The following is a 46802-nucleotide window of genomic DNA, read 5'->3' on the forward strand; positions in this document are numbered from 1 at the left end:
ACCGCTGGTGGAATCCGGCAGTTGAGGAGCAGGCGACAGACAGGGCTTACAGGATCGGGCAAAACAGAAACGTTCACGTTTACAAACTGATCTGCGAAGGCACTCTTGAAGAAAGGATCGACCAGCTGATTGAACGTAAAAAAGAATTGCAGAAACAAATTCTCGGTCAAAGCGACGCCTGGCTGACCGAAATGACGGATGAAGAGATTTTTGACCTGATCAAATTAAGGGAAGGAGTCGTTTAATTATGGCAAAGTCAATAACGTTGCACCTCGCGCCGCTCTCCGCCTGGTTCAGCCGGTTTGCAGCAAACGGTCAATCCAATGAGATCGAACGCGGAATCGATCTTTACAGAAACAGCCATGTCTGGGATTACCACGCTTCGCGCACAGGTATTCATGCGAGTGTTGAGGACCGGCAGCTCGCTTTTTATCAGGTGAACGTGACCTGGCTCAATGAATGGAATCAGGCCGTCGATCCGGAGCGCTTTCTTCCCGACCCTTTGGTTAATCTGACCATGCGCTGCACCTGCACGTCCGTCAATATGCCCTGTGAACACGTCGCGGCGGCGGTCATTTACTGGATCAGCGAACTTGACCGAAAGAACCGGGAACAGCCGTCGATGATCCTTCCTGATGCAGATAAACGGGATTATGACAGAAAACTGGCCTTTTTTCGCAAACTCTCTAAGGAAAAGACTGCGTCTTTTGCCGATTTTGACGCTGACAGCCTTCATTTGCGACCGGACCTTCAGAAAGAAATCAGCCGGATATCCACCCGAGTTATGCGGCAAATCCGCGATTGGGTGAAATAGCCGGAGCGCGTGCCAGCCAGTCAAAATGTGCTGCCTGAAGCGCCGTCTCCGTCGCCGGCAAGGGCAAAGCGCTCCCCGGACCGCTTATTATTTTCTTCTCCGCCAACCCTTGTCCGCGACATGCCTTGAATCCGATAACGTAAAAGCTGCTCAATAAGAGCGTCGATACGGTCCGACCGGTCTTCCGCGGTAATGAGCGTCCCGCCGGCGCCGTCATCCCTCAGCGAGAGGTGATAAGTATCGGCCAGCGCTTTTCTTTCATGAGGCTGAAGTTGCCCTGCCGCAATCCTGATCACGGCCCATTCTTTTTCCCCGGTTTTCTCTACTCTCTCCTCTTCAACCGCAGCTCCGCCAAAATATCCGGAACGGAGCCGGGCAAGTTCCGTCTCACATCCGGAAGCACCCGTCTCAATCGTCGCAACAGCACCGCTATGATTTTCTGCAGCTGTCACCGTCACATTCCCAATTTTAATTTTCCGATCGGAAAGCAGCGGTGCCAGCCGATCGTATAAAGCCGCCAAATTGGAAAAATGCGCACGGATTCTGTTTCTCATCAATTTCCACCTCACTGCTCGTTATTTTTCACCGACAAAATTAAAAAACCTTTTCGCCCTGCACGGCTAAACAGAATAACTGTTATGCAGGGGCGAAAAGGTTCTCTTTTCACGTTCCACCCGGCTTCCCGATGCTCTCGCAAACATCGGCTCGGCGGCTGTATCACGGATGATTCAGTCTTTTTTGTAACAAGTGACAGGCACTTGGCCGGTCTTACTGCGTTCAGACAGGCACTCAGGGGTGGTTCGTCAATGTGCGGACTGCCGGTTTCCACCATTCCCGGCTCTCTTCAAGTCAACGCGGTCATCACAATTCCCCGTCATCACTTTTTCAGTGTGTCATTGTTCAACCTTTTTGAGAGGTTGGAAGTTATGGTAACGCATTTCCAAGCGGCGGTCAAGACTTTTCACATAATTTTTTTGACTTTTTTAATTTTTGGCGGACGGGCGGGCAATTAGCTCGGCAGGTTTAGCCTGTCCTTCCTTACCTCGATCCGCTGTGACTTTTTTTAAAACAAAAATCTCCTTGTTGTCGCCTATTCTTCGGGTTATAATGTCAGTTACATAAAGATATTCGAATTTTTTGCATGAAATGAAAAATAGGATGCCGCGGATTTTTTTTGTTTGTGTACCATTTTATCCGTTTTCATCGGAACCGCGGAGTCTGCAGAATTAACAAAACATCGAGAGAGTGACGGGGAGTGATGGCGTTGGATAAGGTGTCCATCGGCTTGCTTGGCTTCGGGACGGTCGGCACGGGTGTGGTTCGCCTGCTGACTAAAGAAAGAGAAAGGCTTGAAGAACGGACCGGCTGCGCAATTCAACTGGAAAAAGTACTCGTCCGAAACAAGAACAGGCCAAGGAAAGTTCTGATCGACAGCCGAAAATTGACCACTGACGTTTACGAGATCCTCGACAATCCCGGGATCGATATCGTCATTGAACTGATCGGAGGTGTCGACAGGGCATACCGCTACATCCTTCGCGCATTGAAAAATAAAAAGAACGTGATCACGGCAAACAAGGATCTGATGGCGGAGTACGGCGAGGAGCTTCTGCTTGAAGCAAAGAAGAACCGCTGCGATCTCTATTACGAGGCGAGCGTTGCCGGCGGCATCCCGATTCTGCGCGCGCTGACAGACAGTCTTGCGGCGGACCGCATTCAGAAAATGATCGGGATTGTCAACGGGACAACGAATTATATTTTAAGTAAAATGAGTCATGAGGGCCTGTCGTATGAAAAATCCCTAGTTTCCGCCCAAAGGCTCGGTTTCGCCGAGGCGGATCCCACTTCGGATGTTGAAGGGCTGGACGCCGCAAGAAAAATGGTCATTCTCAGCCATCTTGCCTACTCTATTCCCGTCAAAATGGAAGACGTAAAAATCAAAGGCATCACCGATGTTACTCGCGAGGACATCGTCTATGCCCAAAAGCTCGGCTATACGATCAAACTTGTCGGGATAGCCGAAGTCAGCAACGGCGACATCGATGTTCGGGTGGAGCCGACCCTGCTTCCGAACGGGCATCCTCTTGCTTCCGTTGAAAATGAGAATAACGCGATTTATGTGTATGGATCGCTGCTCGGTGAAACGATGTTTTACGGTCCGGGCGCAGGCGAAGGGCCGACGGCGATCTCCGTTGTTTCCGACCTTCTTTCCGTCATCCGGAATATGGCGCTTGGAGTAACCGGGCATCACATTTTTATGCCGAAAAAAGAAATGCATCCCAAAAAAGACAGCCTGATTGAGAGTCAGTTTTTCGTCCGGCTGCATATGAAAGACAAGCCCGGCTCGTTTTCCAAACTGACCGATCTGTTCAAGGAACAGGGAATCAGCCTTGAGAAACTGTATCAGGAACCGATAATCGGACAGGATGTAGCTGAGGTCTCAATCGTCACCCACAGGGCTCATAAAGTCCTCTTTGAAAAGTCGTTTGATATGCTGAAAAAGTTTGAAGTTGTTTTGAATGCCAAATATTTTCGTGTTGAGAGGGGATAAGATTATGGTTTGGAAAGGACTTATGGAAAAATATCAGGACGTTCTGCCCGTTACGGACAAAACGCCGCGTCTCACTTTGCTTGAGGGCAACACACCGCTGATCCCACTGGACCGGCTTTCTGCAGAGCTGGACTGCGATATCCGCGTTAAATTTGAAGGGCTGAATCCGACCGGAAGCTTCAAAGACCGCGGGATGTTCCTCGCCGTCGCCAAAGCAAAAGAAGACGGCAGCAAGGGGGTCATCTGCGCATCGACCGGCAATACGTCGGCATCGGCTGCAGCATACAGCGCGCGGGCCGGAATGGACTGCATCATCGTCATTCCAAAGGGGAAGATCGCGCTTGGCAAACTGGCGCAATCCGTGATGTACGGCGCAAAGATCTTTGAAGTGAACGGCAACTTCGACCAGGCACTGGACATCGTCCGCTATACAGGCGCTCATTCCGACTTCACAATTGTCAATTCGATCAACCCATACCGGCTTGAAGGCCAGAAAACAGGCGCTTACGAAATTGTCGAACAGCTCGGATCCGCTCCGGACATACTTTGCATCCCTGTCGGAAACGCCGGCAATATTTCCGCTTACTGGAAGGGCTTCAAGGAACTGAGGGACAGCAGGCAGATCGCGCCGCCTGAAATTCACGGGTTTGAAGCTGAGGGAGCGGCCGCGATCGTCAAAAACAAAGTCATTGAACACCCGGAAACGATCGCCACTGCCATCCGAATCGGCAATCCCGCCAGTTGGAAGCTGGCGGTCGCTGCGGAGAAAGAGTCCCACGGCGAAATCGATTTTGTTACCGATGAACAGATTATCGATGCTTATAAATTGATCGCTCGGACGGAAGGGGTTTTCGCCGAGCCCGCATCTTGCGCCTCGATCGCCGGCCTGATCAAACATATCAAGGCCGGGAAAATACGAAAGGGATCAAAGATTGTCTGTATCCTGACCGGAAACGGTCTGAAAGATCCGGCAACGGCAATGGACACGCTGTCCATTGAACCAACCGTGATCGGCGCAGAAGAACATGCCGTTGTTGCGCACCTGCAGCAGGTGGCCAAATGAAGCCTCCTGCCTTTCAGATCAGGGTACCGGGTAGTACGGCCAATCTTGGTCCCGGTTTCGATTCAATCGGTCTCGCACTGAACAGATTTCTCGTTCTAAACGCAAAGCGTGCGGACAAATGGCAGTTTCATTATCTTGACCAGCCGGAATTTCATCCACAGCTTGATAACAATCTTATTTATCAAACCGCGAAAAAGCTGGCTGAGAGCCGCCAGGGCAAATTGCCGCCCTACTCGGTCGATGTACTGAGCGACATTCCGCTCGCGCGAGGTCTGGGCAGCAGCGGCGCGGCAATTATAGCGGGTATTGAGCTTGTCGATCTTCTTCTTGATCTCCGCCTTTCCATCGATGAAAAGGCCTGGATTGCCTGCAGTATCGAGGGTCATCCTGACAATGTCACAGCTTCCTTATTTGGCGGACTGGTCGTATCGACACAATCGGAAACCGGAGTACACAGTGCCAGACTTCCCGTTCCGGAATTCGACTTCGTAGCACTCATACCGAATTGTGAACTGAAAACGAGCGATGCCCGCCACGTCCTTCCGCCTTCACTCACCTTCAGAGATGCCATAGAAGGCAGCAGCGTCGCCAACGTGCTGATTTGTGCCCTGCTCACCAATGACGGAGAGCTTGCCGGAAAAATGATGGAAAGCGACCGCTTTCATCAGCCCTACAGGGCCCCGCTGATCCCAAATTTGGACAAGATCTCGCAGATGGCACGTGAAGCGGGTGCATACGGAACCTTTCTGAGCGGGGCGGGGCCTACGCTCATGTCTCTTGCGCCAAAAATAAAAAGCGCAGCCGTTCAGGCCAGCCTGCAGTCCGCTTTTCCGGAAGACGAGTGCGCTATTCTCAGTCCGGTCGGCGAAGGCGTGCAAGTCAGCATCTCTTCCCTGAGCTGATGGAACCCGCAGCTTAAGATACGTCCTACATAAAAGCCTCCCTTTTTGCTTAAACTAATGCAAAAAGGAGGCTTTTTTTGTGAGAGTAAAAATCGGATGGGGCTTCATCTTTTTTTTCGCTGTTCTTCTTGGCGTCTTGTACGTGATCTTTTTTTTCATTCGTTCTCAATAATCCGTTCTATCCCTGCTCCATCCATAAAGCAGCAAAAAGTCGGATGATTTTTTTGCAAACGATTGCATAATAGTGGTTGATTCAATCAGCCCTGCACCAATGCATCTTCCATTTGACTGACCGGCTTCAACTTTTTCTGCTGCTTCCTCTTCATGACATTGACAAACAAGGCGTCAATTAATGTCAACTGAGCTGCGCGCGCGACAAATGATTCCGATCTGAAGTCCGTCGCGACGGAAACCGTGTGAAGTGTCACATCCACAAAATCAGCGAGAGCGGATTTCATAAAACCGGTCAGTCCGATGGTCGGGCACCCCTTTGCTTTTGCCGCCCTGGCAACCTGAAGAAGATGCTTGTCGGCAGCCGAATAAGAAATGAATAACGCCGCATCCCGTTCCGTCAGCTGAGAAGCCGAAAGCAGTTGAAATTCTCCGTCGCTTGGCGCATACGTCAGAACCCCCGCCCGGACAAATTTATGATGGGCATCCTGTGCAATCATCGACGAACCGCTGCTTCCAAAAAAGGCGATTTTTTCCGACCGGCTCATCAGCTCGACAGCCTTCTTGAAGGAAGCACTGTTCAATATCTGGAACGTGTTCTGCAATGTGCGCACATTAGCCTGAAAGACGCTTTCCGCAAGGCTCATCGTCTCGTCTTCAGGATACTTTTTTGCCGTCTGCTCAAGGCGCTGATTTTGTGCGATATCCGCAGCAAGCACAATTTTCATTTCCTGAAATCCCTTGAACTCCAAACGTCTGCAAAAACGAAAAACGGTCGCATCAGCTACCTTGAGCCTGGCCGAAACCTGATTGATACTGCTATGGATTGTTTCTTCAGGATGATTTAAAATATAATCTGCAATAATTCTCTCCTTCTCGCTTAAGTGCGGGTAGGCAGACTGAATCCGTATCGTGCATTGGTGTTCCGTCACTTTACTTCCCCTCCCTCTCTTATGTATTTATTGTACATCAAACGCTTTCATTTGAAAATAATTTTCTGTAAACGCTTGCTTGGTTTAAAGAAAAATTGGTTCTGTTAGTTGATCAATCCCCAGACTCATAAATAAGGCAGCATGACGGCTGATAAGTTCCGCCCGATGATCGATTAACTCCGGCGACTGATAAAATCTGCAGAACGACCGATAAATCCCTTGCGACGACCGATAAATCTGCAGAACGACCGATTAATCCTTTGCGACGACCGATATAATCTGCAGAACGATCGATTAATCCCTCCGGAGGCCGTGCCTCACAAGAAATGATCGCGGACGATCTATAGAAGCTGACGTTTCACTCCGATACAACATTCTCGCTCCAGTGCAAGCATCCGTTTTTAGCAATAAACAATGCCGCGCGATGGATCAGCCGCACGGCATTGTCTTAAGCAGCGGACGGTCTTCAAGGCAGGTCCGCTGCTTTCTATTGTTTTTACGTAATCAGGAAAAGACAACTGGTTTCAGCGCGTCCATGAAGGTGTCGAACTGCGGGAAGTCCATCTGCTGCTGTGAATCGGAAAGCGCGACCGCCGGATCCGGATGTACCTCTGCCATAACCATATCCGCGCCGATCGCGATCGCTGCTTTTGCAGCGGGAATCATGATGTCGCGGCGGCCGGTTGAATGCGTCACGTCCACGGCAACGGGCAAGTGGGTTTCCTGTTTCAGAATCGGCACGGCGGTTATATCAAGCGTGTTGCGTGTCGCCCGTTCGTACGTCCGTATACCGCGCTCGCACAAAATGACCTGATCATTCCCCTGCGACAGAATATACTCTGCAGCATACTTGAATTCTTCAATGGTCGCGGCGAGTCCGCGCTTTAAGAGCACCGGTTTCTTCACCCGTCCGACAGCCTTGAGAAGATTAAAATTCTGCATGTTTCGTGCTCCAACCTGAATGACGTCGACGTACTTCAGACTCATCTCGACGTCCTCAGGCGCCATAATCTCGCTGATGACGGACAAACCGAACTCGTCGGCTACCTTTCTCAGAATTTTCAATCCTTCTTCACCCAGGCCCTGGAAATCATAGGGTGAAGTTCGGGGCTTAAACGCGCCGCCGCGCAAAAGTGTCAGGCCATGTCTTTTGATCTCTCTTGCTGTTGCACGGACCTGTTCCTCACTTTCAACCGAACATGGACCGGCGACAAAATACTTGTTTCCATCGCCGATTTTCTGCCCGCGGATATCGACAATTGTGTCTTGCGGGTGGCGTTTCCGCGAAACAAGCAGCATTTCGCTGTTGTCGCTTTCCTGAAGCTGCAGGCTGATCTTGAAGATCTGTTTAAACAGATGCTGCAATGTTTCTGTCGAAAACGGCCCCTGATTGTTTGCCGCTACCCGGTCAAGCAGTTCCCTTTCCCGAACGGGATCATACTTTATCGTCCCCTGTTTTTCCTTTTCTTTTCCGATTTCTTCAACAATGACCGCGCGGCGATTGAGCAGATCCAGCAGCTGCATGTCGAGCCCGTCAATCTGCGTTCGCAGCTCCTCGAGGCGATGATTTGTCATTTTCTTATCCTCCCAGTTTATTGTTATCCTTTTCTCTCTTATCAAATTTTAGGACAGTGATTAATATCAAAAGATAGTCGATTTTACGGAAAAAGTCAACGTTTATATTTTCACAATTTAACAGGTTTATGCTTAAAATCGCTAAAGCGAGTATGTTTCTGAATTTAAATCAGCTTTTTGTCTTGTTTTCTATACTATATGTCACAGCTATTTCTTCGGTTGCGCCCGACGGCTTGCCAGTCGGCAAGTTTTCTTTACACAATTTCTAATTAAAAAATCAGAGGAATTTAGTGTTAGGGGCCGAACATAACGCCACTTCCTGTAGCATGTTCGGCACTTGGCCCTCCTAGCCGTCGCAACTAAGCCTCTGGCTGCGCCTGACGGCAAGTTTTCTTTACACAATTTCTAATTAAAAAATTAGAGGGATTTAGTGTAAGGGCAACTAAGCCTCTGGCTGCGCCCGACGGCTTGCCAGTCGGCAGTTTTCTTTACACAATTTCTAATTAAAAATCAGAGGAATTTAGTGTTAGGGCAACTAAGCCTCTGGCTGCGCCTGACGGCTTGCCAGTCGGCAAGTTTTCTTTACATTTTTCATAGTATTCTGCGGGCCGAAATTGGGCTTTACTTTTTTAAAATTACATGATAAAACTTAGATAACAAAATGATGAAGCTGTTTGGCGATAAAAGGTTGTCAGTAGAACTTTGCCCGCTTAACAAAGAGAGCCGGTGTATGGTGGGAGCCGGCAGCAGGCACTGTTTGAATTTCATTCCTTTTCGAGACGGTTTAATAATCGGAATCTTTTAAGCGGCGAACCCGCCGACGGACAATCTGCGTCACAAATTGTCAACCGGCAGGCTTAGTAGAGTGATTCTCATTTATTTTTGTTCTCACGCTTCTTTTTCCAACGCGGCCCCCCGCCGCAAGTAAAAAAAGACGGTTCCGGCCGTTACCCCGGCAAAGCGGCGAATGACTGATTTCGCAAAATGGGTGGTACCGCGCAATAGACGTCCCTGCTTCGGCAGGGCTATTTTTATATCCGGAAACGCGCCTCCCCTCCCCGCTTTTCAGCAATTTACTATGAATCTTACTTATTTTTTATCCTCAGAGAAGGAGTGTTTCAGATGTTCAAAGAAAATCTGGCCAACTTGAGAGCCTACAGTCCTGGTCCGTCTGTCGAGGAGATAAAACGTACGTATGGACTGAAGCGTCTTGTCAAGCTTGATTCCAATGAAAATGTGTACGGGGCTTCTCCCAAAGTTGGCGAAGCAATCGCCCAGGCCGCGCTTCTTCCCGCTCTCTATCCGGACTGCAGGGATCAGGATGTCCGGAGCGAACTGTCGTGGATGCTGAACGTTCGGGAAGAACAATTTCTTTTTGGCAGCGGGCTTGATGAGATCATTGTCCTGATCAGCCGGACTTTTCTTGCATCCGGCGACAATATTGTCATGGCATGGCCGACTTTTTATGAATATTACTGTCACGCGCAAATCGAAGGGGCAGAGCCAAAGAAAGTCCCATGTGACGCTGACGGGAGGCATGACCTCAGTGGCATGCTGGCCGCTGTTGACGAAGCGACAAAAGTAGTCTGGATCTGCAATCCGAATAATCCTACAGGAACTTATATCAATGATCGCGAGCTGGCCGACTTCGTCGAAAAGGTGCCGGAGGACGTGGTCATCGTTCTTGACGAGGCTTACATCGATTTCGTTACCGCCGGAGACTTCCCCCGTTCACTCGACTTGCTTAAGGATCATCCGAACATTGTTGTGCTCAGGACTTTCTCAAAATCGTTTGGTCTGGCTTCTTTCCGGATCGGCTATGCGATCGGTCAATCGCGGCTGATCGACGAAATCGACAAAGTCCGGCCGCCCTTCAATAATCCGCGGCTCAGCCAGGTAGCCGCTTTTGCTGCTTTGCAGGATATCGATTTTATGAAGGACTGCACGCGGAAGAATCAGGAAGTTCTCGCAATGACGACCGCTTTTCTTGATGATCGGAAAATTCCCTACTATCCGACACAGACAAACTTTATCTATATCAAAGCAGGCGACCCTAAAGGCGTTGCCGAACAGTGCAAGAAAAAGGGATTTCTGATTAATCCGTTTCAGGATGGTGTTCGGATTACAATCGGAAAAATGGATGATATGAAGGAACTGCTTGCCGTTCTGGAGACGGCGCTATCCGAAACATCTTCCAAACCAAGCATCTGATTTTCAGCGTTTCAAGCGCCCTATGAACGGTATTTCTTTCGCCTTTCAGAAAATAGAAAAATATTTTTCTTTACAAAATAGTATTTAGCTGTTACAATTTGTTCACAATCACTTCTTGAATTATCGCATAAAATGTCATGATGAAGACAAGAGACGGTGGAAACAAGCAGACAGAGAGCCGGCGTTCGCTGTGAACCGGTGCTGTTTCCATCGTTTTAGCCCTTCGGAACAGACTGGCTGAACACCTGAGTAGGCCTTTCCGGTTTAAAAACCGTTATCAAATCATTGAGACTGCCGAAAGCAGAATGTCTGCCGCGCAGTGAATGAGGGTGGCACCACGGATATCAACGTCCCTCGCAGTATGAATCTCATGCTGCGGGGGACGTTTTTATTTATTAAAATACAGAGAAACAGAAAGGATGAGCAATTTGTTTTTAGATCAGACTTACTTGTTTACTCCAGGTCCGACCCCGATTCCGAATCGTGTCAACGCTGCAATGGCGCAGCCGATGATCGGGCACCGCAGCCCCGATTTTTCCGTACTGATTGAAGATGTTGCTACCCGGCTCAAACCCGTATTCGGAACGAAACATCCTGTTTACGCTCTGACAAGCAGCGGCACCTCCGCTCTTGAAGCCGCAGTCGTCAATTCGGTCACAGAAGGCGATCACGCTGTTGTCATTGTTGCCGGATCCTTCGGCGACCGTCTGGCTTCCATTGCCGAAAACTACGGTGTGAATGTCGAACGTCTGAATATCGAGTGGGGAAAGTCCTGTTCGCCGGAACAGTTGGAAGAATTCTTGAACGGACTTTCCGGCGCGCCGATCAAAGCGGTTTTCGCAACCTTCAATGAAACGTCCACAGGCGTTCTGAATCCGATCGGTGCGCTTGGCGAAGTGGTCAGACGCCTGACAGATGCGCTCTTTATTGTCGACGGGGTCAGCTGCATCGGTGGGGTTCCGGTTGACATGGAAGCCGACCACATCGATATTCTGGTCACCAGTTCTCAGAAAGCCCTGATGCTCCCCCCCGGTCTCGCTTTCGTTGCTTTCAGCGATAAAGGCCTTGATGCCATAAAAAATTGCCCTACGAAACGCTTTTATCTCGATCTCAACCGCTATGTGAAAGCTTATAACGAGCAAAAATCGACGCCGTTTACCCCGGCTGTCTCGCTAATCGCCGGCGCCAGGGAAGTGTGCGCCATGATCGAAGAAGAAGGATGGGAAAATGTCATCAGGCGCCACAATTTGCTGAGGGACATGATGCGCGCAGGAATCAGAGAACTTGGCCTTCCTCTCTTAACCAGTGACGCGGATGCCTCTCCGACCGTTACGGCGGTTAAGCCCGACGCCTTATCCGCCCCTGATATTCAGAAGGCGTTGAAGAAAGATTTTTCGATCACCATTGCGGGCGGCCAGAAAGATCTGAAAGGAAAGATTTTCCGAATCGGTCATATGGGCTACTGCACACCGTTTGATGTCATCAAGGTGCTGACTGCCCTCGAACTGACGCTTGTAAAATTCGGACAAGAACCGCGGTTTGGTGCTGCGGTGAGAAAGGCTGAGGAGGTCTGGAGCCAAAATGTTTAAGGTTATTGTTACTGATCCAATCAGCGAAACGGGGCTTCAGGCGCTCCACGCCCACCAGGAATTTGATGTGGAGCAGCGGACGAACCTGACTCCCGATGAACTGATTGATAAGATAAAAGACTATGATGCACTGATTGTCCGCAGCCAGACACAGGTTACAAGAGAAGTGATTCAGGCGGCGGATCGACTGAAAGTCATCGCTCGCGCCGGGGTCGGGGTTGACAACATCAACATTGATGCTGCAACAGAAAAAGGGATCATCGTGATCAATGCTCCGGCCGGAAACACAATTGCCGCAACGGAACACACACTCGCCATGATGCTCTCGCTTGCCCGCAACATCCCGCAGGCCTACGGTTCTCTGACCTCCGGACGCTGGGACCGCAAACATTTTAAAGGCGTCGAGCTCTACCAGAAAACACTGGGCGTCGTTGGCATGGGCCGCATCGGAACAGAAGTGGCCAAGCGTGCGAAAGGTTTCCAAATGAATATCCTCGGTTACGATCCCTTTCTCACCGAGGATCGCGCGAAAAAGCTCGGCATTATTAAGGCCAGCCTTGACGAGATTGCAGAAAAGGCCGACTTCATTACTGTGCACACTCCTTTAACCGCCGAAACACGCGGATTGATTGACGCCGCTTACCTTGCGAAAACGAAGAAGGGCGTGCGCCTGGTCAACTGCGCGCGCGGCGGTATCATCGACGAGCAGGCGCTTGTCGACGCAGTAAACAGCGGACATGTGGCCGGAGCGGCGATCGATGTCTTTGAACACGAACCGCCGGAAAACACAGGGCTGACAAACAATCCGAATATTATTGTGACGCCTCATCTCGGTGCCTCAACGGAAGAAGCGCAGGAGAAAGTGGCTCAGTCCGTCAGCGAAGAAATCGTCGAAATCTTTACAACGGGCGCTGTACAGCACGCCATCAATCTTCCGCACATTTCTGCTACTGTTCAGCAGAAAATCAAGCCGTATCTTGTCTTGAGCGAACAGATGGCCGAGCTTCTGATGCAGATTTTCCAGAAAGCTCCTGAAAAAATCAAAATCAACTATTTCGGCGAACTCTTTCTCGAAGACACCGGGCTTCTGACGCGGCAGATGATCAAGGCGCTTCTCTCCTATTACCTCGATACGGCCATCAACATCGTTAATGTGATGCAGGTCCTGAAGGCGCACAGTCTTTCATACAGTGTTCAAAAAAATGCGGCTCATAAAGGATTCACCAACTTTATCGAACTGGAGATCAGCCACGGAGATGAAAAAGCAACGATCGGCTGCACCTATCTGCCGGGATTCGGCGGACGCATCGTCTCAATCAACGGCTACAGGCTCGATATGGAACCTGAAGAGTATCTGCTGTATATCCGGCATGTCGACGTGCCGGGCATGATCGGCAATGTCGGCTCTCTGCTTGGAAAAAGCCATATCAACATCGGCAGCATGTACGTCGGCCGGCAGGCAATCGGCGGAGAAGCCATCATGATTCTCACCGTTGATAAGCCTATGCCGGAAACAGCACGGAAAGAAATTCTGGAGCTTCCTGATCTCCATGACGTACAGTTTGTCAAATTGAACGTCCCTGAAGACGAGAACTGAACGATTTTCAGGCTCGGGCAGAAAACAGTTTGTTTGAGCCTGCCTGAGTTGAATAGCCCGGATTCCTCTGAAACACAATCAGCAAGGTGAAAAAACATCCTCTTCGATTTCAGAAAAACGAAGAGGATGTTTTTTCTTTCCAATTGATTCTTTATGATCATTGACAATAAAGTTTATCGAACAAAAACGGCTGCCTGAAAGTTTATTCTGCGACCGCAGACGGCTGACGCGCAGCAGCTTGGTGTAAAATATCGCCCGTCACAGAATTATATCGCCGCCCACAGAATTATATCGCCGCCCGCAGAATTATATCGCCGCCCGCAGAATTATATCGCCGCTCACAGAATTATATCGCTCCTCGCAGAATTATATCGCCGCTCACAGAATTATATCGCCGCTCACAGAAATATATCGCTCCTCGCAGAATTATATCGCCCGTCACAGAATTATATCCCCGCTCACAGAATTATATCGCCGCTCACAGAAATATATCGCCGCCCGCAGAATTATATCGCCGCCCGCAGAATTATATCGCCGCCCGCAGAATTATATCGCTGCTCACAGAAATATATCGCTCCTCGCAGAATTATATCGCCGGCGCGGGCTGGATTTCTTTTGAAACTAATCCCCGGAATTTTGAACGTCAAAAAAGGATCAGTTTTATCGCAACTGACCCTTTTTCTTATGTCTTATTTTTCTCTCAGGCCCAGTACTAAGTCTTTAACTTCTGCAACTGAATCAAGAATATAGTCTGCGCCGTGCGCTTCCAGTTCGCCGCGGGCTTTTCCCCCCGAGAGCCCTGTCAGGACGCCGGCGAACCGGCAGCCGAGCTGCTTAGCCGCGAGCAGGTCGGCGAGCGAGTCGCCGACGATCAGCGTTTCGCTGCCATTCGGCAATTTTTCGGGTTCGCGCGCCGTCCATCGTCTGACTTCGCTGTCTTTTCCATGGAACGACAGCAGATAGGTGAACGGATGAGGTTTGGCAAGGGGAGCGGCATCATATTTTTTTTCAGCCGCGAGTACATCATCCGCCGTCACGATATGGTTATCGTCGAGCGTTTCCAGCCAGTGCAGATAACCGAACGGTTTGTACGTCTCAAGACGCGGACGGCCAGTAGCGATTCCGACACTGAGACCATTGTCATTAAACTTCAGAAACATTTCCCGGATAAAGTTTGGTTCCGCCAAGGTCACTTCTTCATTCAGAAAGCCCTTCTTCCCGGGCTGTACAGACGGTTCTCCGGTCGATGTCAGGATGTTCTCGTCACCGACGTACCATTCCTGTGACGCATGCTCGCCGATGTGCCAGAAAGTGCTCTTCGGTTTGAACACATCCGTTTTAATGCCCAGTCTTTTTTCAGCGATCTCATTAAGATAGAGGATCAGCCCTTGTTTTGTTGCCTTCGTTCCGGAGAAATCAGTTAAGAAACGCTCGAAATCCGGTTCAACGGGGTGAATTTTGAACCACTCCTTGAATGTGCCAAGCGTCTCCCGGTCGATCGGTTTCTGAAGCAGCGCCCCCGCTTCATGGCGGATCTCATCCGGCAGTTGCGCCGTCATATGAATCAGCTGTTCGGACAGCGTCATATAAATCATATCCCAGTTTGCGTTCATGCCGCGGGATTTCATAAAATTCAGCACATCATCGTTTTCAAAAACTTTAGTCCGGATTTCAGCGATTTCCTCGTCGCTGTAAGCCGTCCTGAATGTCTTTTCCCCGCTCAGGCCGAGATAATTCGCACTCATCAAAATTTCCCATACAGTGAGCGCCGATGCATCAAAATAGCGTTCCTCGCTCAGGAAAACACCATCCACATCGAACAAAACCGTCTTAATCATTCCTTCACCGATCCCCTCGTCATTTTTTTCAGTGTATCATAAAAGGCGCACTTTGTGCGTCTGTCTTTTCCAAACATTCAGCCGCCTGCACTTATTTTCCCGGCAGCCCGCGTCCCTTTTGAGCCAGAACGACCCAGTTTTGTCCGCCGTTTGCCGTTAAGTAAGCATCCCCGCTGTTCGTCAGGACAACTGATTCCTGATCATGGACAGGATTCTGGACAATCCGGACGAGCCGGTCGCTTTCAACGGTTCCCATATCCAAATTAATTGCCTTGCCCGCATCCGGAATAATGCTGTACAATCCTGTCTGCTGCCCGAATGTTCCGGCAAGAAGCGAAACTTTTGAGCCAAATCCGTAGGAGACACAGCTCACGTTTTGCCCGTCCAGATAGGTTTGAAAATTCCGCCCTCTGTTATCGGTGAGGAACAGCCCCTGAGTTGTCGCAACGGCAAATGCGGCCGTATTCCTTGGGTGAGCCGCCACGGCATTGATCCTTCCCCGGATCCCATTCAGCTCTTTCTCAATCCATGTTCTCCCTCCATCATCTGAAAAAGAAAAGAGCACCCGATTTTCGTTCTCCTTCAGCCGGTAGAGTGCGGATGAAGCATAGCCAGCCGCCCAGACCCCTCCGCTCCCCTCTCCGCGAAGGCGAAACGCGGCCTTTTCTTGACCGGCAAGCGTCTTTTGCTGCCCTTCAATACCGTCCGGAGAAATCCGGACGTATCCGTTTTTGATAGGTAAAAATTGGCTGCCATCAGGATTTAGGGACGACGATTCTTTTTTCCAGATTCCGTTTTCGTACGAAACGATTCCGGAGGATGCACTGATCCATAACTTCTTCCCGTCTCCGGTATACCCGCTTCCTAATGCTCCGTTGAAATGGACGGCCGACCGATCACTGCTTCCTGCAAAGCGGACAGAATAGATAAGCCATACAGCAAGTCCGACCAGCATCAGAATAAAAACAATTTTCGCAACCAGAAGCCAGAAAACGAGCTGGTAACTCTTCTTTCCCGATCCTCCGGCCTGGCTATTTTCTTTGTTTTTTCCCATTCTCGAAACAACTCCGCTTCGACCCAAGTCCGACAATCACCGCAAGGTTTGCGGACGAGTATCTCTGATTATTTATTTTGTACGTTTTTGATGCCGATGCACAGTATCCGGCTTATTTTTGGATTTCCAATATAAAAGGGGGCCGCACTAATTTTAATGCCGCTCGCAGCACTCGGCAAGGACGACGACCTTTTTTCGAAAAAAAAGGTTATATTTCTTTAAGGACGACTATGGAGTAACCTGCAACCAGTTTCTCAAAGACATTGGGACAGACCGACGGCATTCAGAGTATCATGCCCCTCTTTTTCAAACGAAACGGCCGCGGCTTGAGAAACCACTATTATATTTTAACATACAACACCTTCCGGACGGGTCAATTTAAAAAACGGCCGCAGGCGATTTCCTGATTATTTCAGAGAAGGGGCAAATAAAGTGGATTTTTGATGTTTAGCCCATCAAAAAAGGCGCCCGTTTTCCGGACGTCTAATGGGGGTTGCTATATGATTCATTTTAGAGCGTTGTTCCCAATCCGCTGACAATGTGTAAGCTTTTGGACATCTGTGTCTTTTTTAGTGAAAAGGGCCTTCTCTCCTGAAACGGAATAAGCGGAAAACGGTCCGCGCTGCTGCATAGAGACCGACAGCTGCCAGTCCGTATAATCCGCCCATGAAAAAAATGCCGCTCATCTCGTGCCTTCCTTCAATAAATACTGAAAAGCAAAGACCAAAAGTCAGCGCGGTGATCAGTGTCAGCACCCCTTTAATCTGAAACAGAAGCTTGGCTGCCTGGGTCATCAGCAGTACCGTCAGTACCGCAAATATTCCGTGGAAAACGGTGGTCTCAATCATCCGTGTACTCACCCGCCCCTGAAATTCCCTGCCCGGCATAAACAGCCGGTACACTGCTTTTACAAGGATATGCCGATTGATATGAACAAAGAACGGCCGGTCGGGAAGCGTCTATGTACGCTCAAAAGCAGGAGCGGCATTGATGATCTTTTACCGGATGTGCGCCCTTCCGTCATTATCTTTTCTTTGCGGTAACGATTGATGAGTTAATTGACCAGCCCTTTAAACTTTCAGCTCGCTGACTTCAGCATTCAGTGTTTCCGCATCATCAAACAATTCCTGAATATAGCTCAGGATACGGGTCAACTGCTCCTCCTGAAGGTGAGCACCGTTGGTCACTTCCCTGACTGTACTGAAAGTCTCCCTTGAGATATCCGCAGTCTTTTCCGCCTGTTCTGAAATGGCGTGCATGCCGGATTGCTGCTTTTCGGCAAGAAGCAAAATGGACGAGACACTCTCGGCAGCACGGTCGATCGCTGCTTTCATTCCTGTCAGCTGCTGCTCCGTGTGTTCTGCCCTTTCGACCTGCTCCCTGCCAAGCGCTGATTGCATCCTGCTTTTGCTTAATGTTTCTCCGACTTTCTGCTGCATCGATAAGACGTCATTTTGAATGACGGCAGCCGACCGGGCGCTTTCTGAAGCAAGTTTTTGAACCTCAGCCGCTACGACGGCAAAACCGCGTCCTGCTTCTCCGGCACGGGCCGCTTCGATATTGGCGTTTAATGCAAGCATCTGGGTCTGTTCAGCGATATCGGAAACCTTCCCGACAATTTTTCCGATATTCTGCGCATGTTTTTCAAGCTCGTCAGTCTGCTCGGACATCGTTTCATTTGAATGATTCACGTGATGAATGCCCTCAATCAGATCGCGGACAGACTTTGAACTGACATTCAGCTGTGTGATCATTTGGGTTGCAAGACTTTGGGAGTGCCGGGCGCTTTCTCTGATCGACCCCGATAGTCGGAGGCTTTCCTGTACCAGATTCAGCACACTGTCCGACGCGGCAGCCTCATTCGCGGCCCCTTCTTTAATCTTGTTCATGCGCACGGTTACATTCTTTGCTGCGTCGGAAATTTCCTCAGAAGACTGGTTCAGTTTGTCGATCCGCTGAAATGTGCTGAATGTGTGCGACTGAATACTTTTCACAATTTTTTTCAGATAGCCGATCATTCTGCCCAGTCCCTCGCTGAGCGTTTCGATTTCATCGTGCGAGCGCTTTGTCGGTATTTCGATATCCAACCGTCCCCTGGCGGCTTCCTTAATTTTCCCCCCGATTTCCTCTAGTGTTCCGGTCAGACGGCGTGCCGCAAAGTAACCCAGGATGCCCGACCAGATCACGCCGAGAAGCAGCGTCAGCAAATCAAACAGCCAGGCAGGCATGAATCCGAAAAAAAACGGGCCCAACAAGAAAATAAAGCAAGCGCTCGTTCCGTAAGTGATAACCGCAACGGCCACCATTCCCAACACTATTTTTTTAGCCAGACCGAACTTCCAGCTCTTCATTGTTCAATCACCTTTATTCCTTTATTTTTAAATAGTCCGCGTAATGTAACCGCTTTATTATTTTCATAAGAAAAAAGATGACACGCACCTTTATTTTATAGTTTTATTTTAGATTAAATTGTCCAGGAATAAAAGACGGGAAATAACTATTTCTCTCTGTCCAGGAAATAGTTTCATGATCGTTCGTCGTTCCGGCTGTCCGAAGCCTTTTTTTCAGAAAAAAAAAAGCATTGCAGCCATTGTCCTGCGGTGCCTCGAAATCAAATTTTATTCGGATAACCCGGAATGGCCTATCCTTATCTTCCCTCAGCCCTCGGTCACTTTTATCTCGCTTTCAAGGTCGCTTCTTGAAAGATTGGCCTTCAGGAACGATTCGGTTTCCGGAGTATACAGATTCTGATGCGTTTTTTTGTCAATGTGCACTGTCCCGTGGTCAAGGACGTAATCGAGCACATGGCCGCCGCCCTTTCTTTCCTCATCAATGAAGTGAAAGTGGAATCCCGCTACAGCGATGCCCTGGGCATACGCCGGTGTCCAGAAACCGACAATTGTCCCACTCGTATGCTCAAAATGGAAGACCGGCTGCGTTTTTACAGCCTCGGTCATCGGGACCGGCTTTTCCTGATAGGCCACTGTACGCGTACTTACCTCAATAAACACACCGTCTATCCGGAATGCATAGAACAGATTGTCGCTCGGGACCAGCCGATGCATTTCTTTCTCAAAAGCTGCTTTATCAAGCGGCGAAGTGATTTCTTTTGTGATCTGCGGACGAAAATAAGTAAGTGAGCAAAAAGGTGTCATATCCTCGCTCTTTAGCGGGGTCGCCGTACCGTCGCCGCGCAAGCGGTAAAATTGATCGTCAAAACCGATCATCTCGCCGTCCAGATGGGCAAAGGTGCCGATACCGAAGTCACCGTGCTCCCTGATCTGATCATAGTTCATCGCCCCTTCAAAAACGCCGTCCAACAATGAAGTCATCGTCGAAAGCTGAAAAACGCCGTCAAAATCCTTCCCGCTTTTTTCTATAACCATTGCCATTGATATTGCCCCTTTCTTCTATTTAAAAGGATCCTTTATATCCGGAAGATCAGTTCAGCTGATTCGGAATCAGGCTCTTGCCAAGCGCGATGTTGTCGCTGTAATCGACCGGTACATCAATGATCACAGGGCCGTCCTGAAAGGTAAGCCCTTCTCGAAGCACGGCTTCCAGTTCTTCAGGTGCGTTCACGCGCAGGCCTTTCGCTCCGAAAGATTCGGCATATTTGACAATATCGATCTTGCCGAAGTCGACACCGGATGTGCGGTTGTACTTCATCTGCTGTTGAAAAGCGACCATATCATACGTGCCGTCACGCCAAACGATATGAACAATCGGAAGCTTCAGGCGGACAGCCGTCTCAAGTTCCATTGCCGAGAATAGAAAACCGCCGTCTCCGGAGAGCGACACGGTTTTGGCGTGGCCATGAACGAGGGACGCCGCCATCGCCCACGGAAGCGCGACACCGAGTGTCTGCATGCCGTTGCTGAACAGGAGTGTCTTCGGTTCATACGAGCGGAAATGGCGCGCCATCCAGATGTAGTGAGAACCCACATCGCAAGTCACAGTTGTGTCGTCGCTGATTAGATGGCGAAGCGTATGGATCAGGCTGAGTGGATGAACAAGATTGCCGTTCGGCCGCTTCGGAGGCATATCGCGCGCGTTCAGCTTCACGCGCATTTCATCAAGATAATTCCTATTTTCTTCTGTAATGTTCAGATGAGTCAGTTTTTCTTTGATCCGGTTGACCGTGCCCGGAATATCGCCGACCAGTTCAATGGAAGGCTGATAAAAGTGATCGATATCGGCCCGGACTTCATCCAGATGAATAATTTTGCGTTTCCCTGAGTTGTTCCAGAACTTCGGATCGTATTCCACCGCATCATAACCGATCGTCAGCACAACATCCGCTTTTTCAAGCACGAGATCGCCCGGCTGATTGCGAAAAAGACCGATACGTCCGAAAAAGTGTTCCTCCATGTCGCGGGGAATGAGGCCTGCCGCCTGGAATGTCTCCACTACCGGAAAAGAGATTTTTCTGAGCAGAGAGCGGACAGCAGAGACCACCGAGAAGCGATTGGCACGCATTCCGGCCAGAATCACAGGCATTTTCGCATTTTTCAGCGCTTCAACAGCCGCGTCAACCGCCTCTTCTGCTGCCGTGCCCAGTTTGGGACTTTCCAGCGGCCCAAGCGCATTGACCGTTGTTTTCGCGGTCAGAACATCCTGGGGAAAGCTGACAACACTCGCTCCGGCTTGGGTCGATTCAGCAGCCCGAAACGCATTGGTTACCACTTCAGGAACATTTTTAGGATCAACAACTTCCGCACTGAACTTCGTGATCGGCTGGAACAAAGCAGCATTATCCATCGACTGATGGGTTCTTTTAAGCCGGTCGGCACGCGGTACAGCACCGACCAGTGCAACAACCGGATCATTTTCCACGTTGGCGGTAACAATCCCCGTCGCGAGATTCGATGCTCCCGGACCCGAGGTAACGAGGCAGACACCCGGCTTGCAGGTGATCCGGCCGATGGCTGCCGCCATAAAAGCCGCATTTTGTTCGTGGCGGCAGACGATCAATTCGGGACCCCGATCCTTCAACACATCATAGACGGCGTCAATTTTTGCGCCCGGAATACCGAAAATATACTGTACCCCTTGTTTAATCAGGCAATCCACAACCAGTTCCGCTCCGGTAGAAAGCAGCGTTTCATTCTGTTCTTTCTCAATCCGACTCACTTTTTTCACTCCTTCACGTATTTACATCCTTATACCCGACCGGATTTTCTTTTCTCCGAACCGTTCTCATCAATTAAATTTTTCATCAAAATTCCATATTTATCGTAACAAAAGTATTGACATTGCTGTGTTTCCCTTTATTATGTATTTTACATCGCACCTTGAGATGTGTGAAATATATTATTCTCTAGTATATAATATGCAAAAAGAATCAATTGATTTTGAAAGCGCAGACATTTATAATTAAACTAATCTCAATCGAAGAGGAGATAGACGCAGGATGGAATTCCGTCATTTATTGTATTTTATTACGGTCGCAGAAGAACTTCATTTCGGCCGGGCGGCGGCGCGCCTGCAAATGACCCAGCCCCCGCTGAGCAAACAGATTCAGCAGCTCGAAGAAGAGACAGGCGTTACCCTGTTCAAACGGACAAAAAGGCATGTCGAACTCACAACAGCAGGCGAAATCTTTCTTCCCGAGGCCAGGCAGATTCTCGCCCAAATGAGACAAGCTGTCGACACGGCCCAGAGAGCGCAGCGCGGCGAATTCGGAAGGCTTGTGATCGGCTTTGTCGGGTCGGCGACTTATGATATTCTTCCCGAGATCATCAGAGAGTATCGCAGAAAATTTCCTCATGTCGCTGTTGTTCTACACGAATTGTCGACGCCTGATCAATTGAACGCGCTGACTGGCGGCCGTATCGACATCGGACTGCTGCACCCTCCTGTAAACAGTTCGCTCATTGAGGCGGAACCGGTCAAGAGCGGCTATTGCGCTCTTTCTCTGCCGAAAAACCATCCGCTCGCCAAAAAAGCGAAAATCCGAATCGAGGATCTTCGCGATAGGCCGTTTATCGTCGTCTCACGTGATATCTGGCCGGGCCTTTATGATGAATTTCTTTCACTATTCCAGAATGTCGACTTTACCCCGAAAATTGTTCAAGAAGCGACCGAATATCAGATGGTTGTCGGGCTTGTCTCCGCCGGCATCGGCATCGGTGTCGTTCCAGCCACCGCGGAAAAGCTTTTTAATCTGGAAGTTGTTTATCGGGAAATCGAGGGATTTCCTCTAAGGGCAGTACTCTCTATGGCGCACCTGAAAAAGAACACGAATCCGGCCTTGAAACAGTTTATCACCCTGACCAGGCGGCTGCGCAGCGCAGAAAACTGAGCGGCTACTCGATCAGGTCGTCGTCATCCTTACTCTTTCTTCTTAGACGGATCAGACGGACTACATGAAGAATACAGGTTTTTGCCATCGCGTAGGTCGGAACAGCAAGGATCATACCGATCGGTCCGATCCATTTACCAGAAACGAGAAGAAGCACGATGATGGTCAGCGGATGCGTGTTCAGGCGTCTGCCCATGATCAGCGGTGAAATCAGGTGTCCGTCGAGCTGCTGAACGATGATAATCACAATAAGGACAAACAGCGCCTTTGTTGGCGAGTCCATCAGCGCAACGGCGATGGCAGGCGTGGCGCCGAGAATCGGTCCAAGGTAAGGGATAATGTTTGTGACCCCGACAATCAGGCCGAGGAGCAGGCTGTAAGGCAGTCCGATGAGCGCGAACCCGATGCTGGAGTTGATGCCGACGAATGAAGCGACAATGATCAGACCGCGTATATAGGTGGACAGCGTCGTGCTCAGGTCATTCAGGATCCGGTGCACTTCATGATGGTAAGGCTGAGGAAAAAACCGGGAAACGGCTTCCGGCAATTTGTTTCCGTCTTTCAGCATATAAAACAGAATAAAAGGGACAGTGACAACAATCAGCGCCACATTGGCGATCACGCCGAAAAACAGCGACAACCCTGAACTGGCCTGATTCGTGAAGTGATTCGCCATGTTGAGCAGACCTTGTTGGATCTTATCGATCGAATAATAGTTCTGATTGATCAGCCACTGGAATCCCCGCGTGCTGGCAAGCTGTTCAAAGCTCTTCCTCCAGCTGCCGATATAATCCGGCAGCTGGCTGAAAAGGGCTCTGACCTGATTGCCGAGAGGCGGTCCAACATTAACAACGAGCAGGACAATCAGGCCGGTAAGCACCACATAGATGATCAGAATACCGAGCGTTTTTGGAATCATGATGCGCTCAAGCAGCTTAACAAACGGACTAAGCAGGAAAAATAAGAATCCGGCAACAATGATCGGGAAGAAAAGCGTCGAAGTCAGCGTTGCAAGTGGGATAAAGATAAACGAAATTTTTGTGAGAATAAAAATAAGCAGCGCTAAAGCCAGAAGTTCCAGCGTCCAGAAAACCAGCTTTAAATGTTTTTTTAGCACGTCAGATCATCACACCTTCAGGACCGGATCGGGAAAAGAATTTTCTCCCCTGATTGGTGCCCTTTTTTCATTATAGCCGCCGACCGGCCGTATAATCAATGAATAGTCGTTTCGTGAAGCAATCGCACTGAAAAAAACCGAATAAATGAACCCGGCTGTTTTGATCACACAGCGGTTAAAGCTGGCAGAAAGCCGTATTTTGGGGTTATAATAATGAGAATGTGGGCTTGAGGAAAAGGACGTGGGCGGATGAGCATTATCTCGATTCTACTGACGATTATTCTCATTTTAAATTTTTTTCTCGGGGTTACGGTTATTTTCCTCGAACGAAAGAGTGTCAGTTCAACCTGGGCGTGGCTGATGATCCTCAACTTTATTCCGGTCCTCGGATTCATTTTATACCTTATTTTCGGTCAGAATCTCAGCCGCCGCAAAATTTTTAAATGGGACCACACCGTTCACGAACGTACGAAAGAAATGGTCCGGAAACAAATGAAAGCCATTATCGACCGGGAATACCCTTTTACCCAGCCGCTTCTTAAAGATTATCATGAGCTGATTTATATGAACCTCAACAACGATGAAGCACCGCTCACATTGAATAACAGACTGACCATTTATACGGACGGAGAGAATAAATTCCGCCAGCTGCTTCAGGATATCCGCTCAGCGAAGCATCACATCCATATTGAATATTATATTTTCCGAAGCGATTTTCTCGGCAACGAAGTGATTGATGCATTGATTCTGAAAGTCAAGCAGGGAGTGGTTGTCCGCCTGCTCGTTGATGATGAGGGCTCAAGGCAGCTTTCGAAGAAACTGGTGCGCCGGCTGATACAAGCCGGGGGAAAATTCCAGACTTTTTTTCCGGGTCATCTGTCAATTTTTAATATGCGGATCAATTACCGGAACCACCGCAAACTTGTCATTATCGACGGCAAAACCGGCTATATCGGCGGGTTCAACGTCGGAGATGAATACCTCGGGCTCAGCAGCAAATTCGGCTTCTGGCGCGATACACACCTGCGGATTGAAGGCGACGCGGTCAACAGCATCCAGTCCCGGTTCCTGCTCGACTGGAATCAGGCATCAAAAGAGAGGGTCCCTTTTCAATCCTATTACAATACCGATCAGACAACGAAGTATGGAGAGGTCGGTATTCAGATCATTTCCAGCGGACCGGATAAAAAGTGGGAACAAATTAAGAACGCGTTTATTCGGATGATTCTGGCCGCCAGAAAGTGCGTATACATCCAGACGCCTTATCTGATCCCTGACGAAAGCCTGATGAACGCGATATCGATTGCTTCCCTCTCCCATGTCGATGTGCGGATCATGATCCCAAACAAACCGGATCATCCGTTTGTCTATTGGGCAACCTATTCCAATGTCGGCATCCTGCTCGAAGCGGGCGTACGCGTCTATCTCTATCAGAACGGTTTCCTCCATGCAAAGACGGTTATCGTGGACGACCGGCTGGCGACTGTCGGCACGTCAAATCTGGACTTTCGTAGTTTCATGCTCAACTTTGAGGTTAACGCCTTTATTTATCATCAGAAGACAGCCCGGCAGCTCGCCGAAATATTTAAAAAGGATATGAAACGATCCAAAGAGCTGACGCTTGAAGAATACAAGAGGCGCCCCTATAATGTCCGCTTTAAAGAATCCATCTCACGTCTTCTCTCTCCAGTGCTTTGAGTAAGGAACTCGTCTGCGTCCCTAAAATAAGCCTGTCCCGTGGAAAGGGACAGGCTTATTCGGCTCTGCCGGTTAATGTCTGAATTCACCGATTTTTCGGATCTGGCGAAGCTCCGGCACCCCCGCGGGCTCATCCTGGTGCTGTCTCAGAATCGTTTTGATCTCCTCCGAAAGAGGAACGACCTTTTTATTGTTATAATCATAGCCGATCAGCGTCACCCTGCCCCTCGCGTGCCAGTTACCGGCCTCATCGCAGATTGCGTGTTCCACATCGAAACTGGAACGGGAAATGGTGCTGATCCAAGTATAAATTGTAATTTCTTCCCCATAATTTATCTCATGAATGTAATCGCAGTGTGTTGAAGCGACGATCACATGCCAGTTGTTTAAGTCCATACTCGGCGTAAACCAGCGGAAAATTTCGCGTTTGCCTTCTTCAAAATAAGTCAGATAAACTGCGTTGTTGACGTGGCCCATCGCATCGCAGTCATTAAAGCGTACGGGAATCTTTGTCGTTATCATCCAAACCTGCCCCCATGTGAGATAAAGATTTCTTATGTTGCTCTACTGCTCACTAGTTTAGCACACCCTACCCAGGCTGTGTATTCGGAAGGACAGGCGGAACGGACAATGCGGCGCGAATTCAAGCGGGACGCCGCCGGATTCGCGGGCAGAAACATTCAGGAATTCGATGCCGCCCTGTATTCGGACGGAGACAGCCGTTCATATTTTTTAAACATCTTGGTAAAGGACGCGTTGTATTCGTATCCAAGCTGGTATGAGATCGTCAGTACGCTTAATTTTGAATCACGCAGAAGTTCCTTCGCACGGTGGATGCGCAGGTAATGAATATATTCCAATGGAGTCATGCTCATTTTTCGCTTGAACCAGTCGCAATAATAGGAAGGCGTATAGTGTTCCATTGCGGCCAATGATTTAATATCGATTTTTTCCGTGTAATGTTTATTGATGAAACGGATGGATGTGCTGACAGGCTGATCGGCGATTTTCTGCAGTACGTAATTTAATAAAAGACTGACTCCTTCTTTATTATTGTTCGCAGTCTCGGTGAGCATCAGGTCTTTAATCGACTGCCACGTTGCATCAATCTGCCAGCTCAGGCCTTCCCGTCTGTCGAGCGCGTCTTTGAAATAAAATGCCGCGTAGTCTTCCGGTATCGCGATCACCAGGCTTTCATTGGATACCGATGAAGAGACTGAGTATATCTCCTGAAAAGGCAATAAACACATCTCTGAGTCAGAAATCATTTTACGGCCGCCCAAAGTTATGAGATTGACCATTCCATGGATCGGTATCATCAGTTTGAAATGCGTCGTACAACAACAGCGGCACTCCGGCCCTACCGATGTAAAGTAATAGTATATGTTTTCCACTGTAGACCGGCCTCCTTATATGTGCTTTCCATTGTCTTGCGGATCATCAAGCGGCTGTTTTTGATGCAGCCGGTGATCCGGACTGGCATTAGACGCTACCTGGGTGCAGCGAAGTCAAAAGTCCTCTGTTCTTTCCCACATGAGAGTATATCAAAAAAAATACTGCAGCACTGTGACGATGTTGTTAACAAGCAGCGTTCCAGTATGCCCATGATCACAAAAACCAGAATTTGAAATGACAGGAGTCAATAAATATGCATTTTGAAAACGTATTCTCATAAATATGAACAAAATCAAACGAAAAAATGGAAAAGAAATCGAAAAATATTGCCTTTATACTCTTTCTGTCATAGTGCTATTTATTAAATCTTCAGGGGGAAACTTGAAAAATGATGCATCAACTCGTCGCGGAATTTTTGGGCACGGCTTTAATGATTATTTTTGGTGTCGGCGTGCACTGTTGTGAGGTGCTGAATACTTCCAAATATCAGGGATCAGGACACATTTTTGCCATCACCACGTGGGGGTTCGGTATCACCATTTCTTTGTTTATTTTCGGGGATGTCAGCATTAATCCGGCTATGGTCGTTGCTCAGGCTGTCCTGGGAAATATCCCCTGGGCAAATGTCATTCCTTACAGCATCGCGGAAGTACTTGGCGGAGTCGCCGGCTCTGTAGCCGTCTATATTGCCTATGCCGATCAGTTCAAAGCATCTGTCGACATCGACAGAGTAAAAATACGCAACATCTTCTCGACCAATCCAAACGTACGCAACCTGCCTCGGAACTTTTTTGTCGAATTTATTGATACGTTTATTTTTATTACGGCCATCCTGGCAATTGCAAGAATTCATACACCTGGCATCGTTCCGATCAGTGTCGGACTGCTCGTTTGGGCAATCGGCATGGGCATGGGCGGCCCGACAGGGTTTGCAATGAACCTCGCCCGTGACATGGGGCCGCGTATCGCTCATGCCATTCTTCCGATACCTGGCGGCAAGGCAGACAATGATTGGCAGTACGGTATTCTTGTTCCGGGTATTGCACCGTTTCTTGGCGCGATCTGCGCGGCCTTCTTCGCAAAAGGCTTTCTGGGCCTCTAAATCACGCTGTGCATTATCGAACAGCATCTCCATCTAAATACAAAACAGCAAAGCAGGAATTTCACCTTGCTTTGCTGTTTTTTTAGCTTTGTTAATAAAAACAATTTATTGAATTTATACTTGAAATACACTTGATGAATCTTCTTAAACTTCACTTTTTCTGCTGAAAACAGTTTTAAGCCAAACCAAGATAATGGGTATTAAAGAGATAAAAACAATCAGCAGCATGATGATGGAAAAATGAGCCTTGATAAACGGAATCTGCCCGAAAAAGAAGCCCGCCAGAAGTCCCGCAAGCGTCCAGGCGGCGCCGCCCAGCACATTATAGAGAAAGAAGAATGGGTAGTTCATTCTGCTCCCGCCGGCGATAAAAGGAATGAATGTGCGGATGAAAGGAACAAATCTGCCAAGGAACACGGCGAAGCCGCCATATTTATTGAAAAACCGCTCGGCTTTCTCCATTTTGTCCTGATTAATCAATTTATTGAAAAGATGGTGTTTCTCAAGCGTCAGACCAAGCTCCCGTCCGATCCAGTAGTTTACGGTATCCCCAAGAACGGCGGCAAGAACAATCAGGAGAATCAGCAACCAGAGATTAAGTCCTGAACTGCTGTGTGCGGCAATCGCGCCCGCAGCGAATAACAGTGAATCGCCCGGAAGAAAAGGACAAATCACAAGACCGGTTTCGATGAAAATAATGACAAAAATGATCCCGTAAGTCCATATGCCATATTGATTGACAATGGTCAGAAGCAACCGGTCAATATGTAGAAAAACATTAATGATCCATGATAAAGCGCTCATGCAAACGTCTCCCCCGACTGTCTAATTTAAGAACATCTTCAGTATTATCCTACCGGAATTCGGATAAATAATAAACCCTTTTTCATGATCCCGGTCTCAATGCAACAGTTTATTCCCCTTTTCTGAAAGAAAACTGAAAGATTTACGATCCGCCCGTTTATTCACCATTTGTTCACAAAAAAACGCCGGACGGCATGAATTTCAGCCGTCCGCGCGTTATTCTTTCAAATTAAATTCAGGTTACTTCCCGGCCGGGCCGCTTTTCTTAATAACCCACAGCCTCTTTCATAAAATCAGTAATGGTTTCTTCCTTGGAGTCGCTCAATACGGCGCCGGTTTTTTTATCAATGAATGTCGGAACAGTCAGGAACTGATATTTCTCCTTGAGTTCTCCAAAACGATCCATATCGTTTTCCCTGACGAAAAATTCAATCTGGTCATTGTACTTTCCGCCCAGCGCTTCATTCAAAACGACTTTAGCCCGTTCGCAGTAAGGGCATCCGATTTTTGTAATCATAAGCACTTTTTTGTCATCCATGATCTTGTCATGCCTCCTCCTATTTCTCTTTCATCGACCTCATTGTAACAAGCGTAGAAGGTGCTGTCATTTCTTCTGCTCAGGCATCGGCAATCATGTCTTCTTTTCATAACGCCCGATTGAAAACCCGAATATCCTGCAGGATCTTAATTCGCCTTCTTTATATAAGAAGATGTGTAAAAGCAGATCAGTGCAGGGTTATAAACCGATGATTTCGCTCCCGCCAGGAGATATTTTCCTTAATTTTGTTTCTATGAACATTATGGATTGGGGCAACTTAAGAAGCGAAGGGGGGATTAATTATGGTTCAAACACTGAGGCAAGTCATGACAAGTGACATTGTGTCCTGTTCGCCGAATCAGACGCTGAAAGAAGCGGCCGAACTGATGAGCAGGCACAATATCGGCTCGATTCCGGTCATCAATAACGGAAAACTTGAGGGGATCATTACAGACCGGGACATTACACTCCGCTCGGCAGCGCGCGGAAAAGACGACGACAAAGTGACCGTCAAGGAATGTATGACCAGCAGCAACCTGATTTCCGGAACGCCGGATATGGACGTTCATGAGGCTGCCCGGCTGATGTCTGAAAAGCAGATCCGACGATTGCCGATCGTCGAAAATAATCGTGTGGTCGGTATCGTTTCACTCGGCGATCTGGCAACAGAAAACCGGTTTCAGGATGAAGCCGGAAAAGCACTGTCCGGTATCTCAACGCCAAGCGGCCGCTGAGATAAGCTGCAGAATACCGTGAACCCCATAATCATCTGAAAAAATGATTGCACTGTGTCTGTAAAAAGAGAAGGAGATCCCTCCTTCTTTTTTTTTACAGACGGGGCAGGCCGGAGACGCCATTGAAAAAGTCCGAATTAGATTCTGGTTATTCGTATTCTTTGGTTGGGATTTTATCCGTACCGACTGAGAGCTTACCTGTAATCAAGGTCTAACTTCTTCAAATGGGACTCATCGCAAAATTTAGTGGCTGCCCGTTTTATTTTTTCATAGATATAGACAAAATGACCATCCAAGTCAGCGAATCATTGTATCTGTAGAACTCTTTGTATTTTTCATGTTTACAGAAGAAGTCATTCGATCAATTACGGTAACAGATTCTGCTTTCAGATTGCAGATTCCTTTATGGAGGCTTACAGTGGAGTATTATATTAAGCAATGGTTAAAGCATTTGGATTGGGCTATTATCATTTCAATGTTTTTGTTGGCCGTTTACAGTACGGTGGCCGTGTTCTCCTCTACGTACGGCAAGTCGGGGTCGAGTGTCCCGACCCAGATCGTTCCAAAACAAATCTTTTTCGAAATTCTGGGTTTTATTTGTATGATCGTAATGGCTAAATTTGATTACAGCTCGCTTCGCAGGTACAGCAAATGGCTTTATGGTATTTCAATTTTCTTGCTTCTCGTCGTTTTTGTTATGCCGAGAGAGTTTGGCGCGCACAGCTGGATTCCCCTCGGGATATTTGCATTTCAGCCTTCGGAATTTGCCAAACTTACGCTTATTGTTGCCGTTGGCGCATACATGGCTCATACGGATGAATCGGAAGTCCAAAGCCGTAAATTCAAACAGATGACCGCCATTTTCGGTATGCTCGTCGTGCCCTTTCTGCTTACACTGAAAGAACCCGCTTTAGGCCAGGCACTCGTCATGTTTGCGATTGTGTATGCGATGTACATCGTTTTTGCCAAGCGTTCACACTTCACATTGCTCATTCTTGGGTTCATTCTTGTTGTCTTTGGATTTACTGTTCTTGCTCTGGATTTCCCGCAGCAGTCAACCAATTTCATTGAGAACGTGCTCGTTAGGCACAACTTACTGCAATCGTTTCAGGCGGATCGAATTGTTACCTGGCTGAATCCCAGTTACGATCCTTCAGGTGCCGGCTATAACGTGCAGCAGGCTCAGGCGGCCGTGGGCTCAAGTGAAGTCTTCGGAGATGGATTCCTCAAGGGCGTCGCGACTCGCGGAGGCATGATTCCGAACCAGTCGACAGACTTTATTTTTACAGCGATCGCAGAACAGTTCGGGTTTATCGGATCGGCGATACTGGTTCTTGTGTTTCTTGTCCTTATTCAACGGCTTATACAAATAGCCTCTACGGCTCTCGACTCATTCGGTACCTATCTTGTTACCGGGATTATCGGTATGTTCGCTTTCCAGGTCTTTCAGAATGTTGGCATGGACATTTATCTGAGTCCTGCAACAGGAATCACGCTTCCGTTTATCAGTTACGGCGGCAGCTCGCTGATCGCCAACTATATTGCGGTCGGCCTCGCATTAAGTGTCTACAACAGAAGCAGATCCATTTTTTTCACGGTTTCAAGTCCCACATCGATTGGATAGACGCTGCAGAACGGAGCGTTCGGCCGAGTAACATGAAACAGATCAATATGTATAAACAGCAGGCATATCTGGCTTGTAAGCTCAGATATGCCTGCTGTTTTCAAAGTCACTCTCTCGTTTGACACAAACGAATGCTGTTTAAAATAACAAACAACGCTGCACACGTCTCATTCTGAACAGCTATCCAAAGCGCAGTCATCCGGGAAAAATCAGAGCTAGCGCGGCCGCTTTGATAATTAATGCAAAACCAATGTTCTATTTTATCACCGTTAATACTTTTCAGCTCATAGAAATGGTGAAAGGCAGTTTTGTCCGCCATGAGGACAAGACCAGTCTCTCCCATTCCGGAGAATTGCCCCGAAAGGAGAGTTAGTCGCCCTAAGAGTGTGAACGATCGTCCCAAAATGTTCTGGAATCGCCCTGTTCAGACGGAGAATCGCCCCGAAAGAAGGGCTATTCGCCCTAAGATAGCGAACTATCGCCCTAAAATGTTCTGGAATCGCCCTATTCACGCGGAGAAACACCCCGTCAGGAGTTTTTTTACCCTAAGAAAGGGCAGCAAGCAAAAATTGTATTGCCCGCTGCGCCTTAAGTCCGATTAATCAGGTTTTGCCCATGATCCGGATGATGAATGCAACATATGGGAGAAAAACAAGTTCATTTCTCTCCGATTCTTTTTTGTTAACCGCTTGTAATTTCGGACAACGGATTAACATGAAATTAAAAATCATTTTCATTCAAGGGGTTGCAATCTTGCTAGGATTGACGTAAATTGAGTGTGAGAATAAAAGTTTCTTTAGAGAAACTTATGTTCATTAAATCAACAGGGAGGTCAGGTTCAATGTCTTACAAGGAAGACGGGCAGTCAATTCTGTCGGCGGCAGAAAACGGTGCTGCTGTGGGGGCGCTTCCGAAACTCAAAAGCAGAAAGCACTCCGAATCGTTTCAATCAGCCATCGGGAAGAAAAAGGGCTGGAGGCAGGCACTGCCATTCCTCGGTCCAGCCTTTATTGCTTGCGTTGCTTATATTGATCCTGGAAACTATGCGACTAACATTCAGGGCGGGTCACAGTTTGGCTATTTGCTGCTGTGGGTGGTGGTCTTATCTAACCTGATGGCGATTCTGATTCAGACCTTATCGTCGAAACTGGGCATTGCCACCTCGCGTAATCTGCCGGAAATTTTGCGTGATGAATGGAAGCCGGGCGTCGCATTTTTTTACTGGATTCAGGGAGAAATCATGGTCATGGCCACCGACCTGGCCGAATTTATCGGCGCCGCGCTCGGCTTTCATCTTGTCTTTGGCTTACAGATGATTCCATCCGCCATTTTAACGGCGCTCAGCGTGCTGCTCATCCTCTTTTTTCAGATCAGGGGGTTTCGTCCACTTGAGATGGCGATCGCGACCATGGTCTTCATCATCGTTACCGCGTTCAGCTGCGAAATTGCTTTTTCATTGCCTCAGTTTGCACCGCTCATGGCCGGATTCATCCCGCACTTCCAGGGAACGGACAGTATTTTGCTTGCTGCCGGCATTTTGGGGGCAACCGTTATGCCCCACGCCATTTACATGCACTCGGGTCTGACGTGCAGAAGAGTTATTGGCCAAACGCCGGAAGAAAGGAAAAAGATTTTCCACTTTGAGCTGGTTGACATACTGATTGCGATGGTTATTGCTGGCATTGTCAATGCCGTGATGCTCGCTGTCGCCGCCTCGACTTTCCACGGACACATCGTGATTTCAGATTTAGATGTCGCTTTTAAACAGTTCGGTAATTTCATCGCACCAAGTGCTTCGCTTCTGTTCGGAATCGGCCTGCTGGCTGCCGGGCTGTCCAGCTCATGTGTCGGAACGCTGGCTGGCGATATTATGATGCAAGGCTTCATTCATAATCGGATTCCTATTTTTATCAGACGTGTTTGTTCCATGATTCCGCCGCTGGCCATTATAGTCACAGGCTCCAATGCAACCAACGCACTGGTGATGAGTCAGGTTGTCCTGTCCTTCGGCATTGCGCTGGCGATCATTCCGCTCGTTATTTTCACAAGCAAAAAAAGACTGATGGGCCAGCTGGTCAATCACAAACTGACGACATTCCTGGCATGGGCTGTAGCCGGAGTGGTCATCTGTCTAAACGTGTTCCTCCTCTATCAAACTTTCACAGGATAAGTGTTCATCAAAAAATGATTTATCCTGACCCAAGGTGTATCTGCCTCCCAGCGATGTTTCATCACTGAGAGGTTTTTTATTTCATGAATACTTTGCCATGGATTAAGAAGACAGCAGCCCATAAACATTTCAACGGGACTGATATACTCAGGAATACATGACTCAGTAAAACCGTGATAAAATCTTGAGCGTCATTTAATGGGTGCAAAAAACGAAAAAAGAGATGATTCGTACGAAATCAAAAATAGAACCATTCCCGCTTAAACGTCAACTTCCTTTCTTGTCCGCTTCGAGACATCAAGGTGAAGTAATGGACAAATAAGTTACCCGGCAATTATAAGGAACAGTAAGAATGAAACGAAAACATCTTGGCGTACAAAACCCGTCGCTGACACGACTGTCCATCGACGCTCAGTGGGGGTCTAAGCCTTTTATAAAATTAGTTATCGCCCATTTGTTTATAGGATAGGCTCTTCACTGGTCCGGCCAACATATGATTAAATCGTCCAATCATAATTATTATTAGGAGATGAAGCATCATGCGAGATGAAAGATTGTTTCCGGTCGGACCCAGTCCATTCTTTTATCCACCTTTCAGTCCGCCATTTTATGGTTACGGAGGTTTCCCTGGATACTATGGCTACCCGCCATTCAGGCCGCCTTTTGCATTTGGGTATCCCTTTTTCTGGTGATAGACACTCGAATTTGGTTCCCCGCAGTCAATCTTCTCGTTGTGACGATTCAGAAGGAGGCGTTACTTTCGATTAATCAATCTTATGACGGTGACGCTTGCTGGTTCCCGAGGAGATTGGGATACGGTCACAGATTTACTTGATCATCGTCCTGTTCATATTGCTTATCATGATCGGGACTTTTGTTGATTAAATCTGCTGGAATCCGTTTTCACCTGCACTAATCCATTCCTCAATCACTTCTTTAGAGAGCACCTCGCACCGTGTGCTCTTTTAGACATTTTCTTTGTGCTCTGGCGGCCACTTTATCGTCGTCCTCTATCGCTGAATTGACGAAGCGCTGTAAACAAATTTCCGTGCTTGAACTTAATTCCGTGTTCGTTACGTGAAGGATAAATGATTTCTTCCAGGCCTGGCTAAACAGGGCGATTCCGGACCTTTTTGGGGCGATTGTTCGATGCTTTAGAGCGATTCGCTCTGCTTCCGGGGCGATTAACTTATAGCGGGGTGACAGATTCCTGCAAAAAAATCAGATATCCGAGACCAATGCGGGCGCAAGCATTAAAGAAACCGATTGATAGCATCACTATATACTTCTTTAAATTATTAGTAAATTCATTATATGATAAGAGTAAACAAAAAAAGGAGCGCCTGTTCATGAAGATTATTGCTTTTTACGGCTCCATAAGAGATAAAGGAAACTCGGAACAACTTGCCGATATTGCACTTCAAGATTTGGATGTTACAAAAATTTTTTTGAAGGATTATCATATTGATCCGATATCCGATCTGAATCGTTTAACGAAAAAAGATCCGTCAAATTCAGAAAACGACGATTACCGGGCGCTGATTCAAAAACAAATTCTTGCGGATCTCCTGTTATTTGTTACCCCAGTCTATTGGTACGGCATGTCAAGCCTGCTAAAACTGTACATCGATCGTTGGTCTGAAGCGTTGAGGGATCCGTCAATACCGGGTTTCAGGGAAAAAATGAAGGAGAAGGAAGTTCATTTAATAACCGTTGGGGGCGATGAACCCTACGTCAAAGCTTTGCCGATGATCCAGCAGACACAATTCATTTGCGACTTTTTACAAATGAAATTCGGCAGTTATATTATTGGCAAGGGTGATAAGAAAGGTGAAGTTTTAACCGATAAGAACGCCCTTCATTCCGCCGTCAATTTAAATCACTATTTAAAGGCACGTTCCAGTCTTTGAGAGTACCGCTGCATGAACTCGAACTTTAAATAAATCCCTTTCAAGGCTTGATGTAGGCAAAACCGCTATTTTGTTTTTTTACTAATTCTATAATTCCCGCCGGAACGATAGCTACAAATTTCGGCAGATCTTCTTTTAGAATATGTTGTGCGTTCAATGCATTTTGACAAGCAACGAACTGACCCCCCCACTAAGCTCAGTCATTTGAGTGATATATTTTTTCGACTGATAAGCATGAACTGCCGAAGCGTTAGCAAGTACTTCAGTCTCCAGAGCTTCATTATCAACGAAGAGATTTTTTACATTTCCGAGTAGCAGCGGCCATTTTTCTTCTTCATCTATCCTGAATGGGAAACAAGGTATCATAAGCCGGCAACTTCTTTCTTTGCGAGCCACCCCCCTTAAGATGCCGCCAAGCATGCCGCCTTGTTTCACAATCCCCGATCAAATCATAAAATCTACGCTGGATGAGCCGTATCATTAAGTACTGAAATGGGACAAACCATTGTCTTGCTCTAATCACTCCGCCCGGTACAGGCAATTCCGTAAAAAGCGATTTTCGCTAATTTGTAATAATAACTTTAAAAATAAGCATTGACCTTGGATCATCAATAAAATAAGATAATCATGTAATGATAATGATTATCAATCCCATAAAGGCAATTTCATGAAAGAGGCATTTTGTATGGATAAACCGACTTTAACCGTTTCGCATTCATTTAATTGGAGACGGCGCATAACTTTGATTGCAGCAACATTCGGACCCGGATTAATGGTCATGCTCGCAGATACGGATGCCGGAAGTATTATTACGGCCGCACAGTCGGGCACTCAATGGGGCTACAAGATGATTCTTCCGCAAATCCTATTAATTCCCATCCTCTATTTGGTCCAGGAAGTAACCGTTCGTTTAGGCATTGTAACGGGTAAAGGGCACGGAGAATTGATTCGCGAAAGATTCGGGATGAAGTGGGCGCTGCTGTCTGTTGTCACCTTGTTTTTAGCGTCTGTAGGGGCGCTGGTTACTGAATTTGCCGGTATTGCAGGTGCCGGCGAATTATTTGGCATCCCCTCCTGGCTCAGTGTCAGCGCGGTAACGCTCATCTTAATTGCGATTGGTTTAACGGGCAGTTATAAACGGTTTGAACGAATTGGGATCGCCATTGGATTATTTGAAGTTTTCTTTTTAGTCGCCGCTTATCTGTCACATCCTAATCCGGCAGAAATGGCGCGAGGCCTAACGTCTATGCCGCTTGGCAGCAAAGACTACGTGTACTTACTCGCAGCGAATGTCGGGGCTGTTATTATGCCTTGGATGGTCTTTTATCAGCAGGGCGCTGTTCTTGATAAAAAGCTGACGATACGCGATCTGAAAGCCACGCGATGGGACACATTATGCGGCTCAATCGTCACACAATTGATTATGATTGCAGTTCTCATAACCTGTGCCGCAACCATTGGCAAAGTGAATCCCGGCCTGACATTAAATGATGTAAGGCAAATATCTGACGCATTGGAACCGTTTCTTGGATTTTTCGGGGCAAAACTAGCATTCAGTTTAGGTATCGTAGGAGCCGGTATTATTGCTTCATTAGTTGTTTCCGTTGCCGGAGCCTGGGGCATTGGCGAGGTATTCGGTTTTAATAAAAGTCTCAACCATAAAGTGAAAGATGCAAAGATCTTTTACTTAATCTATACCCTTGCGCATGTGGGTGGAGCCATTTTAGTCATCTGCAGTGTGAATCTGGTTAAAATTACGCTTGACGTTGAAGTCATGAATGCCATGCTGCTCCCCATCGTTCTTGGCTTTTTACTTGTACTGGAGGCCAAAGCATTACCGAAAGAACAGCGTATGAAGGGATTTCATAAATATTTGGTTTGGAGCCTTTCAGGGATTGTTATGGTTTTTGGACTCTATATGAGCATCTCCAGTATTTTTTCGTCATGAGTATCTAGGCTGTCTAAAGACGAGAGGATTCAGACACCGCTCTTTCAATTGAAATCCTCGGCACGGTTTCGGGTTTCTCCAGTAATCCCTATCACGAGAACGACTTTCATGATGAAATGACTCCACTTTCTCACGCCATGTCTTAATTCTTTCTCTATTTTAGATTTTCTTTTATCAAGGACAAAAAGCGGAACAGTTCAAGGGAGAAAATCATCCCGCTCAACCAGACCGCACCGAAGACGTATCCGGCCATTAAATCACTAGGATTGACGTGCGAAACAAAGATGCCGGAGATGGAATAGGCCAGCAAAATGAAAATAAATAAGAAAAACATGATTGATCCGAAAAGATAGCTTTTCTGATGCCGGCTTGCCATCATCAGGAAAAAACCATAAAAGACGATTAAAATCATGGATTGCTGATTGGGGAAATCCTGGCTAATAAATTTTCCACTTAGCATGAAACGGAATAACCAGCGGATCCCGCCCGAAAAAAGAAAACTTCCAATCGATGTCACTGCAAAGAAGAGCAGTTCGAGCCATTTATTTGTATGGTTGACAAGAATGATGATCATCGTCATCAAGAAAATAATGCCTAGAGCCATCCAAGATGACAGAAAATGGATATCAGTCATCACCCACCGCCAATGGGGATTGAAAAGCGAGAAAATGATCGTCCTGGAAACCGCGTTGAATGGATCAAATTCATTGCTGACGAAATCCTGAATCATTCCGAGCATTAACGTAAAAAGAAAAACAAATAGAATCAGAATCAAAAAAATAAACACTTTTATTTTCAAAAAACTTTTGTACCGTTTAAAAACAGAATGAAAGAGCAGCTGACCGGATTCTTTGATATACCGTTGATTCGCTTTTATGACAATGTAACAAAGGACTAAAATACCGATCACTATACTGGCCAGCACCAGCCATTTTTTGATCTCACCCTGATACTTATCCCATTCCGGCCCCAGTACATAGCCCAACGAGATAAAAGTGCCTGTCCAAAGGAACACACCGATATAAGAAAAGATGCAAAATGATCGGAACGGGAGACGAATCACGCCTGAAGTAATGCTCGCTATATGCCGAATACCGGGGATAAAGTAACAAAAGACTAACAACACTTTTCCGTATTTTTCAAACCATTTTGATACCCTTTCCAATTTTTCAGGTCCCATATGTATATAGCGGCCAAACTTGCGGAAGAACGGAAGACCCAGTTTATATCCGATCCAGTAGGAAACCGTGACCCCGAAAATCCCCCCGATTCCGGCGGAAAGATAGGCAAAAACAAGGTTCATCTTGCCTTGAAAGGACAGAATGCCGACATAACTCATGAGTGCTTCGTTTGGAATAGGAATAAGAATAAGCTCGAACATTAACGATAGAAAAAGAGTGATGTATCCATATTCATTCAACAAATGAATCAATCCGCTCATAATGAATCCCTCCATGCCGCTCAGCATAATGAACCGTTTCAAAGGCTATTCGTAAATCGTATGGTTTCACTAGACAAATTAGGACTTCATCAGGTAAATTCTTTAAGAATCGCCGGAGCTCCTTCACCCGTCAGAAACTTAATCTATCCCTTAATGTTACATTCAACTCTGTGACACCACAAGCGTTCATTTAGCACTTAACAAAACATTTATTAAGAAAAATTTTATACCAGAATATAAAAGATTACCAATTTAAATCACCAATGTCGCTCGTTTTCGTTCATCAATGCTCCAAAAAAGTGCTGAAAAAATAACCAATAAGAATCGGGACACCTTAGTTCATTGTCTGCCTTGAAGGCCGGGTTATATACCGTTCCCATTATTTATTTAGCGGCATTTTATACAGTGAATGGAGGTGATCATGATGTTCGGATCTTGCCCGCCAATATGTTGCGATCCTCGATATGTCGTCCACGATACCTTTTGCCCGAGAATGGTTCCTGTTGTCCACCCGATTGTTCACATAAACAGACGAAACATATTTAATGTACCAAGACATTTTTACCCACAATATGTTCAAAACGTTGTTGTTGATCCCGGATGTCCACCCACACGCAGATTTCACTGGTAATTTAGTGTTTTAATCGGGCAGTTCTTCTCGATCTATGCTTTGTCAAGCGGACAGGAGAAATCCGGGTATTATAAACGGTCCTCGTAAAGACGGCTTGACAAACTCAGATGTTTATTAATGAATCAGATCCCGACATGCATCCGGGATCTGATTTTTAAGTTTCTTTTGGAGCTCCGTAAATTGTGTTCCTATAGAGGATATAATCGTACTTAGATTCGCTGCTCTGCGCCCCAGCACGTAGATGGTACCTTTTATATGGATTCGACCAACGTTGAAACAGCCAGCGTCAGGAGGCGAGGCCTTCGATTCCCATTATCAGAACATCCCAATTCCATCCTCTTCTCCTGTTTGACTCGCTGACCGGGGGCTGTCTAATAGCTACCCTGTGATGGAGCAATGTTTAGCCGTGAATTTTATCCGGACGGTTCGAGTCAAAAATAAGTCGATTTTTGATAAATCACCCGTCAGGGAAAGAAAATAATTACTTTATGAATAATTCAGAAATAAATCTACCTGCGGATAAAAAATGTGTAAGATTTGGCGGATTACGATGTATCGTTACCGAGCGATGAGTACCATCATTGAAACTTATTATTTAAATGAACAATACAGCATGCAAACTGAAGCCTAGTTCCGCTACGTGGAGATAACGCTCAGCCCTCTCTTGTAGGATAGCAGATTATCTCGGCTGAACAGAACGGATGATACCCTTTTTTACCAAGCAATGTGCCTTATGATGCAATGTCTATCACAGACCGTTTCACCATGAAACAGAGGGTTTGTTTGATCCGTATCTCGTCCAAGAATTTTGCAGAATGAGCTACAGCCGGGTCCCCGCTGTGATAGGTGATGATGCTTGGCTGATTACTGTTTCACTGGATTTTTTTCTTCACCATTTTTTGCAAAAAAAGAAACGAAAAAGAGATCTCTTCTCCGTATGATTAATTTACCATTCATTGATTTATTGAGCCCCATTGCTGAATTAAACCTCTTGGTCCGTCAGTTGCAAGTTGAGGACCCCAACTTGATGTACTATTTAATGATACAATTCCCCAACTATTTGGGCGCATAATTGGGCCCCCGCTCATCCCAGCAGTAACAAATGCATCATGCGTAATTGTGCTAGATTCTATTTTACCTATAATACCATAGCTCCTATACATGTAATAATAATAAGATCCATTAGATTGGAAACTCTTATCACCTGGATATCCAACTGAATAAATATCATCGTTAACATTAACACTCGAATTAATTGATAAATGATTTGGAAAATTGGTGTTTATACTCAGATTGATTACAGCGTAGTCAAATCCAACATCTTTATAATAGATGCTTTCTCCACTTGGAGGAGTCGTGTTTTGCCACCCTCCTGAGACATATGCTTCTGTTGTATATTCCCCTCCATAAGGCAAATCAGTTCCATTCTCAGCTGGATATACTGCCCATCCCTGATAAAATTTTTTGTTGTACGCATTATAAACACAATGAGCCGCAGTAACAACAGTATTATGATCGACAAACCACCCTGTACAGCTATAACCATAGGTTCCATCTGTAAAATCGATTTGAGCAATAGCGTTATATGGAAAAGATGTTGTTGGATTAATTTGTACTCGATTATCAGTCGTGTTTGGTTGTAAAAAAATTGAATTAAATTGATTTGATGAGTGAAGTGAAGTGTTTGATTTAATTAAATCTCCCTGAGAACTGATAGAGTATTCATACGGAGAAGATTCTTGCCCTAGTTTTTTTAAATCTCGAGTATTCAAATTCTTTACAGGGTGTTTAGACTTTCTAACATAATTTAATAACTTATTCAAACGCTCCCCTTCTACCCTCGGCATGGTAATACTTTGCTGAGCATTAATTACTTTTTTCTCAGCAGCTTGTGCCACTGGATGATTCGAACATAGAATCAAAATTAAAAACAAGGACACAATAATTCTAAATATTGTCAAACTACTTTTTTTCAAGAAATCACCCCCTAGTAATATTCTTAATATTATATTATTATAATATTAAGAATAAAAGGACAAGGGATGACTAAAAATAAAAAAATTAGCAATAGTGTCATTAATATTAACTTTTATTTTAGTTAGTTGCTCTTATAAAGGTAATCTTGAAAAACAAAATAATCCAAAGGTAAATGTTAATATAGAGATTATGGATGTGAAGAAAATGTATAAGAAATATACAGTCCACATAATGAGAGAGTATCAACCTAACGACGGCTATCTCCCTATAGATAAATATAGAATTGTTAACGGATCCAAATTTAAATTGAGATTAGAAATGGGTAAAAAGTATACAATTATCGTCACCCCAACTATTAGTACGAATGTGAAAGACTCAATTCAAAGAAAACTTAAATCTCCTAGTAAAGGGCCAACATTCCCAGCAATTAAAAAAACAATTGTTCCAAGCCCAAAGCATGATAAATTAGTGTTTATTATTAAATAGGGGCGATTAATTAAAAAAACTTGTCATACTAGTGCTTTACGCCTCTTTGGATATAACAAGCGTCATTAATGCTGTATAAACCCATGCAACACTAATGAGAACAAATATAAACCTGCTGTCCGTAATTGGTCCAATAGGGCGAACTGAAAATGACTTCGTCGCCCGGGTCTAAAAGAGTGGTCAGCCCCAGAAAAAGAGCGCCCATCCCGCCGGTGGTCACAAGGCAGTTTTCGACATCATAGGAAACGCCAATCGTCTTCTCCAAGTAACTCACATAAGCCTCTCTGAGCCTGGTAATGCCCGCGCCGGGTGCATATTTTGTTTCCCCTTCATCAAGGGATCGTTTGGCTGCCTCAATGATATTAGGGGCGGTGATGAAGTCGGGTTCACCAACCGCAAAAGAGATGACATCCTCAATACGGGCAGCACGGACCATCATTTCCCTGATGGGAGAATGCTGGATCGCTGTCACTTTATCAGCGTATTTCATTAATTTGTCCTCCTGCTTTAGAACATTAATCTGACACCTATCCATAATGCATATTACTATAATTATAGAATCATTTCATAGACTAAGTAAAAACATATTTTCTCATTGATTCAAGTGACAAAATAAATTTCTTGTACAATGTAGATCTATTTATTTGATTAGCAAACTTAATCTCAACTTTCACAGCTTAACTCCGGCAGGTATCCCTTCCAGTCAACAGTGAAAAACGAAAGGAGAAATTATCCTTTCGTAGTTAACCGGCTCTTTTCCGCGCTCTTACCTTTCGACTGTTACTAACACAAACAGGATATGGCTAATCCCCCCCGTTTAGATTGCAGTTACCCTGATCAGTCAGTCTGTTTGTACTCGCGAACGATCTCCATAAATTGACGGATGCGCTCCGATAATTCCAGTGTCTTTCGATAAACGAGCATTACCGTTAAAAGCGGTTGTCCCTGGTCTGTCAATGGAATACTGATGATCGGATCACCGGGTAAAATCGATAAATCGGCGATATAACTGATTGCCATCCCGCGGGAAACAATTCTCTTCAGTGTATCTATGTTGCTGCTGCGATAAATAATGTTCGGGGTGACCCCAGCATGATGGGCAATCTGTTCAAAAGCAACCGGATTAGCGAAGTGATTATTTAAAACAACGAATGGAAAGGCGCTTGCCTCCTGAAAACTGACGGACTTGCGGTTTGCCAGCGGGCTGGATGGACTGACCACAATCTTAAAATGCATGACCTTCAGGCTTTCCGTTACTAACTGATCATGAATCTGCGGCGCCACGCTGCCGATCAGTCCAATATCAATCCTGCCTTCCAGGATCGAACGCAAGACTTCACGCGAGCCCGCTTCATAGGTGTATAAATGATTCAGTAATCCGCTTTTTAACAATTGGTTCGTGACACTCGGGAAAAAATGACTGCTGATTGTCGGTGACATGCCAAACCGGATTTTCTGCTGATTCATTGCATCAATTTCCTGGTGTGCCAGCCGCCACTCGTTCAGTATGGGCTCTATGTGATGGTACAGCTGCTTCCCGCTGTCCGTGATCCGCAGCTCATTATGGGCATAATTTCTCTCAACTAATTTTGCTTGAAACTCTTTCTCCATCCTTTTAACCGCCAGCGTGATCGTCGGCTGGCTGACTTTAAAATATCCGGCAACTTTCGTGAAATTCTGATCCTGAACTAATCGATAAAAATATTTTAAGTCCTGGATGTTCAATTCATCTCGTCCCTGCTATAAATATTTTTTATGACCCTTTGAATAGTTGACTATGATTCTAGCATAGATGTATGCTCGTTGGTACCAGGAAATAAGTATAATTAATGGCACTGCAAGAAATCTGTTCATCGCTTAGTTTCATTTGAAATTGAGAGAAAATTTTGTTGATCCTGATCAGTCATGGAGGCATTTACATTGGGAACGTTCATTCAAGGCACAGAGGGTGTTTTAGTTATTCTCGTTATGATTAGCGTGGGCTACATATTAGCCCGCCGCGGCTGGTTTGATAAAAAGACCGGCAAATTACTTGCAAAATTGGTTACACAAATTGCATTACCCGCTTATATGATCAGTACGATCACGTCTGATTTTAACAGTAAAGAATTGATTAATCTGCTGCCTAACCTGCGTTTTCCGGTTCTCTCAATGATTATCCTGTTTGGCGTTTCATTTTTAGCTGTCAAAATATTTGCCGTTCCGCGAAACCACAGCGGTCTGTTTAAATCGATGTTCTGCAACTCGAACACGGTTTTCATCGGTTTGCCGGTGAATATGGCGCTGTTCGGCAGTCAAAGTCTGCCTTTTGTGCTCGTCTATTATATGGCCAACACGATATTCTTCTGGACATTAGGCGTTTACCTGATTCAAAGAGACGGTGATACCCAGACGAAGATCAGTCTGAAGTCGACGCTGAGCAAAATCTTTTCAGCACCGCTGTTAGGCTTTATTGTCGGCGTTATTCTGGTGCTTCTGCACATTAAGCTGCCAACATTCCTGATGTCCGATTTCAACTATATCGGCGGTCTGACGATCCCTTTGTCCATGCTCTTTATCGGCATTGCGATTCATCAGGCAGGATTAAGCAAGCTTCGCCTGAATAAAGATAATCTCGGTATCTTGATCGGCCGCTTCATCGCCGCACCCGGACTCATGACACTGCTTGTTTTGCCGGCGCCGATGCCTGCTCTCATGAAAGAGGTTTTCATTTTACAATCAGCTATGCCGGTCATGACCAATGCGCCCGTCGTTTCCGAACTTTATCATGCCGACTCGGATTACGCGGCAGTTATGGTTACGGAGACGACACTCCTCAGTCTGATTGAAATTCCGATTCTGATGGCGATTATTTAAGGAAAAATTCAGAAGTCATTCCTGTCGATAAAGAGCCCAGAGCCTTGGTGATGCCAAGTTCTAGAGCTCTTTATTTTTGGCTATTTTATTGCTCAATGTTGTTTTTGCTGCTTTGTCGATTGAGCGGAAGGTGCACGGGCTTCTGTGAGAACAGCGAGCCAGGCTCGCGGATCGCCTGTGAAAAGCAAGTGCATGGAGCGTAAAGCAACAGAAAAGTTTAATAAAGCCTATTTTTTAAGCAAAGACGCTGCCATGTTCATGCTGACATAGAAAAAAATGATAGAATGACTTTGTATGATTAAATGAAGGCAAAGCATCCGGAGGTTAGTATGGACTACAAACATATCGTTTTTGATATTGACGGCACACTGATTGATACTGAATATGCAACCCTTCATTCGCTGCAGGATGCGATCCGGGAATTGCAGAAAAAAAACATCGAATTGTCTGAATTAAGCTTCGCGCTAAGTATTCCGGATGAGGATACGCTTAAACGGCTGGGCGTCCCGGACATCGGGCTTGGCATGAGGGTTTGGCAGGATCATTTCAATCGGTACCTCTCCACTGTCAGCGTCTTTAAAGGAATCAGAGAGCTGCTGGAGGAATTAAGAAAGAAACACTATAAATTAGGTATCATTACATCCCAAACGAAACAGGAATATAAGGATGGCTTTCTGCATTTTGGGTTGGGGAATTTCTTTGACGCGGTCATCTGCACCGAGGACAGTGTCCGGCACAAACCAGATCCTGAACCGATGAAAAAGTATCTGCAGACAACAGGCGCGTCGGAAGAAGACGTCTTATTCGTCGGCGACAGCATCTATGATATGCAGTGTGCTTCGAGCGCGGGGGTCGATTGCGGACTGGCTCTGTGGGGCTGCCTTTCCGCGCGGCACATCCAAGCGACATATTATTTCAATATGCCCGATGATGTTCTGAGCCTACTGATCAAAAAAGCGGCCGTCTCTATGCAAAAGCCCTGGCTGAGCTGGGCGATGGAGCTGCAGGCTCTGGCTCAAGCGGGCCTTGCGTATTCAAAAGATCGCTTTGATCTGGAACGATTTTCGCGGATCAGAGATATTTCTGCAGAACTGTTAAGCATGAAATCAGGGTTTTCCAGAGAGCATATCAAAGAGATTTTCTGTAATGAGACCGGTTATCAGACTCCGAAGCTGGACACACGGGCAGCAATTTTCGATAACGGCAGGATTCTGCTGGTAAAAGAAAGGACCGGCACTTGGTCCCTGCCCGGCGGCTGGGTGGATGTCGATCAATCGATAAAATCCAACACGGTCAAGGAGGTCAAAGAAGAATCCGGCTTCGATGCCGTTCCGATCCGAATCGTTGCCGTTCAGGACAGAAGCGCCCATAATCTTCCCGTTTATGCTTACGGCGTTTGCAAAGTCTTTGTTCTATGCGAAATTGTCGGAGGCCAATTTGAAAAAAATATTGAGACCGTTGAGAGCCGGTTTTTCGCGCCAGATGAACTGCCTCCCCTTTCGGAAGAAAAAAATACGGAGGAACAAATAAAGATGTGTTTCCGAGCCTTCAGGGACAAAGACTGGCAGACACAATTTGATTAATAGCTAACCGTGATTTGTACACGGTTATGGACTATACAGAAAAAACAATAAAGGACTTTTTTTTGAGGGCGATATTTTCCCGTGGAGGGCGATATTTTCCCGTGGAGGGCGATATTTTCCCGTGGAGGGCGATATTTTTCCGTGGAGGGCGATATTTTTCCGTGGAGGGCGATATTTTTCCGTGGAG

Annotated in this window: 37 protein-coding genes (1 of these 37 only partly in view); 18 read left to right on the forward strand and 19 right to left on the reverse strand. The window is 46.7% G+C overall.

What is annotated here, in order from left to right; translation table 11 throughout:
- Both IEX81_RS08575 and IEX81_RS08580 read left to right on the forward strand, forming a co-directional pair.
- Positions 1 to 245, forward strand: partial view of a DEAD/DEAH box helicase gene (locus IEX81_RS08575; RefSeq protein ID WP_188802665.1) — the 3' end only. It extends 2812 nt beyond the left edge of the window; 245 of the gene's 3057 nt are visible here — the last part of the coding sequence; the start codon falls outside the window, past its left edge; it ends in the stop codon at positions 243 to 245.
- Positions 246 to 247: 2 nt separating this feature from the next.
- The gene (locus tag IEX81_RS08580; protein WP_188802666.1) at positions 248 to 814 is read left to right on the forward strand and encodes a hypothetical protein; all 567 of its coding nucleotides are present in this window, start codon (positions 248 to 250) and stop codon (positions 812 to 814) included.
- A 20-nt stretch (positions 815 to 834) separates the two neighbouring features.
- Here the strand turns inward: IEX81_RS08580 and IEX81_RS08585 are convergent, their stop codons facing one another.
- Positions 835 to 1368, reverse strand: a complete 534-nt coding sequence (locus IEX81_RS08585) for a hypothetical protein (protein ID WP_188802667.1) — start codon at positions 1366 to 1368, stop codon at positions 835 to 837.
- A 710-nt stretch (positions 1369 to 2078) separates the two neighbouring features.
- Here IEX81_RS08585 and IEX81_RS08590 point away from each other — a divergent pair.
- The 3 genes from IEX81_RS08590 to thrB are packed head-to-tail and all read left to right on the forward strand — an operon-like array spanning position 2079 to position 5330.
- Positions 2079 to 3365, forward strand: coding sequence for a homoserine dehydrogenase (locus tag IEX81_RS08590; RefSeq protein ID WP_188802668.1), 1287 nt, complete (start codon positions 2079 to 2081; stop codon positions 3363 to 3365).
- A gap of 4 nt (positions 3366 to 3369) precedes the next feature.
- On the forward strand, positions 3370 to 4428 hold the full coding sequence (gene thrC, locus IEX81_RS08595) for a threonine synthase (RefSeq protein ID WP_188802669.1): 1059 nt from the start codon (positions 3370 to 3372) through the stop codon (positions 4426 to 4428).
- A complete protein-coding gene (gene thrB, locus IEX81_RS08600) occupies positions 4425 to 5330 on the forward strand; it encodes a homoserine kinase (protein ID WP_188802670.1) in 906 nt (301 codons plus the stop codon). The genes thrC and thrB overlap by 4 nt, the downstream gene beginning before the upstream one ends.
- 257 nt (positions 5331 to 5587) lie before the next feature.
- Here thrB and IEX81_RS08605 read toward each other — a convergent pair whose 3' ends face one another.
- Both IEX81_RS08605 and IEX81_RS08610 read right to left on the reverse strand, forming a co-directional pair.
- Positions 5588 to 6433 carry a MurR/RpiR family transcriptional regulator gene (locus IEX81_RS08605; RefSeq protein ID WP_188802671.1) on the reverse strand — a complete coding sequence of 282 codons (846 nt, stop codon included), beginning with the start codon at positions 6431 to 6433 and terminating at the stop codon, positions 5588 to 5590.
- 504 nt (positions 6434 to 6937) lie between these two features.
- Positions 6938 to 8008 carry a bifunctional 3-deoxy-7-phosphoheptulonate synthase/chorismate mutase gene (locus tag IEX81_RS08610; protein WP_188802672.1) on the reverse strand — a complete coding sequence of 357 codons (1071 nt, stop codon included), beginning with the start codon at positions 8006 to 8008 and terminating at the stop codon, positions 6938 to 6940.
- 1122 nt (positions 8009 to 9130) lie between these two features.
- On the opposite strand from IEX81_RS08610, the gene hisC reads away from it, so the two are divergent.
- The 3 genes from hisC (at position 9131) to serA (ending at position 13405) form a co-directional block, all read left to right on the forward strand.
- Positions 9131 to 10219: a histidinol-phosphate transaminase gene (gene hisC / locus IEX81_RS08615; protein WP_188802673.1), complete on the forward strand. Its 1089-nt coding sequence runs from the start codon at positions 9131 to 9133 to the stop codon at positions 10217 to 10219.
- 419 nt (positions 10220 to 10638) lie between these two features.
- Positions 10639 to 11808 carry a pyridoxal-phosphate-dependent aminotransferase family protein gene (locus IEX81_RS08620; protein WP_188802674.1) on the forward strand — a complete coding sequence of 390 codons (1170 nt, stop codon included), beginning with the start codon at positions 10639 to 10641 and terminating at the stop codon, positions 11806 to 11808.
- Positions 11801 to 13405, forward strand: a complete 1605-nt coding sequence (gene serA, locus IEX81_RS08625; protein WP_188802675.1) for a phosphoglycerate dehydrogenase — start codon at positions 11801 to 11803, stop codon at positions 13403 to 13405. Before IEX81_RS08620 ends, serA begins: the two co-directional genes overlap by 8 nt.
- Before the next feature lie 689 nt (positions 13406 to 14094).
- On the opposite strand, the gene IEX81_RS08630 is transcribed toward serA, so the two are convergent.
- From IEX81_RS08630 to alsS, 6 genes are all read right to left on the reverse strand, one after another.
- On the reverse strand, positions 14095 to 15243 hold the full coding sequence (locus IEX81_RS08630) for an HAD family hydrolase (protein WP_188802676.1): 1149 nt from the start codon (positions 15241 to 15243) through the stop codon (positions 14095 to 14097).
- Between the two features lie 91 nt (positions 15244 to 15334).
- Positions 15335 to 16297 (reverse strand): group-specific protein, encoded by a 963-nt coding sequence (locus IEX81_RS08635; protein WP_188802677.1) that lies wholly within the window; start codon positions 16295 to 16297, stop codon positions 15335 to 15337.
- 569 nt (positions 16298 to 16866) lie between these two features.
- A complete protein-coding gene (locus tag IEX81_RS08640) occupies positions 16867 to 17145 on the reverse strand; it encodes a hypothetical protein (protein ID WP_188802678.1) in 279 nt (92 codons plus the stop codon).
- Between the two features lie 222 nt (positions 17146 to 17367).
- The gene (locus IEX81_RS08645) at positions 17368 to 18648 is read right to left on the reverse strand and encodes a methyl-accepting chemotaxis protein (protein WP_188802679.1); all 1281 of its coding nucleotides are present in this window, start codon (positions 18646 to 18648) and stop codon (positions 17368 to 17370) included.
- A gap of 306 nt (positions 18649 to 18954) precedes the next feature.
- On the reverse strand, positions 18955 to 19689 hold the full coding sequence (gene budA / locus IEX81_RS08650) for an acetolactate decarboxylase (protein WP_229727530.1): 735 nt from the start codon (positions 19687 to 19689) through the stop codon (positions 18955 to 18957).
- Between the two features lie 49 nt (positions 19690 to 19738).
- On the reverse strand, positions 19739 to 21430 hold the full coding sequence (gene alsS / locus IEX81_RS08655) for an acetolactate synthase AlsS (RefSeq protein ID WP_188802680.1): 1692 nt from the start codon (positions 21428 to 21430) through the stop codon (positions 19739 to 19741).
- A gap of 280 nt (positions 21431 to 21710) precedes the next feature.
- On the opposite strand from alsS, the gene alsR reads away from it, so the two are divergent.
- Positions 21711 to 22601, forward strand: coding sequence for an acetoin biosynthesis transcriptional regulator AlsR (alsR, locus tag IEX81_RS08660; protein WP_188802681.1), 891 nt, complete (start codon positions 21711 to 21713; stop codon positions 22599 to 22601).
- A gap of 4 nt (positions 22602 to 22605) precedes the next feature.
- Here the strand turns inward: alsR and IEX81_RS08665 are convergent, their stop codons facing one another.
- On the reverse strand, positions 22606 to 23718 hold the full coding sequence (locus IEX81_RS08665) for an AI-2E family transporter (RefSeq protein WP_188802682.1): 1113 nt from the start codon (positions 23716 to 23718) through the stop codon (positions 22606 to 22608).
- A gap of 249 nt (positions 23719 to 23967) precedes the next feature.
- Here IEX81_RS08665 and cls point away from each other — a divergent pair, with 249 nt between their 5' ends.
- Entirely contained in the window at positions 23968 to 25416 is a 1449-nt protein-coding gene (gene cls / locus IEX81_RS08670) for a cardiolipin synthase (protein ID WP_188802683.1), read from the forward strand.
- Between the two features lie 72 nt (positions 25417 to 25488).
- On the opposite strand, the gene IEX81_RS08675 is transcribed toward cls, so the two are convergent.
- Positions 25489 to 25938: an acyl-CoA thioesterase gene (locus tag IEX81_RS08675; protein ID WP_188802684.1), complete on the reverse strand. Its 450-nt coding sequence runs from the start codon at positions 25936 to 25938 to the stop codon at positions 25489 to 25491.
- A 158-nt stretch (positions 25939 to 26096) separates the two neighbouring features.
- Positions 26097 to 26684, reverse strand: a complete 588-nt coding sequence (locus IEX81_RS08680; RefSeq protein ID WP_229727531.1) for a helix-turn-helix transcriptional regulator — start codon at positions 26682 to 26684, stop codon at positions 26097 to 26099.
- Between the two features lie 515 nt (positions 26685 to 27199).
- Here IEX81_RS08680 and larD point away from each other — a divergent pair.
- Positions 27200 to 27913, forward strand: a complete 714-nt coding sequence (gene larD, locus IEX81_RS08685) for a D/L-lactic acid transporter LarD (protein ID WP_188802685.1) — start codon at positions 27200 to 27202, stop codon at positions 27911 to 27913.
- Between the two features lie 144 nt (positions 27914 to 28057).
- Here larD and IEX81_RS08690 read toward each other — a convergent pair whose 3' ends face one another.
- The gene (locus tag IEX81_RS08690; protein WP_188802686.1) at positions 28058 to 28717 is read right to left on the reverse strand and encodes a VTT domain-containing protein; all 660 of its coding nucleotides are present in this window, start codon (positions 28715 to 28717) and stop codon (positions 28058 to 28060) included.
- 265 nt (positions 28718 to 28982) lie between these two features.
- Positions 28983 to 29255: a glutaredoxin family protein gene (locus IEX81_RS08695; protein ID WP_188802687.1), complete on the reverse strand. Its 273-nt coding sequence runs from the start codon at positions 29253 to 29255 to the stop codon at positions 28983 to 28985.
- 302 nt (positions 29256 to 29557) lie between these two features.
- Between IEX81_RS08695 and IEX81_RS08700 the strand changes: the two genes are divergently transcribed.
- The 4 genes from IEX81_RS08700 to IEX81_RS08715 all read left to right on the forward strand — a co-directional run bounded on the left by IEX81_RS08700 (position 29558) and on the right by IEX81_RS08715 (position 35693).
- Positions 29558 to 29989, forward strand: coding sequence for a CBS domain-containing protein (locus tag IEX81_RS08700; protein WP_188802688.1), 432 nt, complete (start codon positions 29558 to 29560; stop codon positions 29987 to 29989).
- Between the two features lie 418 nt (positions 29990 to 30407).
- The gene (locus IEX81_RS08705; RefSeq protein ID WP_229727532.1) at positions 30408 to 31613 is read left to right on the forward strand and encodes an FtsW/RodA/SpoVE family cell cycle protein; all 1206 of its coding nucleotides are present in this window, start codon (positions 30408 to 30410) and stop codon (positions 31611 to 31613) included.
- A gap of 841 nt (positions 31614 to 32454) precedes the next feature.
- The gene (locus tag IEX81_RS08710; protein WP_188802690.1) at positions 32455 to 33783 is read left to right on the forward strand and encodes an Nramp family divalent metal transporter; all 1329 of its coding nucleotides are present in this window, start codon (positions 32455 to 32457) and stop codon (positions 33781 to 33783) included.
- A 1349-nt stretch (positions 33784 to 35132) separates the two neighbouring features.
- A complete protein-coding gene (locus IEX81_RS08715; RefSeq protein ID WP_188802691.1) occupies positions 35133 to 35693 on the forward strand; it encodes a flavodoxin family protein in 561 nt (186 codons plus the stop codon).
- A 153-nt stretch (positions 35694 to 35846) separates the two neighbouring features.
- On the opposite strand, the gene IEX81_RS08720 is transcribed toward IEX81_RS08715, so the two are convergent.
- The gene (locus IEX81_RS08720) at positions 35847 to 36128 is read right to left on the reverse strand and encodes a hypothetical protein (protein WP_229727533.1); all 282 of its coding nucleotides are present in this window, start codon (positions 36126 to 36128) and stop codon (positions 35847 to 35849) included.
- A 250-nt stretch (positions 36129 to 36378) separates the two neighbouring features.
- On the opposite strand from IEX81_RS08720, the gene IEX81_RS08725 reads away from it, so the two are divergent.
- Positions 36379 to 37641, forward strand: coding sequence for an NRAMP family divalent metal transporter (locus IEX81_RS08725; RefSeq protein WP_188802692.1), 1263 nt, complete (start codon positions 36379 to 36381; stop codon positions 37639 to 37641).
- Between the two features lie 154 nt (positions 37642 to 37795).
- On the opposite strand, the gene IEX81_RS08730 is transcribed toward IEX81_RS08725, so the two are convergent.
- The 4 genes from IEX81_RS08730 to IEX81_RS08745 all read right to left on the reverse strand — a co-directional run bounded on the left by IEX81_RS08730 (position 37796) and on the right by IEX81_RS08745 (position 43901).
- The gene (locus IEX81_RS08730) at positions 37796 to 39082 is read right to left on the reverse strand and encodes a VTT domain-containing protein (RefSeq protein ID WP_188802693.1); all 1287 of its coding nucleotides are present in this window, start codon (positions 39080 to 39082) and stop codon (positions 37796 to 37798) included.
- A gap of 1584 nt (positions 39083 to 40666) precedes the next feature.
- Positions 40667 to 41689 (reverse strand): trypsin-like serine peptidase, encoded by a 1023-nt coding sequence (locus IEX81_RS08735; RefSeq protein WP_308424073.1) that lies wholly within the window; start codon positions 41687 to 41689, stop codon positions 40667 to 40669.
- Positions 41690 to 42267: 578 nt separating this feature from the next.
- Complete coding sequence (locus IEX81_RS08740; protein ID WP_188802694.1) at positions 42268 to 42666, reverse strand: aminotransferase class I/II-fold pyridoxal phosphate-dependent enzyme; 399 nt, start codon at positions 42664 to 42666, stop codon at positions 42268 to 42270.
- 347 nt (positions 42667 to 43013) lie between these two features.
- Positions 43014 to 43901, reverse strand: a complete 888-nt coding sequence (locus tag IEX81_RS08745) for a LysR family transcriptional regulator (protein WP_188802695.1) — start codon at positions 43899 to 43901, stop codon at positions 43014 to 43016.
- Positions 43902 to 44096: 195 nt separating this feature from the next.
- Between IEX81_RS08745 and IEX81_RS08750 the strand changes: the two genes are divergently transcribed.
- Complete coding sequence (locus tag IEX81_RS08750; RefSeq protein WP_229727534.1) at positions 44097 to 45032, forward strand: AEC family transporter; 936 nt, start codon at positions 44097 to 44099, stop codon at positions 45030 to 45032.
- Between the two features lie 329 nt (positions 45033 to 45361).
- On the forward strand, positions 45362 to 46615 hold the full coding sequence (locus IEX81_RS08755) for an NUDIX hydrolase (RefSeq protein ID WP_188802697.1): 1254 nt from the start codon (positions 45362 to 45364) through the stop codon (positions 46613 to 46615).
- The last annotated feature ends 187 nt before the right edge of the window (positions 46616 to 46802 follow it).

The organism is Sporolactobacillus putidus (genome assembly GCF_014647035.1).
In the GTDB taxonomy this organism is placed as follows: domain Bacteria; phylum Bacillota; class Bacilli; order Bacillales; family Sporolactobacillaceae; genus Sporolactobacillus; species Sporolactobacillus putidus.

Excerpts from the sequence above, each read along its gene's own strand:
- IEX81_RS08580 (WP_188802666.1), top strand. The coding sequence starts at position 248 with ATGGCAAAGTCAATAACGTTGCACCTCGCGCCGCTCTCCGCCTGGTTC.
- IEX81_RS08585 (WP_188802667.1), bottom strand. The coding sequence starts at position 1,368 with ATGAGAAACAGAATCCGTGCGCATTTTTCCAATTTGGCGGCTTTATAC.
- thrC (WP_188802669.1), top strand. The coding sequence starts at position 3,370 with ATGGTTTGGAAAGGACTTATGGAAAAATATCAGGACGTTCTGCCCGTT.
- thrB (WP_188802670.1), top strand. The coding sequence starts at position 4,425 with ATGAAGCCTCCTGCCTTTCAGATCAGGGTACCGGGTAGTACGGCCAAT.
- IEX81_RS08610 (WP_188802672.1), bottom strand. The coding sequence starts at position 8,008 with ATGACAAATCATCGCCTCGAGGAGCTGCGAACGCAGATTGACGGGCTC.
- hisC (WP_188802673.1), top strand. The coding sequence starts at position 9,131 with ATGTTCAAAGAAAATCTGGCCAACTTGAGAGCCTACAGTCCTGGTCCG.
- IEX81_RS08620 (WP_188802674.1), top strand. The coding sequence starts at position 10,639 with ATGAGCAATTTGTTTTTAGATCAGACTTACTTGTTTACTCCAGGTCCG.
- serA (WP_188802675.1), top strand. The coding sequence starts at position 11,801 with ATGTTTAAGGTTATTGTTACTGATCCAATCAGCGAAACGGGGCTTCAG.
- IEX81_RS08630 (WP_188802676.1), bottom strand. The coding sequence starts at position 15,243 with ATGATTAAGACGGTTTTGTTCGATGTGGATGGTGTTTTCCTGAGCGAG.
- IEX81_RS08635 (WP_188802677.1), bottom strand. The coding sequence starts at position 16,297 with ATGGGAAAAAACAAAGAAAATAGCCAGGCCGGAGGATCGGGAAAGAAG.
- IEX81_RS08640 (WP_188802678.1), bottom strand. The coding sequence starts at position 17,145 with ATGATTGAGACCACCGTTTTCCACGGAATATTTGCGGTACTGACGGTA.
- IEX81_RS08645 (WP_188802679.1), bottom strand. The coding sequence starts at position 18,648 with ATGAAGAGCTGGAAGTTCGGTCTGGCTAAAAAAATAGTGTTGGGAATG.
- budA (WP_229727530.1), bottom strand. The coding sequence starts at position 19,689 with ATGGCAATGGTTATAGAAAAAAGCGGGAAGGATTTTGACGGCGTTTTT.
- alsR (WP_188802681.1), top strand. The coding sequence starts at position 21,711 with ATGGAATTCCGTCATTTATTGTATTTTATTACGGTCGCAGAAGAACTT.
- cls (WP_188802683.1), top strand. The coding sequence starts at position 23,968 with ATGAGCATTATCTCGATTCTACTGACGATTATTCTCATTTTAAATTTT.
- IEX81_RS08675 (WP_188802684.1), bottom strand. The coding sequence starts at position 25,938 with ATGATAACGACAAAGATTCCCGTACGCTTTAATGACTGCGATGCGATG.
- IEX81_RS08680 (WP_229727531.1), bottom strand. The coding sequence starts at position 26,684 with ATGATTTCTGACTCAGAGATGTGTTTATTGCCTTTTCAGGAGATATAC.
- larD (WP_188802685.1), top strand. The coding sequence starts at position 27,200 with ATGATGCATCAACTCGTCGCGGAATTTTTGGGCACGGCTTTAATGATT.
- IEX81_RS08690 (WP_188802686.1), bottom strand. The coding sequence starts at position 28,717 with ATGAGCGCTTTATCATGGATCATTAATGTTTTTCTACATATTGACCGG.
- IEX81_RS08695 (WP_188802687.1), bottom strand. The coding sequence starts at position 29,255 with ATGGATGACAAAAAAGTGCTTATGATTACAAAAATCGGATGCCCTTAC.
- IEX81_RS08700 (WP_188802688.1), top strand. The coding sequence starts at position 29,558 with ATGGTTCAAACACTGAGGCAAGTCATGACAAGTGACATTGTGTCCTGT.
- IEX81_RS08710 (WP_188802690.1), top strand. The coding sequence starts at position 32,455 with ATGTCTTACAAGGAAGACGGGCAGTCAATTCTGTCGGCGGCAGAAAAC.
- IEX81_RS08715 (WP_188802691.1), top strand. The coding sequence starts at position 35,133 with ATGAAGATTATTGCTTTTTACGGCTCCATAAGAGATAAAGGAAACTCG.
- IEX81_RS08725 (WP_188802692.1), top strand. The coding sequence starts at position 36,379 with ATGGATAAACCGACTTTAACCGTTTCGCATTCATTTAATTGGAGACGG.
- IEX81_RS08730 (WP_188802693.1), bottom strand. The coding sequence starts at position 39,082 with ATGAGCGGATTGATTCATTTGTTGAATGAATATGGATACATCACTCTT.
- IEX81_RS08740 (WP_188802694.1), bottom strand. The coding sequence starts at position 42,666 with ATGAAATACGCTGATAAAGTGACAGCGATCCAGCATTCTCCCATCAGG.
- IEX81_RS08755 (WP_188802697.1), top strand. The coding sequence starts at position 45,362 with ATGGACTACAAACATATCGTTTTTGATATTGACGGCACACTGATTGAT.